General features: G+C 63.3%; 48 protein-coding genes (1 of these 48 running past the window's edge). 23 read left to right on the forward strand and 25 right to left on the reverse strand.

Annotated features, from left to right (window positions below; all coding sequences use genetic code 11):
- The 4 genes from LNV09_RS04045 to LNV09_RS04060 form a co-directional block, all read right to left on the reverse strand.
- Nucleotides 1-448 (reverse strand): hypothetical protein (locus tag LNV09_RS04045; RefSeq protein ID WP_263555798.1); only part of this gene is annotated, 448 nt, incomplete at its 3' end.
- An 81-nt stretch (nt 449-529) separates the two neighbouring features.
- Nucleotides 530-1,993, reverse strand: a complete 1,464-nt coding sequence (locus LNV09_RS04050; protein ID WP_263555799.1) for a peptide MFS transporter — start codon at nt 1,991-1,993, stop codon at nt 530-532.
- A 178-nt stretch (nt 1,994-2,171) separates the two neighbouring features.
- Entirely contained in the window at nt 2,172-2,948 is a 777-nt protein-coding gene (locus LNV09_RS04055) for a substrate-binding periplasmic protein (RefSeq protein WP_263555800.1), read from the reverse strand.
- Nucleotides 2,945-6,499, reverse strand: a complete 3,555-nt coding sequence (locus LNV09_RS04060; protein WP_263555801.1) for a PAS domain-containing protein — start codon at nt 6,497-6,499, stop codon at nt 2,945-2,947. The genes LNV09_RS04055 and LNV09_RS04060 overlap by 4 nt, the downstream gene beginning before the upstream one ends.
- Nucleotides 6,500-6,700: 201 nt before the next feature.
- Here LNV09_RS04060 and LNV09_RS04065 point away from each other — a divergent pair, with 201 nt between their 5' ends.
- The 4 genes from LNV09_RS04065 (at nt 6,701) to LNV09_RS04080 (ending at nt 11,158) form a co-directional block, all read left to right on the forward strand.
- Complete coding sequence (locus LNV09_RS04065) at nt 6,701-8,737, forward strand: M13 family metallopeptidase (protein ID WP_263555802.1); 2,037 nt, start codon at nt 6,701-6,703, stop codon at nt 8,735-8,737.
- Nucleotides 8,738-8,808: 71 nt separating this feature from the next.
- Complete coding sequence (locus LNV09_RS04070; protein ID WP_263555803.1) at nt 8,809-9,894, forward strand: sensor histidine kinase; 1,086 nt, start codon at nt 8,809-8,811, stop codon at nt 9,892-9,894.
- Nucleotides 9,894-10,649: a LytR/AlgR family response regulator transcription factor gene (locus LNV09_RS04075; RefSeq protein ID WP_263555804.1), complete on the forward strand. Its 756-nt coding sequence runs from the start codon at nt 9,894-9,896 to the stop codon at nt 10,647-10,649. Before LNV09_RS04070 ends, LNV09_RS04075 begins: the two co-directional genes overlap by 1 nt.
- A gap of 20 nt (nt 10,650-10,669) precedes the next feature.
- A complete protein-coding gene (locus LNV09_RS04080) occupies nt 10,670-11,158 on the forward strand; it encodes a DinB family protein (RefSeq protein ID WP_263555805.1) in 489 nt (162 codons plus the stop codon).
- A 35-nt stretch (nt 11,159-11,193) separates the two neighbouring features.
- Here LNV09_RS04080 and LNV09_RS04085 read toward each other — a convergent pair whose 3' ends face one another.
- The 3 genes from LNV09_RS04085 to LNV09_RS04095 all read right to left on the reverse strand — a co-directional run bounded on the left by LNV09_RS04085 (nt 11,194) and on the right by LNV09_RS04095 (nt 14,157).
- Complete coding sequence (locus LNV09_RS04085) at nt 11,194-12,306, reverse strand: serine hydrolase domain-containing protein (RefSeq protein ID WP_263555806.1); 1,113 nt, start codon at nt 12,304-12,306, stop codon at nt 11,194-11,196.
- Between the two features lie 185 nt (nt 12,307-12,491).
- Nucleotides 12,492-13,538: a stealth family protein gene (locus tag LNV09_RS04090; RefSeq protein WP_263555807.1), complete on the reverse strand. Its 1,047-nt coding sequence runs from the start codon at nt 13,536-13,538 to the stop codon at nt 12,492-12,494.
- A 40-nt stretch (nt 13,539-13,578) separates the two neighbouring features.
- Nucleotides 13,579-14,157 carry a BPSL1445 family SYLF domain-containing lipoprotein gene (locus LNV09_RS04095; protein ID WP_263555808.1) on the reverse strand — a complete coding sequence of 193 codons (579 nt, stop codon included), beginning with the start codon at nt 14,155-14,157 and terminating at the stop codon, nt 13,579-13,581.
- A 311-nt stretch (nt 14,158-14,468) separates the two neighbouring features.
- On the opposite strand from LNV09_RS04095, the gene LNV09_RS04100 reads away from it, so the two are divergent.
- The 5 genes from LNV09_RS04100 to LNV09_RS04120 all read left to right on the forward strand — a co-directional run bounded on the left by LNV09_RS04100 (nt 14,469) and on the right by LNV09_RS04120 (nt 22,683).
- Nucleotides 14,469-18,290, forward strand: coding sequence for an AsmA family protein (locus tag LNV09_RS04100; protein WP_263555809.1), 3,822 nt, complete (start codon nt 14,469-14,471; stop codon nt 18,288-18,290).
- Nucleotides 18,291-18,360: 70 nt separating this feature from the next.
- A complete protein-coding gene (locus tag LNV09_RS04105) occupies nt 18,361-19,413 on the forward strand; it encodes a phospholipase A (protein WP_263555810.1) in 1,053 nt (350 codons plus the stop codon).
- 69 nt (nt 19,414-19,482) lie between these two features.
- Nucleotides 19,483-20,523 (forward strand): patatin-like phospholipase family protein, encoded by a 1,041-nt coding sequence (locus tag LNV09_RS04110; protein WP_263555811.1) that lies wholly within the window; start codon nt 19,483-19,485, stop codon nt 20,521-20,523.
- A 2-nt stretch (nt 20,524-20,525) separates the two neighbouring features.
- On the forward strand, nt 20,526-21,977 hold the full coding sequence (locus LNV09_RS04115) for a GntP family permease (RefSeq protein ID WP_263555812.1): 1,452 nt from the start codon (nt 20,526-20,528) through the stop codon (nt 21,975-21,977).
- Between the two features lie 232 nt (nt 21,978-22,209).
- Nucleotides 22,210-22,683 (forward strand): YqhA family protein, encoded by a 474-nt coding sequence (locus tag LNV09_RS04120; protein WP_263555813.1) that lies wholly within the window; start codon nt 22,210-22,212, stop codon nt 22,681-22,683.
- 32 nt (nt 22,684-22,715) lie between these two features.
- Here the strand turns inward: LNV09_RS04120 and LNV09_RS04125 are convergent, their stop codons facing one another.
- From LNV09_RS04125 to LNV09_RS04150, 6 genes are all read right to left on the reverse strand, one after another.
- On the reverse strand, nt 22,716-23,957 hold the full coding sequence (locus tag LNV09_RS04125; RefSeq protein WP_263555814.1) for a serine hydrolase domain-containing protein: 1,242 nt from the start codon (nt 23,955-23,957) through the stop codon (nt 22,716-22,718).
- Between the two features lie 247 nt (nt 23,958-24,204).
- Nucleotides 24,205-24,834, reverse strand: coding sequence for a DUF4136 domain-containing protein (locus LNV09_RS04130; protein WP_263555815.1), 630 nt, complete (start codon nt 24,832-24,834; stop codon nt 24,205-24,207).
- 53 nt (nt 24,835-24,887) lie between these two features.
- Complete coding sequence (locus tag LNV09_RS04135) at nt 24,888-26,027, reverse strand: META domain-containing protein (RefSeq protein ID WP_263555816.1); 1,140 nt, start codon at nt 26,025-26,027, stop codon at nt 24,888-24,890.
- 39 nt (nt 26,028-26,066) lie between these two features.
- The gene (locus tag LNV09_RS04140) at nt 26,067-27,287 is read right to left on the reverse strand and encodes an amidohydrolase family protein (protein ID WP_263555817.1); all 1,221 of its coding nucleotides are present in this window, start codon (nt 27,285-27,287) and stop codon (nt 26,067-26,069) included.
- Nucleotides 27,288-27,303: 16 nt separating this feature from the next.
- On the reverse strand, nt 27,304-27,738 hold the full coding sequence (locus LNV09_RS04145; protein ID WP_263555818.1) for an outer membrane lipoprotein: 435 nt from the start codon (nt 27,736-27,738) through the stop codon (nt 27,304-27,306).
- A 36-nt stretch (nt 27,739-27,774) separates the two neighbouring features.
- Nucleotides 27,775-28,662, reverse strand: coding sequence for an amino acid ABC transporter substrate-binding protein (locus LNV09_RS04150; protein WP_263555819.1), 888 nt, complete (start codon nt 28,660-28,662; stop codon nt 27,775-27,777).
- 146 nt (nt 28,663-28,808) lie between these two features.
- Between LNV09_RS04150 and LNV09_RS04155 the strand changes: the two genes are divergently transcribed.
- Nucleotides 28,809-30,035: a patatin-like phospholipase family protein gene (locus LNV09_RS04155; RefSeq protein ID WP_263555820.1), complete on the forward strand. Its 1,227-nt coding sequence runs from the start codon at nt 28,809-28,811 to the stop codon at nt 30,033-30,035.
- Nucleotides 30,036-30,078: 43 nt separating this feature from the next.
- Here LNV09_RS04155 and LNV09_RS04160 read toward each other — a convergent pair whose 3' ends face one another.
- The 3 genes from LNV09_RS04160 to LNV09_RS04170 form a co-directional block, all read right to left on the reverse strand.
- A complete protein-coding gene (locus tag LNV09_RS04160) occupies nt 30,079-31,302 on the reverse strand; it encodes a phospholipase A (RefSeq protein WP_263555821.1) in 1,224 nt (407 codons plus the stop codon).
- Between the two features lie 89 nt (nt 31,303-31,391).
- On the reverse strand, nt 31,392-31,769 hold the full coding sequence (locus LNV09_RS04165) for an SHOCT domain-containing protein (RefSeq protein ID WP_263555822.1): 378 nt from the start codon (nt 31,767-31,769) through the stop codon (nt 31,392-31,394).
- Between the two features lie 191 nt (nt 31,770-31,960).
- A complete protein-coding gene (locus tag LNV09_RS04170) occupies nt 31,961-32,869 on the reverse strand; it encodes a LysR family transcriptional regulator (RefSeq protein ID WP_263555823.1) in 909 nt (302 codons plus the stop codon).
- Between the two features lie 290 nt (nt 32,870-33,159).
- Between LNV09_RS04170 and LNV09_RS04175 the strand changes: the two genes are divergently transcribed.
- The 13 genes from LNV09_RS04175 (at nt 33,160) to LNV09_RS04235 (ending at nt 48,010) form a co-directional block, all read left to right on the forward strand.
- Entirely contained in the window at nt 33,160-34,578 is a 1,419-nt protein-coding gene (locus LNV09_RS04175; protein WP_263555824.1) for a basic amino acid/polyamine antiporter, read from the forward strand.
- A gap of 37 nt (nt 34,579-34,615) precedes the next feature.
- On the forward strand, nt 34,616-35,869 hold the full coding sequence (locus LNV09_RS04180) for an arginine deiminase (RefSeq protein ID WP_263555825.1): 1,254 nt from the start codon (nt 34,616-34,618) through the stop codon (nt 35,867-35,869).
- Between the two features lie 237 nt (nt 35,870-36,106).
- Complete coding sequence (locus LNV09_RS04185) at nt 36,107-37,228, forward strand: efflux RND transporter periplasmic adaptor subunit (RefSeq protein WP_263555826.1); 1,122 nt, start codon at nt 36,107-36,109, stop codon at nt 37,226-37,228.
- On the forward strand, nt 37,225-40,305 hold the full coding sequence (locus tag LNV09_RS04190) for an efflux RND transporter permease subunit (RefSeq protein WP_263555827.1): 3,081 nt from the start codon (nt 37,225-37,227) through the stop codon (nt 40,303-40,305). The genes LNV09_RS04185 and LNV09_RS04190 overlap by 4 nt, the downstream gene beginning before the upstream one ends.
- 6 nt (nt 40,306-40,311) lie before the next feature.
- Nucleotides 40,312-40,932, forward strand: a complete 621-nt coding sequence (locus LNV09_RS04195; RefSeq protein ID WP_263555828.1) for a hypothetical protein — start codon at nt 40,312-40,314, stop codon at nt 40,930-40,932.
- Nucleotides 40,929-41,462, forward strand: coding sequence for a Na+/H+ antiporter subunit E (locus LNV09_RS04200; protein WP_263555829.1), 534 nt, complete (start codon nt 40,929-40,931; stop codon nt 41,460-41,462). The genes LNV09_RS04195 and LNV09_RS04200 overlap by 4 nt, the downstream gene beginning before the upstream one ends.
- Nucleotides 41,455-41,760 carry an MrpF/PhaF family protein gene (locus LNV09_RS04205; RefSeq protein WP_263555830.1) on the forward strand — a complete coding sequence of 102 codons (306 nt, stop codon included), beginning with the start codon at nt 41,455-41,457 and terminating at the stop codon, nt 41,758-41,760. The genes LNV09_RS04200 and LNV09_RS04205 overlap by 8 nt, the downstream gene beginning before the upstream one ends.
- Nucleotides 41,757-42,062, forward strand: coding sequence for a cation:proton antiporter (locus tag LNV09_RS04210; RefSeq protein ID WP_263555831.1), 306 nt, complete (start codon nt 41,757-41,759; stop codon nt 42,060-42,062). Before LNV09_RS04205 ends, LNV09_RS04210 begins: the two co-directional genes overlap by 4 nt.
- Nucleotides 42,059-43,000 carry a hydrogenase subunit MbhD domain-containing protein gene (locus LNV09_RS04215; RefSeq protein WP_263555832.1) on the forward strand — a complete coding sequence of 314 codons (942 nt, stop codon included), beginning with the start codon at nt 42,059-42,061 and terminating at the stop codon, nt 42,998-43,000. Before LNV09_RS04210 ends, LNV09_RS04215 begins: the two co-directional genes overlap by 4 nt.
- Nucleotides 42,997-43,332 carry an NADH-quinone oxidoreductase subunit K gene (locus tag LNV09_RS04220; RefSeq protein WP_263555833.1) on the forward strand — a complete coding sequence of 112 codons (336 nt, stop codon included), beginning with the start codon at nt 42,997-42,999 and terminating at the stop codon, nt 43,330-43,332. The genes LNV09_RS04215 and LNV09_RS04220 overlap by 4 nt, the downstream gene beginning before the upstream one ends.
- Nucleotides 43,332-45,041: a complex I subunit 5 family protein gene (locus LNV09_RS04225; RefSeq protein ID WP_263555834.1), complete on the forward strand. Its 1,710-nt coding sequence runs from the start codon at nt 43,332-43,334 to the stop codon at nt 45,039-45,041. The genes LNV09_RS04220 and LNV09_RS04225 overlap by 1 nt, the downstream gene beginning before the upstream one ends.
- Nucleotides 45,038-46,486, forward strand: a complete 1,449-nt coding sequence (locus tag LNV09_RS04230) for a basic amino acid/polyamine antiporter (RefSeq protein WP_263555835.1) — start codon at nt 45,038-45,040, stop codon at nt 46,484-46,486. The genes LNV09_RS04225 and LNV09_RS04230 overlap by 4 nt, the downstream gene beginning before the upstream one ends.
- Before the next feature lie 54 nt (nt 46,487-46,540).
- Nucleotides 46,541-48,010: an efflux transporter outer membrane subunit gene (locus LNV09_RS04235; protein ID WP_263555836.1), complete on the forward strand. Its 1,470-nt coding sequence runs from the start codon at nt 46,541-46,543 to the stop codon at nt 48,008-48,010.
- A gap of 2 nt (nt 48,011-48,012) precedes the next feature.
- Here LNV09_RS04235 and LNV09_RS04240 read toward each other — a convergent pair whose 3' ends face one another.
- The 9 genes from LNV09_RS04240 to LNV09_RS04280 all read right to left on the reverse strand — a co-directional run.
- A complete protein-coding gene (locus tag LNV09_RS04240) occupies nt 48,013-49,476 on the reverse strand; it encodes an alpha/beta hydrolase (protein WP_263555837.1) in 1,464 nt (487 codons plus the stop codon).
- Nucleotides 49,477-49,744: 268 nt separating this feature from the next.
- Nucleotides 49,745-50,236 (reverse strand): VOC family protein, encoded by a 492-nt coding sequence (locus LNV09_RS04245; protein ID WP_263555838.1) that lies wholly within the window; start codon nt 50,234-50,236, stop codon nt 49,745-49,747.
- 78 nt (nt 50,237-50,314) lie between these two features.
- The gene (locus LNV09_RS04250) at nt 50,315-51,496 is read right to left on the reverse strand and encodes a BMP family ABC transporter substrate-binding protein (protein ID WP_263555839.1); all 1,182 of its coding nucleotides are present in this window, start codon (nt 51,494-51,496) and stop codon (nt 50,315-50,317) included.
- Between the two features lie 24 nt (nt 51,497-51,520).
- Nucleotides 51,521-52,441 (reverse strand): ABC transporter permease, encoded by a 921-nt coding sequence (locus tag LNV09_RS04255; RefSeq protein WP_263555840.1) that lies wholly within the window; start codon nt 52,439-52,441, stop codon nt 51,521-51,523.
- Nucleotides 52,442-52,453: 12 nt separating this feature from the next.
- Entirely contained in the window at nt 52,454-53,524 is a 1,071-nt protein-coding gene (locus LNV09_RS04260; RefSeq protein WP_263555841.1) for an ABC transporter permease, read from the reverse strand.
- Nucleotides 53,511-55,037 carry an ABC transporter ATP-binding protein gene (locus LNV09_RS04265; RefSeq protein WP_263555842.1) on the reverse strand — a complete coding sequence of 509 codons (1,527 nt, stop codon included), beginning with the start codon at nt 55,035-55,037 and terminating at the stop codon, nt 53,511-53,513. Before LNV09_RS04265 ends, LNV09_RS04260 begins: the two co-directional genes overlap by 14 nt.
- Nucleotides 55,038-55,066: 29 nt before the next feature.
- Nucleotides 55,067-55,474, reverse strand: coding sequence for a nuclear transport factor 2 family protein (locus tag LNV09_RS04270; RefSeq protein ID WP_263555843.1), 408 nt, complete (start codon nt 55,472-55,474; stop codon nt 55,067-55,069).
- Nucleotides 55,474-56,802, reverse strand: coding sequence for a guanine deaminase (gene guaD / locus LNV09_RS04275; RefSeq protein ID WP_263555844.1), 1,329 nt, complete (start codon nt 56,800-56,802; stop codon nt 55,474-55,476). Before guaD ends, LNV09_RS04270 begins: the two co-directional genes overlap by 1 nt.
- Nucleotides 56,799-57,671, reverse strand: partial view of a LysR family transcriptional regulator gene (locus LNV09_RS04280; RefSeq protein WP_263555845.1) — the 3' portion only. Its footprint extends 117 nt past the window's final position; the window shows 873 of its 990 coding nt (coding positions 118-990); its start codon lies beyond the right edge, outside the window; the stop codon is at nt 56,799-56,801. The genes guaD and LNV09_RS04280 overlap by 4 nt, the downstream gene beginning before the upstream one ends.

Raw genomic sequence — 57,671 nt, forward strand, 5'->3', positions numbered from 1 at the left:
CGTAATACATGGCCAGCGTCTCGAGCTTGGCGCGCACCAGCGTGCCGTTCGACTGGTACAGGGTCGGGAACTGCGGGCTGGCTTCGGCCTGCGGCGCGGCGCCGTCGGCCAGGGTCACAGCGACGCGCAGCTGAACCCCGCCGGTGCTGCCGTTGACGACTTCGTGACGGGTGGCACGAATCTCCGGCGTGCGCGACAAGCGCGCCAGCGCCGCGATCAAGCGGTCCTCGGAAAAGCGGCTGCTGGGGTAGGCCGCCAGCGTGCGCCTGACCAGGTCCTCGACCCGCGAATTCAGCGCCGCGTCTGGGCTTGGATTGTCGATCGTGACCTGAACGGACTCGATTCTTTGGTTTTCAAACGGCTCGGTTCGGACCTGCGCGAGCGCGGGCAGTGGCGCGGCCAAACTGCCAAAGAGAGCGGTACAAAGAAGAAACTGCTTGCTGCGCATGAAGTGCAATGACTATTGGTTTTTGCTTGCGGGCACTATCGCATAAAGTCATTTCAGCTCTGCCCAATCTTGTGGTTTGGCTCAGGGTTTAGCCGGCTCGCCGATCAGCCGGCGCAGCGCCGGGATCAAGCCCACCAACACCAGCCCCACCACCACCGAGCCCGCACCCAGCTGCGTGAACAGCGCGCTATAGGCCGGGTTGCTGATCAAGGCGGTGCTGTCGGCCGGCTGCGCCACCATGCCGGAGAAATCGGCTGCGAACAACGAGGCCAGACCCGTCACCAGCATCCAGCTGCCCATCATCACACCCTGGTATTGGCGCGGCGCCAGGCGGCCAATCATCGCGTAGCCGACCGGCGAGATCAGCAGCTCGCCGACGCTTTGTAAGACATAGCTGGTGAATAGCCAGGAGAACGCCACTTGACCCTGCGCGTCCGCCAGCGCGATGCCCAGCGGCAAGGCCAGGAAGCCCAGGCCCATTAGCACTAGCGAGGCGGCGAACTGCTGCGGAATATCGATCGGCCAGCCGCGCTCGCGCAGCCGCGCAAACCAGGCCGCCAGCAGCGGCCCGCCGATCACGATCACCAGCGTGTTGATGTTTTGCACCCATTGCGGCGCGATCACATAACCCCATAACTCCAGGCGCACATTGCCGACGGCAAACAACTGCAGGCCACTCGGCGCCATCTGGTACAGCGACCAGAACATCAGCGAACCCAGAGTCAGAATCAGATAGGCCCACATGCGCCGGCGCTCAGGCTCATCCGGATGCTTGATGGTGATGAACACCAGCGCCGCTGCAACCAGGGCACAAATCCCCTTCAACAAGGTGTCGGTGTCTTTGGGGTTTTGCAGCAGCATCCAGAGCACCGGCACCAGGCCCAGCAAGATCGCCACGCCGGCGGCAAAGCGCAGGCGGAACTGCGCCGCGCTGACATGCATCAGCGGCGTGTCCAGATCGGCCAAGGTCTTCCAGAACAACGCTGACAACACAATCGCCAGCACGCCGCCGACGGTGGCGAAGATGAACAGGCTGCTATAGCTCTCGCTCAGCTGGTAATGCCCGGCCATGGTGAAGCCGATGAAGAAGCCGATATTCATGCCGGCGTAGTTCCACAAAAACGCGCCCTCGCGGCGGCTGTCCTCGGGCGCAAAGCGCTGGGTCAGCATCATGTTCAAGCAGGTCACATTGAGGCCGCTGCCGACCAGGAACAGCGCCAGCCCCCAGTAGAGCAAGGCGCTGGTGCCGCCGGCAATCGCGGCGCAACCCAGCACTTGCAGCACCATGCCGCCGACGAAGAGGTTGCGGTTGCTCAAGAAACGCCCGCCCAGATAACCGCCGAACAAATGCAGACCGTAATTGAAGGCGCCGAACACGCCCATCATCAGCGCGGCCTGCTCGGGCGGAAAGCGCAGATGCTTGTTCATGTACAGCACCAGACTGGAATACAGCACCGCGTAGGCCAGCGTGGAGAACATCTGCACGAAAAAGAGCACGCCGGCACCGGCAGGAATGCGGGCCAAGAAATTAGATTGAGCAGACAAGATGGATTCCTGAAGTGGCGAGCGGGGCAGGTTTTCTAAACCATGGGCGAAACAGGGGTGGCGCATTCTCGCTGGACTTCGGCCCGGCGTTCAAACAGGTCTTGTTTGGCGGCTCAGTTTGTCAGTTCAGCCAGGCAGTTCAGCGCGCCGATTCAGCGAGATCCACTAGCGCGACCCATCAGCGCGGCATGTCAAGCCCGCCCGCGCTCAGAATTTTCCGGTAGCTGCCGTCCGCCCTCATGCTGTCCAAGCCCTTGTTGAAAGCCTTCAACAAGGCGTCGCCGCCCTCGTAATTCTTGGCAAAGCCCAGGTAGTGATCCTTGACCTCGAGTGCGGGCGTCTTCCACTCCACGGCGGCCGCCAGCTCCTTGTCGGTATTCAGCAAGTACTGGCCCAGCGCCCTGTTGCCATAGGCCAGGTCAACCCGCTCGCGGATCAGCTTGCGCATGCTGCTGAGCAGATCATTGCCGACATCAAAACGCAAATTCTTGTTGTCAAGCACGGGCGGCAAATAAGTGGCGCGCTGTATCCCGATCAGCAAACCCGCCAAGACCTTGGGGTCATTGAATTCCAGGGCCACACCACGCCGGCCGAAGTAGCCCAGCTCCATCTGAATAATGGGTTTGGAGTAGTCAAAAACCAAGTCACGTGCCGCATTGCGCCAGATTCCGAACAGGCCACAGCGGCCGCCTTCGGCCTCCTTGAGGGCGCGCGCCCAGGGCATGAATTGCACATCGATGTTGCGGCCGGCACGTTTGAATGCTTCGGCCGCCAGCTCGATCAAAGGGCCTTGCTTGGGCAATTGCTCACTGTTGAAGGGCGGGAACTCGGTCAAGCACAGCAGGACGGGACCCGGCTCAAGCGCCCAAGCTGCCTGCCCAGCCAGGCAGCAGACCAGACCGAGCAGCAGCCTAGCGGCACAAACTGTCTGCCAAAGCGAGCCCCCAGGCTTCATTGCGCAGCCTCTTGCACCTCGTTGAGCAAGGCCCGGCAAGGCGCGATCGCCGCATCAAACTCAAGCCGCCCGAGCACCTCATCCAAGACCTGCAGGCGACCGCCCAAGACGCCGGCATAACGTGCTTGCAACACGGACATCATTTGCAAGGCGTCCATGTCCGAATCTTGCAGCCGCAGCAACAAGTCGCTCAGTGCCTCGAGCAAGCCCTGCCGCTGCGCCGCCGGCATCTCCGTCAAGGCGCCCAAGCCTGCGATCAAAAGCCCGCCAGCCTCGCCGGCTTGTTCTTGCAGCAGCCGCAGCAGCTCAGTCAAGCCAGGAACAGCGCAAGCCATGGCAACGCAACTGCTCTCGACACAATCAAGCAGCAAGGCTGCAGGCACCGGCCCCGCAGCACCCTGATTGGCCAAGGCCTGCAGCAATGCCCCCTCCGCCTTGCCGGCCAGCGCCGCCAACTGGCCGGCGCCAAGGGTTGCTGACACACCTTTGAGCGTGTGTAGCAAGCGCGCGGCCGACTGGGCGTCGGCCTGCGCCAGATGCTCGCGCAGCTGCGCCTGCATGAGAGGCAGGTCGGCCGTGAAGTTGTGCAGCATGCGTGCATAAACTGGGGTCTTGCCGCCCATGCGCTGCAGCGCGGCTGGCAGATCCACCGCTGCCGCGTCTGCCGCCTGCATCAGCTCGGCAGCAAGCTCGGGTCGCCGCTTGGCAGCCGGGTCGACCCCGCCCAGGCTGGCACGCCCACCATGCCGGCGCAACACGCGCACCAATTCATCTAGATCAAAAGGTTTGCCAATATGGTCATTCATGCCGGCGGCCAAGCAGGCCTCACGGTCCGAACGCATCGCATTGGCAGTCATCGCCACGATGGGCAAGGCCCGCAAGCCCAGCACTTCGCGCAGATGGTGGGTCGCGGCAAAGCCGTCCATCACCGGCATCTGCAAGTCCATCAAGACCACATCAAAAGCACTGACATCGGCAGCGATGGCCGCCACCGCCTGCTGGCCGTCACCGGCAATCTGCACGGCTGCCCCTTCGCCGCGCAGCAACTCAGCGGCGACCTGCTGATTATTGAGGTTATCTTCAACCAGCAACAAGCGCATGCCGGCCAGCCTATTCGCCTCGATCGGCGCAACGCCCGTCATGGGCACGAGCTCTGCATCGGCATCCCCACGCGCCAAGCTCAAGCTGAACTCAAAGCAGCTGCCGCGCCCAAGCTCGCTTTGCAGCGTCAGCTCACCGCCCATCAGCGCGACCAGGTTTTGGCTGATGGCCAGGCCCAGGCCGGTGCCGCCAAAACGCCGTGTCGTGGAGGCCTCCGCCTGCGTGAATCCGGTGAAGATGCGCGCTTGGTTTGGCGGCGCAATGCCGATGCCGGTGTCGCGCACGGCGAAGTGCACGCGCACCGAGTCCGGGTCCTGCTGCAAGACCTGGATCTTCAACACCACCTCGCCTTGTTCGGTGAACTTGATCGCATTGCCGATCAGATTGATCAGCACCTGCTTTAAACGCATCGAGTCGGCGACCAGGTCGCGCGGCAAGGCCGGGTCGATATCGAACACCAGCGCCAGCTTCTTCGCGCCCACATTGGCCGCCAGTATCACCGACAGCTCGTGCAGCAAATGGTCGACCCGCATGGGCTGCGGGTCCAAGCTCATCTTGCCGGCCTCGACCTTGGAAAAATCCAAAATCTCATTCAACAGCCCCAGCAAGGATCGCGCAGCACCCTCGGTCTTGCTGGCGTAGTCGGCCTGGCGCTCGCTCAGCGAGGTCTTGCGCAGCAGCGTCAACATCCCCAAGATCGCATTCATCGGCGTGCGAATTTCATGGCTCATATTGGCTAGAAACTCGCTCTTGGCCTTGCTGGCGGCCTCAGCCACCAGCTTGGCCTCACGCAACTCGGCTTGAATGCGGTGATGCTCGGAGGTGTCCCAATTGACGCCCACCATGCGCATGGCCCGCCCCGAGGGATCCCGCATGATCAGGGCCGAGCCGCGAATGTGGTGGACCGAGCCATCTGCCCAAACAATGCGGAACTCCGTCGCAAAGGGGCGCGGCCCTTCGATGGCTTCTTGCAAGCTCAGTTCGGCGGCCGCGCGATCGTCCGGGTGCAGATAGCGCGCCCACAAATCGTAGGAGACATCTTGCGCACCGGGTTCTTGGCCATACAGACGGTACATCCAGGCGTCCCATTTCAGGCTGCCTTGCAACAAGTCACAGACCCAAATGCCGATGCCGCCGCTGTCGGTCGCCAATTGCATCTGGGCATGGGCATCTTCCAGCGCCAGCCGCTCGTTGACACGCTCGGTGACGTCCTGGAAGGCGCCGGTCAGACGAACGGGGCGCTCGCCGTCAAGTTCGACCGAGCCGACCGACCTGACCCAGATCTTGCGTCCATCGCGCAATTGCTGCGGCAGTTCAAGATCGAAGCCCTCACCGGTTGCCGCTGCCCGCTCCACCGCTTGCTTGATCTGCGGGCGAGCCTCGGGCGTGTAAAAATCCAGCGCCTCCTCGAGACTCGGCCTGTGGCCAATCTCCAGGCCATGGATGCGGCAGGTTTCATCGGACCAAAACAGGCGCTTGCTGGCGAGATCAATTTCCCAGCCGCCCACGCCCGCCACGCGTCCGGTGCGGTCCAGAAAAGCCTGGCTGGTGCGCAGTGCATCTTGCTGAAGGCGCGATTCGGTGATGTCATCCACCGTGCCTACATAACCGCTGGGCAGGCCGGCCGAACTCAGCTTCAATTTGGCGTTGGCCCGCACCTGCCTGACCTGACCATCGGCACGCAGAATACGAAACTCAGCGTCCAAGCCCTGCTGCAGGGACAGGGCTTCGCTCCATTGCGTCGCCACCGCTTTGCGATCTTCGACATGCACCATGTCGGTCCAGTCCAAGTTCTGACCCTGCTGCAGCCCAAAAATATCCAATAGGCGCTTATTCGCATAGCTGAAGCGACCTTCGGTATCGATCTCGAACACGCCGATCGGCACGCTTTCGCTGAGCAGGCGAAAGCGTGCTTCACTTTCAGCCATCTCGCGCGAGACCTGTTGAAGCGCTCGCATGGCCCGCCGACCTTCCAAGGCCTGCGCGGCGGCCATGGCCAACTCCATCAGCACTTGGCGCTGCGCCTCGGTCAAGCTGCGGGGCTGGCGGTCAATCACGCACAGCGTGCCAATGCGCGAGCCGTCGCGGAGCCGCACCGGTGCGCCGGCGTAAAAGCGAATATCGGGCCGGCTACTGACCAGCGGGTTGTCGGCAAAGCGTGGGTCTTGCGTCGCGTCGGGCACCTCAAACAAGTCATCGCTTAAGACCGCATGCGCGCAAAACGCGAGATCGCGCGCCGTCTCGTGCACGCCCGGCAGGCCGATATTGGCCTTGAACCATTGCCGTTCGACATCGATCAGGCTAATCAAAGAAATCGGCACCCCGCAAACGATAGAGGCCGCCCGCACCAAGGCATCGAATTCCGCCTCGGCGCCGCTGTCCAGCACCTCCAGCGCGCGCAGCGCAGCCAAGCTTCGGGCTTCGTCATCGCGGAGCGGGGCAGATTGCATGGAGCATGGATCTCACGCTGGACAGAACGACTAACTATGCCTGAAGACGGCGCGAGCTCATTGCCCTGATGCACAAAATTGCCGCTTATCCCCAGCTTTAGCCGCTCGGCACCTTTTTCACCCAGGCGAGCGGCTCGCCTAGACACTGGCGGCGCCGAGGGCCTGAAAGGCCCTCCTTCTTCGACATGAAAGCCGCCTCCCATGAAACCGTCTACCGCGCTCAAGCTCAGCTGCCTCGCTTTACTGACTCAATTTGCCGCTTTTGCCACGCCAAGCTGGGCCGGGCAAACCCAGTCCGGTTTGGACCTGCCCGGCTTCGACCAGGCGGTTCGCGCCCAGGACGATCTCTATCGCCACAGCAGCGGCAGTTGGCTGAAGTCCGGCAGCATTCCCGCCGACAAGGCAGAGGTCTATGGCGCCGATATGCCGGCCGTGGTGGACCAGCGCATCCGCCGCATTCTGCAAGAACTCGCAAGCAAACCCCAAGCAAAGGGTTCCAACGCCAAGAAGATCGGCGACTATCACGCCGCCTACCTCGACACCGTCGCCATCGACAAGGCGGGCTTGGCTCCGATCAAGCCCTTGCTGGCCGAGATCGCCGCGCTCAAGACGGCGCAGCAACTGGCCGCGTGGGCAGGTCGCGCCCAGGGGCAAATTGAAACGCCGATCTGGCTCTGGGGAGGCTTTGCCGACTTCATGAATCCAGGCCTGAACCGCGTAATGGCTTGGCAGGGGGGCTTGGGTCTGCCGGACCGCGACTTCTACCTGAAACTTGACGACGCCCAATTCACGACCGCCCGCACCGCCTACCTGGCATACCTGACCGAATTGGCCCGTCTCGCCGGGCTGTCAAAGCCAGCCGATCTGGCCCTGCGCGTGCTGAGCCTGGAGACTCGCCTGGCCCAAGCGCACACACCCTTGAGCGAGGCTCGCAACCCCGCCAAGATGTACAACCCTTTGTCGGCCGAAGAGCTCATAGCCCAAGCCCCCGGCTTCGACTGGCAGTCTTTCTTGGCCGCCGCCAAGATCTCGGGTGAGGACAAGGTCACCGTCACCCAGCTGGACACGGCCATCGCCACCGCCCGGCTCTTCGCCGAGTTGCCGCTGGCCGATTGGCAGGCCTATTTCACGCTGCGCAGCCTGGACGCGGCAGCCCAAGTCTTGCCTGCGGGCTTTCGCGCGGCGCATTTTGCCTTCCACGGCAAAGCCATCACCGGCGCCCAGCTCGACCGGCCGCGTGCCAAGCGCGCCCTGGAGCAAGTCAGCGAGGCGCTCAACGACGCCTTGGCCGAGCAATATGTGGCGCGCCACTTCTCACCTGCGCACAAGCAAAGGGTCGAGACGATTTTCCAGAGCGTTTTGGCCGCCTACCAGCAGCTGATGGCAGCCAACAGCTGGATGGAGCCCGCCACCAAGGCGGCCGCGCTGGACAAGCTGTCCAAATACAAGGCCAAGATCGGCCACCCGGACAGCTGGCGCGACTACGGCGCCTTGGAAGTCCGCGCCGGCGATGCCTTCGGCAACCAGCAGCGCGCCAAGTGTTTCGCCTGGGAACACAAGGCCGCGGCAGCTGGCAAGGCGATGGATCGCAAGGCCTGGGCAATGTCGCCACTGGAGGTCAACGCCTTCTACGACCCGATGGGCAACGAGATCAATATGACGGCCGGCATTTTGCAAGCGCCGCTGTTCGAGATGCAGGCCGATGACGCAGCCAATTACGGCGGCATCGGCGCGACCATAGGCCACGAGATCAGCCATGGTTTCGACAATATGGGTGCCCAATTCGACGGCGACGGCGTGATGCGACCCTGGTGGACCGAGGCCGACCGCAAGGCCTTCGAGGCGCTCGGCGCTAGGCTGGTGACGCAATTCAATGCGCTGGAAGCCTTGCCCGGCAAGACCGTCAACGGCGAGCTGACACTGCCTGAGAACATCGCCGATCTGGTCGGCGTGCAAATCGCCTTCAAGGCCTACCAAGCCAGCCTGGGCGGCCGGGCAGCGCCGGTGATTGACCGCTACAGCGGCGAGCAGCGCTTCTTCCTGAGCTTCGCGCAAAGCTGGCGCGTCAAACGCCGCGACAAGCGCACGCTGCAACTGCTGAGCTCCGATCCCCATGCGCCGAACGAGTTCCGCGCCAACGCTTCGGCGCAGAATGTCGATGGCTTCCATGAGGCCTTCGGCACCCAGGCCGGCGACAAGATGTTCAAGCCCGCCGCCGCGCGTGTGCGGCTGTGGTGAGCGCGCAATGAGCACGACAATCCTCCCGCCATGCTTCCCAATCACCTAGCCAGCAAAGCAGCCATAAGCCGATGAAGTTCTTCCCTCGCGAGCGGCAGTTCTGGCTCTACCATGGCGCGGCCATGGGCTTCATCGCCGCAGTGACGCTGCTCAGCATCGTCTTGTTCGGTCGGCTGGACGCCAACAACCTGGCGTCCACCCTGGCCTGGATGCCGCCCTACACGCTGGCGGTGCTGGGCTTTCGCTGGCCCTATCTGCGGCGCGGCTGGGCAGGCCTGGCGATGGGTCGGCTGATTCCCGTCATCATCGGCTACAGCAGCCTGAGCGGGGTGGCGGTAATGGCGGTGGTGGCGGCCATGGTGATGCCTTTTTTTTGGACCCAGATCAGCGGTGGGCGGGCTGACTTCAAGACGGCGGAATTTTTGCTGCGCAGCATCCTCAGCAATGGCTTGCAGGCCCAGCTCTTCATCAGCGCCTGGGCCTTTGTCTATATCAGCGCGGCGGCCGCGCAGCGCGCCCGCGAGGGCGAACTCCGGAACTTGCGACTGCAGATGAGCTTGAAGGCCGCGCAACTGAGCAGTTTGAGCCATCAACTCAACCCGCATTTTCTGTTCAACACGCTGAACAATATCCGCTTCATGATTCATGAAGATGGCGGGCGCGCCGACGCGATGATCGTGGCGCTGGCCGAGTTGCTGCGCTACTCGCTGGAAAGCAGCCAGCAAGACAAGACCCGTCTGAGCCAAGAGTTAGCCATCATCGAGGCCTTCATCTCCATCATGCGCACGCAACTGGAGGAGCGCCTGGACTTCCGGCTCAGCGTGGCGCCCGGGCTGTTGAACTGCCTGTTGCCACCGATGGTCTTGCAGCTCTTGGTCGAGAACGCGATCAAACATGGCCTCGACCAATTGCCCCAGGGCGGCACGCTCAACGTGGCGGCGGTGGATGGCGGCGACAGCCTGCGCCTCATAGTCGGCAACGACTCACGGCCGGATACCGCCAGCGCGCCACCGGGGTCAGGGCAGGGGCTGGGCCTGGGCCTGCCCAATATCGAGCGCCGCCTGCATTTGCTGTACGGCGATCGGGCGGCGCTCAAAATTCAACGCAAGGCTGAGCATTTTCAGGTCGAGCTGAGTCTGCCCAAGGAGTTTGCATAGTGGCGAAGAAACTCAGAGCGCTGGTGATTGAAGACTCGCGCTTGGCCCGCGAAGGCCTGGTGCGCATGCTGGGCGAGTTTGCCGACCAAGTCGAGGTGCTGGGCCAGGCCGATAACGCCGAAACTGCGCGCCTCTTGATTGAGCAGCTACGGCCGGACCTGCTCTTCCTCGATATTCATATGCCCGGCGAGAGTGGTTTTGATCTGCTGGAAAAGCTTGACTACACGCCTCGCATCGTCTTCACCACCGCCTACTCCGAGCACGCGATCCGATCATTTGACTTCAACACGGTCGACTACCTGCTCAAACCCATCAGCTCGCTGCGGCTGGCGCAGGCGGTGGACAAGCTGAGCATTGACTCCAATGCCGAACCCGAAGGTGTGCGGGCGCAGTCCCGCCCGGCGCTGGACCTCAACAGCAAAATATTCATCAAGGACGGCGAGCATTGCCACCTGGTCGCGCTGGCCTCGATTCGCTATATCGAGAGCTGCAAGAACTATGTGCGGGTGTTTTTTGCCGACCCGGCCGGCACCGGCAAGAGCGCCTATGTTAAAAAGTCGCTGAACCAAATTGAAGAACGCCTGCCCACCCAACAGTTCTTTCGCGCCAGCCGCCAGCATCTCGTCAATCTGCAAGCCATCAGTGGGATCGAGGAGTCGATACGCGACGGCTTCGAGATCACCATGAACGACGGCAAGCGTTTGGAGATTTCGCGCCGCAATGCGGCCGAACTCAAAGATTTGCTTAGTTTTTAATCAAGACCACAACGCTCATCATGTCCATCAAACCCTTGCTACTCAAACTGCTCGCCTTCAAGGCCTGGGCCAATCAGGACCTGTTTCCGCTCGTCATGAGATTGAATGAAAGCAGCCAAGCGCAAGAGCGGCATAACGCCACCCGTGTGCTGAACCATATCTATGTAGTGGACAAGATCTTCCACGGCAATCTGCAAGGTCTGGCGCATGGCTATACCGGCCTGAACACGCCGGACACCCCGGCGCTGGCCGATCTGTTCCAAGCCCAGCAAAACGCCGACCAGTGGCTGGAACGTTATGTCAGCGGACTCAGTGAGGCGGAGTTGGCCGAACCAGTGGACTTCATCTTCATTGATGGCAAGGCCGGCCGCATGGCGCGGGCTGAAATGCTGATGCACCTGATCACGCATGGCGGCTACCACCGCGGTGCGGTCGGCCGCATCTTGTTCCAGGCCGGCGTACAGCCGCCGCCCGAGACCTTGACGACCTTTATGCACCGCGCCGCCTGAAAGAAGGCCCGGGGCTTCAAGCCGCTCTGGACAACTCACTCGGGCAGCAAGCTCATCACCACTTCTTGCACGGCCTTGTCCGCGCCCATATCGGGTCCGGCGTTGGCCGCCACCAGCACACCACGGCCGGACTCGGGAAACAAGACCACCAACGCGAACCAGTTGCCGTCCGAGCCCCCATGCATCAGCACCGGGCCTTTGCGGCCTGCCAGGCTGTCTTGCACACCCCACCCGACCGTGCCGGCGCCAGACGGCAGTACCGTCTGCATCAAGCGGTAGGACGCAGCGCTCAGCAACTTTCCACCGCCTTGGCTGGCCGCGAGCTGGTCCAGGCAAAAGCTGGCCCAGTCGCGCATGCGCATATTCATATTGCCGGCCGGCGCAAACATCAACGGGTTGCTGTCGCTCGCCTTGCTGATGGGTTTGCCCTGCGTGTGGCCCCAGTTCTGACCGGCCTTGGTCGTGCCGAAGGCGACCTGTGTCATGCCGAGAGGCTCGAACACCTCGCGCTGCATCAAAGCCTCGTAGCTGCTGTGGGTGGCGCGCTCGGCGATCACGGCCGCGATGATGAAGCCGGTATTGCTATAACTGACCTTGCTGCCGGGCGGCGCCACCGGGGCTTCCGACAGCGCCCGGCTGATATAGGCCAGGCGCTGCTCGGTCAGCGGCCGGCTATCGCTGTGAAAGGTTTCAAAATAGCTTTCGTCACTGAAGTTCTCCGGCAAGCCCGAACGATGCGACAGCAACTCGATCAATGTCACCTTGCGGTACTGCTCATTCATCCGCTCTGTCAGCTCCGGCAACAGGCTATCCAGCGGTGCATTCCAGCTCAAGACACCTCGGTCCACCAGCCTCGCCAGCAAGGCGGCGGTGATCGGCTTGCCATTGGAGCCGATCAACCAGGCATCATCGAGCTGCGCGAGTTCCTTGCCGTCGTTGCGGCGCAGGCCGGCCACCGCCTGCTGGGTGATCTTGCCGTCACGCAAGGCCATGGCGGCGATCGCCGGCGTCTGGCTGCCGGCCAGCGCCTTGCTCAAGCTGAGATTCAGGCCAATATCGGCCTGGCTTTGCGCCTGAGCCAGCGGCGCGGTGGCCAAGTTCAACAATACCGTGGCCGCCAGGGCGGCGAGTGGGCGAGACAAAAACATAGGACTTCCTTGGATGGCGGGGCGGCGAGGATTTGCCGCCCCTGCCCTCCTCTACGCAGGACTTGTGCCAGCCGCGCACGGCCTGCTCGTCTCAACAGAATCAGTCACTTAGCGATGACTGCGGGCCTGAAGCAATGTCCGCGGACAGCCGCTGGACACCCTGCGGACAGAAGCCGGACAGGCGCTCAGCCGGCCCACTCAAAGCTCGACGGCGCCGCGAACATCTGCTGCAAAGCGGCCCGCGCGCGGAGCAAGCGAGGGTCGTCGGCAGGCGCGTCATCGGTGGTGTCATTGAGGCAAAAGAAGTCCAGCTTGCCCTCCGATGCGACCAAGGTTTGCAGCGCAGCCTGCGCTTCGGCGTCATCATGCGCAGCACCGGTGGCCAAGAACAAATGCGTGTAGCTGCGCAGTTTGGCGCGCCCGCGGCTGAGCGACCAGCGCATCACGAAGTCCGACACGATCGTGGGCTTGTTCCAAACCCTGAACACGGTGGAGCGCACCGAGCCGAACAAGTCGGGTGCCAAGCACTCCAACTCGAACATCACCGACCGCAGCATCGGCCGCGGCGCATGGGCGAAGGTGCGAAAGGTCGGCAAATACTCTGCCACAGGCCGCGCCTCGCTGGCACTCAGCCAATGGTGCGAGAGTCGGCAGGCATTCATCAGCGCGGTGCCATCGGCGCGCATCGGCTCATCGCTGACCGACGCCTCGTCCGACCAAGCGGTGTAAATGCCGCCGGGCCAGAACCAGTCATCCAGACTGACCGGTGAGCCCAAGAAAACATCGTCGTTCAAATAGAGAAAGCGCTCCGACAGCCCCGGGATTCGGTGGATGTATGACTCGATATGCCCGGAGTCAAAGGTCGGCAAAGCGCCTGCCGGTATCAATGCGCTGTGGTCAATGACGGTGAGCCGGTCCGACGCCTTCAACCATGACGGGCGCTGCCCGTCGGTGACCAGATAAACATGACCATGTGCGGGGAAGTACCGCTCCAATGCACGCAAGTTGTAGCGCAACTCATCATTGTCACGAAAGCGCCCTTCGACATTGCCATAAACAGCCATGGCATCGCGGTGCCCCGCACACAGGCGCGCAGCAGCGCGCCGCCGCTTGCGACGCCAAGCGGGGTCGCTACCGTCTACCCACAGGTAAACGATATCGACCGGCTCAGCGCTCGCCTCGGCAGCGGTGTCAGCAGTCTGCCGCAATCCCGGCACCAATGCCTCAGTCAAGCCAGGCCGCCAAGGGGCGGGCCAAGGTTTGAGCTGGCAATCAGTTGAAAGTCAAAGGCGAAATATTGCTGCCGTTCAGGCTCAGATTGCCCATCAGGCCGCCATTGGTCAAGATGAAGCCAATGATGGGCTGCTGCGCAGTTTGAGTCGAGACACTGGCGCTGGCGCCGACATTGATCATGGTGATCGAGCCGTCAACACCGGCCGTCCAGCCGCGGCTGGCTTCAAAACGGCTCAAGGCTTCTTGCGTCATGAACAAGATGAACACACCCTGCGATTGCGCGCCGGCGAGGAAGCCGACCGAAGCTTCGGTCATGCGGAAATGGCCGGTGCTCTTGCCGCCCTTGCGCATGGCGCCCGTGCCGCTGGCGCCGCCAACGATGAAGCCTGCAGACACAAAGTTAGGAAACACCAACACGCCCTTGGCAGAAGCCACCAACTCCTTGGCGCTGGAGTTTTCTTGAAACAAACGAGCCAAGGCACTCTCAACCGCTGCGTCGATTGCCGCGCGTTGAGCCGCCGGGTCACCCGAGGCGCCGCCGGTGGTGCTGCAAGCGGTGTTCAACAACGCCACGGCAGCCAAAGATGCGCCGGTAACGAGGAAGTTTCTCTTGTTCATGGAAGTAATCTTTCTACTGTTCGGGACTTCGGTGGAAACACAACAGGGTGTGCGCTTGGGCAAGCGCCTCAGCAGGCACCACATCGCTGGCCATGTGCAGAGTGCACCAAGCAAGCAGAACTAGTGTACGCAACTTGCACTGCGATTCAAGCGTTAGCAAGGCGGGTCGCGGCCGGCCTCGGCCTTTTTGCCACAGTGGCTGTCATTTATGATTCATCAATGACAGCCAACGCCGGGCACGCGAAGCGTTTGCCAAAGCCCTTTTTGCCACCGATTTGCCGCGCCCGCAGCGCTGAGCTGGAGCGCGGGGTTTGAGCTTGAACTGGCGCCGTTTGGCTGCGCTGGGCGCGGGTTTGCTTGCCCTGCCAGTGTTGATGCTCTTCGCAGCCTTCATGCTGGAGCTGGCTTTCGACGCCTCGGCCTGGCGCGAGCTCGCGCAACGCCATGCGTCCGCCGCCCTGGGCCGCCCGGTGCTCTTGCAAGGCGCGATGGAGTTGCAACTGCGCCGGGACTTGGGGCTTGGTCTGCGCATGGGGCAGCTGCGGATTCAAAGCGCACCCGGCTTTGGCCAAACAGACTTGCTCACGCTGGCCGATGCTCGGGCTGAATTGGATTTGGGCCAAGCGCTGCATGGCCGCTTGCAGTTGGGCCGCATTGAGGCCAGCGACGCCCGCTTGCGCCTTGAGCGCAGCGCCGACGGCCGCGACAACTGGGCAAGCGACAGCGCACGCGATCCGGCCCGCCCGCCCGCCGAGCTGGACATCGGGCAGTTCACGCTGCATGGGCTCAGCCTTCACTACCAAGATTTCGCCAGCGCCCAGCAATTTGCTTTGGCACTGGATGAGCTGACGGGCAGCGCCCCTGCGGGCCAGCCACTGCAGCTCGCCTTGCGTGGTCATGCGTCAGCGCCTTTTTCGCGCGAGCACGGGCCCGCGCAAGCCCCCTTTTCGATCTCGCTCGAAGGCGGTCCGCTGCCCTTGCTGCTGGCCGGCGCACCGCAATGGCCATTCAAGCTAGACGGCAAGTTCGACGGTGCAACCCTGCGCACCCAGGGCCATTTTGACCAGCAAGCTCCCCGCACCATCAATTTGACCGAGCTGTCCGTCAGGCTCGGCGAAACCGAGCTGGCCGGTCAAATGACACTCGCGCTCGACTCAGCACGCCCCCAGCTCAGCGCCACCTTGAATTTTGCAACGCTGGATCTGCGGCCTTGGCTGCCATCGGGGGAGGCAGGCTCGGTGACAGGCACAGAACGCGCGGCGCAGCCCTTTGCCTTGCGCCGCCTGGTGCCGGCCGGTGTGGATCTCAAGCTGGATTTAGGTGTGGAGCGCTGGCTTGGGCTGCCGGTGGAAATCCGCGCTGCCGGCATTGCGCTGCGCAGTGACGGGCAAACCGCTGGCCTGACATTCCAGGCGGATGCCGCCGGCATTCCCTTGGCCGGCCGCCTAGACCTAGACACCCGGCCGGCTTCCCCAAGTATTGCGCTGCAAGTCGGCGCGGCGGACCTGGCACTCGGCCCCTTGCTGCAGCAACTGGACCAGGGTGAGACTTCGCCAGACCTGCAAGGCCAGCTCGGGCGCTTGGACCTGCGCCTGGCCGGCAGCGGCGAGACGCTGGAGGCCATGCTGACCGAGCTTGAATTGTCGTTGGATGCGGCGGCGGCACAAGTCAGCATGGCGCGGCGCGACGGCAGTTCCGCTGCAAGGCCAATCACTTTCGCGCTTGATCGCCTGACCCTGGGGGCCCGCCGGGGTGAGCGCTTGCACGGCCAAGCCAGCGGCAGCTGGCTGGGGCAACAAGCCATGCTGTCCTTGCGCGCCGGCTCGCTGGCGCAGCTGTGGCGCGAACTCGCTTCGCCGCTGGAGCTGGAACTGAAGCTGAAGCCGTCGAAGATGAGCCTACGCCTGGACGGCCTCCTTAACCTGCGAGCCTGGCGTGAAACTGCACTGAACTTCGCCCTGCAGGCGCCTAGTTCAGGCGCGCTGGCGCCCTACCTGGGCGTCGCGCCGTCGTCCAAGCTGCCGGTCAATTTCAGCGGGCAGTTGCAACTCAGCGACACGGCGCTGCGGCTCAGTCAATCCACCCTGATGGTCGGCCGCAGTGAGCTGCATCTGGACGGCTGGCTCAGCCGCACTGCAGCCGGCCCAGCCAGCAAAGCCACACTGCAAAGCCCCTTGATCGATGTGGCCGAGCTCTCGAGCTTGCGGCCCAGCCCCTCGCCCCGCGCAAGCAACCGGCGTGACCCACCCTTGTTTGCCTCCGCCCTCGACTTGCCCGACGCCGACCTCGACCTGAGCCTGCAGCGGGTCGTGCTGGACCGGGCCGATCTGGCCGATCTGCGTGACCTGCACCTGCAAGCCCGGCTGCGCGATGGGCGCGTGCTGGCCTCGGCCCTCGGCGTCAAGGTCGCCGGCCAAGCTCTGCAAGGCTTGGTCGAGCTGGACCCGCGCGCCGAGCAGGTCAGCGCCAAGCTGGAACTCTCCAGCGGCCCAATTGACATCGGCGCGCTGCTGCGCGGGCTCGGCGCAGCCGAGGCCATCAATGGCACGGCAGAGGCCGTGAAGATCAATTTAAGTGGTCAGGGACAAAGCGTTCGCGAGTTTCTCAGCCAGGCCGAGCTCGATGCCCGCATCAGCGGCGGCAGCGTCAGCCTGCTCGGCGCGGGGCGGCGGCCGGTCACCGACATTGAGGTCGACAAGGCTTTCATCCATGCAGCGGCCGGTCAGCCTTTGTGGCTGGAGCTGGAGGGCCGCGTCGACCAAACGCCGCTCAAGCTCGGCCTGCGCGTCGGTACGCTGGCGGGCTTTACACAAGTCGATGAGCGCTTGCCCTTCTGGCTGGAGGCTCAGGGGGCCGGCACGCTGCTACAGCTCGAAGGGCGGGTGGCGTTGCCGCTGGGACGCGAGGGCGACTTGACGTTTGAAATCAGCGGCGATCGGCTCGACAGCTTGACCCCGCTGACCCGGGTCAATCTGCCGCCATGGGGCCCCTGGCGGCTGCGCGGGCCGGTACGCATGACGGCCGATGGCTACGAGTTGGAACAGCTGAGGCTGCGCGTCGGCGAGAGCCAACTCGGCGGCAGTGGGCGCATCGACCTGAGCGGGCCGCGGCCGCGCTTGGATGCGCGATTGTCCGGGCGCAGCGTTCAACTGGCCGACTTCCCAACCCCCGAACTCACCCCCGAGCAAACGGACGCGCGCCGCGAGGATCGCGCCGCTGCCGAGCTTTCCGGCAACGCCATCGTCAGCCTGCGCAGCAAAGTCAGCCGCTTGGCCAGGCGCACCGAGGGCTTGCTGAGCGCAGGTTTCCTGCGCCGCTTCGATGCCAATATCGATGTTGTCGCGCGCGAGGTGTTCTCCGGCAGCGATCGGCTGGCCGACGGCGAGTTGCACCTGCAGCTCAAAGATGGCCGCCTGCGCCTGGACCCCGCCTTCGTCAATCTACCCGGCGGCGGTATGCGGCTAACGGCCACGTTTGACCCGACCGGCGAGCAAATTGAGTTCGAGGCGAAAGCTGCAATCGAGCGCTTTGATTACGGCATCATCGCCCGCCGCATGGGCCGCGAAGGCAATGTGCAGGGCCTCTTCAGCATGAATCTGGATCTGGCCGGCCAAGCGCCCACCCTTGACACGGTGCTGCGCAATGCCAATGGCCGGGTCGATGTGGCCGTGTGGCCCACCAATCTGCGCGCCGATGTCTTCAACCTCTGGTCGGTCAATCTGGTGCTGAACCTCATACCCTTGTTTGATCCGGGCGGCCAGCCGCAGGTGAATTGCGTGGTGGCGCGCTTCGACCTCAAGGACGGCAAGCTGACCGAGGACAACCTGACCATAGACACGACGCGGGTGCGCGTGCGCGGCAGCGGCTTTGCCAATTTGGCAACCGACGAGCTGTCTTTTGTGTTCCGCCCGCGCGCCAAGGGCTTCGCCTTGTTCCGCCTGCAGACGCCCCTGCGGGTCAGCGGTACGCTGAACAATCAACGCATTGGCATCCAACGCGGCGACCTGATCGGCTCGACCATGCGCTCCATCCTGTCGCCGATCTGGCTGCCGATCGAGCGCCTGATGCTGGGGCCAAACCCGCCCGACGGCGCTGATATTTGCACCGACCCTTTGAGCGGCAGAGGCCCTTGAGCTCGGCTATCATCGGCGTGAATTTGCGCCAGCGAAGGCACCTCGCTCATCCCCTCACCCAGCTGCGACCATGAACAAAATCCGTCTACTTTCCCTCGGTTTGAGCGCGCTGGCGCCGCTGGCTGCCGCGGCACAGACTTGCAGCGAGATCAATCTAGATGCCGAGCGTTTGGCCTGTTATGACCGGGCTGCCGGCCGGGTAGCGCCAGGCACAGCTACGGCTGCGGCTGCGGCTGCCACACCGGCAGCTTCGGCACCGATGCTTGCGGCCGCGTCGGAGTCGGCGCCGACCAAGTGGACCGGCCAGTCCTTCTCCGAGCGCTTCCAGCTCGACCCCGAAACCAAGGATGGCATCTTCAAGGTCAAGCCTCATCTGCCGGTCTATGTCTTGCCGGTCAGCTGGCGCCAGCATGTCAACCGCAACCCCAGCTCGCCCAACCCCCGCAACACCGCATTTGGCGCGGGCGAAAACAACAAGAACCTTGAGGCCAAGTTCCAAATCAGCCTGAAGACCAAGATGATGCAAAACATCTTGGGCAGCGAGATCGACTGGTGGGCGGCTTATACACAGCAGAGCTTCTGGCAGGTCTACAACGCTGAAGATTCGCGCCCCTTTCGCGAATCCAATTACCAACCCGAAACCTTTGTGACCCTGCCGCTCAGGCTGGGCTCAGATGCGTTTCAGCTGCGCATGCTCAATCTGGGTCTGGTGCACCAATCAAACGGCCAGACCGACCCCTTGTCCCGCTCCTGGAACCGGATCTACGCGACCTTGGGCGCCACCTCGGGCGGCTTGAGCCTCTTCGTCAAGCCCTGGTGGCGCGTCAAAGAGACAGCGGCCACCGACAACAACCCCGACATCAGCGACTACGCCGGCCGCATCGAAGTGCAGGCGATCTACAACTTCGGCGACCATATCGTTTCGGCCACACTACAGAACAATCTGAAGATCAACACCAGTACACCAAACCGCAGCAATGTGCAGATCGAATGGGCTTTCCCCTTGTTCAGCGAGCTACACGGTTATGTGCGCGGCTTTGGCGGCTATGCGGACTCGCTGCAAAACTACAACTTCCACAACTATGGGATCGGCCTAGGGGTTTCCCTGGTGCAGTGGCGTTGAGCGCAAAATTGCCGCTCAATGAAGCACCTAGGGGTGTATTTGTCACACAAGCGGCATTAATATGCTGCAATGCACAAAAACACCTCCCCCCAAAATCGCAAGCCCGTTCTGGTTGATCTCGCGCTGCAAGGGGGCGGTGCCCACGGCGCCTTCACCTGGGGCGTGTTGGACCGCCTGCTCGAGGAAGAATGGCTCAGCATCGACGGCATTTCAGGCACCTCGGCGGGAGCCATGAACGCCGCGGTGATGGCCAGCGGCCATGCCCATGGCGGCGCCCACGGCGCCAAGGCCGCGCTGGAAGATTTCTGGAAGCTGGTCTCCGACGGCGCCAAATTCAGCCCGATGAAGCGCAGCATCATGGACATCATGAGCGGCCAGTGGACGCTGGACAACTCGCCAATGTACCGCGCCGCCGAGATGATGACGCAGGTGTTCTCGCCCTATGACTTGAACCCCAGCGGCAAGAATCCGCTCAGCGACATCCTCGCCAAGACGGTTGATTTTGAGTGCCTGGCCACGGCGCCAATCCGCCTCTTCATCACCGCGACCAATGTGCGCACCGGCAGCGGCCGGGTGTTCCGCAATGCCGAGATCACGCCCGAGGTGCTGCTGGCCTCGGGCTGCTTGCCGACCATGTTCCAGTCGGTCGAAATCGATGGCGAGTTCTACTGGGATGGCGGCTATTCGGGCAACCCGACCATCACGCCGCTGGTGCGGGAATGCAAATCGCGCGACACGATTCTGGTGCAGATCAATCCTATCGTGCGCGAAGCTATCCCCAAGACCGCGCGCGATATTGCCAACCGGCTGAACGAGATTTCCTTCAACGCGCCGCTGCTCAAAGAGTTGCGCATGATTGCACTGCTGCATCAATGCGCCGATGCGGACAGCGGCGAAGGCGGGCAATGGGCGCGCATGCGCATGCACCGCATCGCCACCGACCGGGTCACCGAACTCGACTCCAGCTCCAAGATGATTACCGAGTGGAAGTTCCTCTGCGGTCTGCGCGACGAAGGCCGGCGCACCGCCGAGCTGTTCCTTGAAACCCATGGCGATGCGCTGGGCGTGAAGTCCTCGCTCGATCTGAACGCGATGCTGGAGGTGCAATAACCATGGGCTTGCTCGGCATACTTTTAGGCCTGGGCCTGCTGGTCTGGCTGGCGTTTCGCGGCTGGAGTGTGCTGGGTCTGGCACCGGTCGCTGCGCTTATTGCGGCAGGCTTTGCGGGTGAGCCGCTGCTGGCGCATTGGACGCAGACCTTTATGGGCTCGGCGGCCGGTTTCATCGCCTCCTTCTTCCCCCTCTTCCTGCTCGGCGCGCTGTTCGGCAAGCTGATGGCCGACAGCGGTTCGGTCAGCGCGATCGCACAGTTCATCACCGAAAAGCTGGGCAGCAAGCGGGCCATTCTTTCAGTAGTCCTGGCGGGCGCCTTGGTCACCTACGGCGGCGTCAGCCTGTTCGTGGCGATGTTTGTCTTGGCGCCGATGGGCCAGGCGCTGTTCAAGGCTGCCGATATTCCGAACCGCCTCTTGCCCGGTGCCGTGATGCTGGGCACGGCGACCTTCACGATGTCGGCCCTGCCCGGTTCCCCGGCGATTCAAAACGCGATCCCGATGCCGTTTTTCGAGACCACGCCCTTTGCCGCACCCGGCCTAGGCTTTATCGCTGCGGCCATCATGTTCGGCTTTGGCATGTGGTGGTTGAGCCGCTCGGAGGCGGCCGCGCGCCGTGCCGGCGAGGGTTTTGGCGGACCGGCCGCTTCGGCGACGGATGCGGCAAACGACACCATGCTGCGCGAGCGCGCCACCGCCTCGCGCGAGTTTGACCCCGCCGAGCTTGAGCATGGCGCGCGCAGCGCGCAACTGCCCAGCATTGGCATTGCGCTGTTGCCGCTGATCGTGGTGATGGCGGTCAACCTGACCATGTCGCTGCTGGTGCTGCCGCGCCTGGACACCAGCTTCCTGGCCGAGCCGCGCTGGGGCGGCACGACCATCGCCAGCGTCGGCGGCGTCTGGTCAGTGCTGCTGGCGCTGGGCGCTGCGATCCTGGTCTTGTATGCATTCAATCGCAGCCGCTTGCAGAGCTTGCGTGACACTGTCGACGCCGGCCTGAATGCCGCGGCCCTGCCTGTCATCAGCGTGGCCAGCCTGGTCGGCTTCGGCGCCGTGGTCGCCGCCTTGCCGGCCTTTGCGGTCGTGCGTGAATGGGTGCTGACCATCGAAGGCGGGCCGCTGGTCGGCCTGGCGATTGCGACCAATGTGTTGTCGGCGCTGACCGGCTCTGCCTCGGGCGGCTTGACGATAGCGCTGGGCGCTTTGGGCGAGACCTATATGGCCATGGCCTACCAGTACGGCATTGACCCGGCTCTGATGCACCGCGTGGCGGTGATTGGCGCCGGCTCGCTCGACAGCTTGCCGCACAACGGCGCGGTCGTAACCATGCTGGCCGTCTGCGGTGTCACGCACAAAGAGAGTTACTTCGACATCGTGATGGTCGGCATCGTCAGCGCGATCCTGGGGCTGATTGCCGTCGTTGTCCTGGGTTCGATGTTCGGTTCGTTCTAAGGCTGGCTGGAGCCCGCCGGTAACTAGGGCGACACGCAGCAGCGCTGGGAAGCTCTGCATAAATCGGGGCGAGGCCGGGCAGTGCGGATCGGGATGGACTGCAAGGCGCAGTTTGAAGCCAATAGCCGTAGCTATTGGCGAAAAATGTAACGCAGCAGACCGCCCGAGACCGCGCTTGCACGGACCGGCCTGATTTGTGCAGAGCTTCCCTAGACAAGGAGCTTTTAGCATCATGATGAAGATCTTGAACGCCAGCCGGTTTCTGGTGTTGGCGGCCGTGATCGGCTCGCTGCTGTCGGCGGTGGCGCTGTATGCCTATGGCCTCATCGACACCATGGCGGTGATCGCGCGCACGCTGGGCTCGGCGGAAGTGTCGACCAAGGGCGCCAAGGGCCTGATGCTTTACTTCATCGAGATCTTCGATCTGTTCCTGCTCGGCACCGTGATGCTGATCCTGGCACTCGGCCTCTACGAGTTATTCATCAACCCGGAGCTGAAGATGGCGTCGCGGCTGCAGATCAACACCTTCGAGGACCTCAAGACCACGTTGGTAACGGTCGTCATTGCGGTGATGGCGGTCACCTTTTTGGGCCAAATCATGTCCTGGACCGGTGACGCCTCGCTGTTCGATATCGGCGTGCCGGTGGCGCTGGTGATCCTGGCCCTCAATCTCTATTTGTGGGTTGCCAAGGGCGCCAAGAAGTAGCATCCCTGGCCGCCCACTTCGGCAAGACTTGCCTACGGCCCCGAGCGGGCCAGCGCGTCAAGCCGCTTGGCCCCGCTCTGCATCACTTGGCTGACCCAATCGCCAAAGGTGTTGCTCAAGCCAAAGCTGGCGTTTTTGCCCTGCTGGTCGACCCAGGCAATGCTCCAGAAACCCGCGAATGCGCCTTCATGGGCCAAGACCGTGGCGCCATTGACCTTCAGGCCGCCCCAGCCCAACTCATAGCCGCCCTCATTCAAGGACTTGAGCCGCGCCACATAGGCCGCCGGCAAGGGCGTGCTTTGGCCCTGCAATGCCAAGAGATGCCAGCGCAACCAGCGTGTATAGCCTTGCGGCGTGACGCTGAAGCCGCCCGAGGGTGTGGCCATCAATTGTTCGACCTGGTCAACATCGTTCAACAATGGCGCAGCCGGCGTCAGCTGGGCTGGACCGTTACTCCAATGGCCGAACAGGTTGGGCGGCGTGATCGGGCGCGACCAGAACCAGCGCCCACTGACGCCCAAGCTGCCCTGCACGAGCTGCTCGAACACAGTCTCAAAAGGCTTGCCCGCAGCGGCTTCTACCATCTGAGCCGCCAATACATAGCCGGCGTTGGAGTAAAGGAAATTGCCCCCCGGCTTTGTCGCCGGCGGCTGCGCCAGCAGCCAAGGCAGGTAGGCAGCTCGAGCCGCCTGCGGGTCTGTCGGCAGCGGCCCGCGGGCACGCAAATAGGCCCAGTAAGGCGTGTACTCTTCGGACCTGTTCATCTGCCGCAAGCCGGCCTTGTGGCTGAGCAGCTGCAACAGCGTCAGGTCTTGATAATCGGGCAAGATGCCGGCCTTCAGTTGCGGCAGCAGGTCGACGACGCGGCTGTCCCAGCGCAGCTTACCGCTGTCCACCAGGCTCGCCGCCACCATCGCGGTCATGGCTTTGGTGTTGGACGCCAACAAGAAGTACTCGTCGCCCGTCAGCAGCGGGGCAGCGCCCTGCTTGAGCACGCCGCTATGGCCGATGGACTCAGCCTGCACGCGCACGCTGCCAAATACGGCCCCGGCCAAACCGCGCTGTACCGCCTCATCGCTGACCTGCTGTGCATTTTCCGCAAGCGATGGCGGCACCGTATCGCCGCCACCGCAGGCGCTCAATGCCGCCGCACCCAGCAGGGCCAGAGCCGCTGCTGCCAGCAGTTGCCTGCGAACCCCACCTGCAACGCTAGGCACACCGGAGCTGGCGTACAAGATAGGCGCCCGCCCCAAAGCTCTTGATGAAAATTTCATGTTGTCCCCCTGTGATTCTTTTGAGAAAGCCGATTGATCGGCCTCGGCAGCAAGTTCGCGTCAACACACAGTGTCAGCTCAAATGACCGCTCAATTTTCTTGTTATGCCGAGTAGCGCCAAACGCACCCTCGGGTAGCGGATGCTGCAATTCGGGATTGAGTTTTGGCAAAAGACATTGGGGAAACAAGTTTCACGAACGAAAAAAAACGGGCCCAGGGGCCCGTTCCGCGCCAACAAAGCCGCGCCTTATTTGACCGCAATGATCTCGCGGCTCTTGAGCTGACCAATGATCAGGTTGGCAAACGGCGGTGCTTCCTGCGCGACCGAGCGCGGGTTGAAGGTGGTGGTCGTGACCGCCCACACCAGGCGCCGGGTGCTCACGTCAAACAGCTTGGTCTCGACTGTGGCCAGATCGTACTGACGCACCTCCTGAACCGGGAAACTGCCGCGCGAGTACATGCCGCCCCAGCTGTTGCTTGGGCCCCAGGAGTTGTGACCCCAGCCCATGCCGCCATGCACCATGGTGGTGGAGACTTGCGTGCGCTGATCCACTCCCAGCACCCGGACCAGCAGCAGGCCTTGGGCGCCGGTGCCCTTCACGGCGGCTTCAAAGTCCGCCTGCGACAAATTGGGGTCATCCAGACGCAACGTGTGGCCGGCCAACGCGTCCACCCCCGCTGCGCGCATGCGCTCGACGAAGACCTCTTCCACCAAACGATCTTCGGCAACCGAATTGATACTGCCGGCGACGACGATCTTGCTCATCGGTGGGCCTTTGAAGTCGGTGTCGAACCAGGCCGAGCGGACCGACGTGGATTGGCAACCGGCGGCCAGTACTGCGGTGGCCAACACGGCCAGAGTAGATGCAAATTTCATGCTGAGCACTCCTGTGTAAAAAGATTCACGAACAACAAATCGGCCAGGCCGCATCAAGGCTTTTCTATCGCCGATTCAACCACCAAGTCAAGTACGTACAGATAGGGTGCGCCGCCGCCTACGGCCGCGCGATCAAAACGCTTCAGCCGCAGCACATTGCGCACACCAGGCTTGTGCGTATAACCTTCGATCGTTTCAGCAAAAGGCAGCCAGGCACCGGGCGTGCCCACGTTCAAGCCTTGCTCATCAAAGCGGCGCTCGCGCACCTGCAGGCATTGCGCATCGGCTCCTTGGGCGTTCTTACAGGCCACCTGGCTGGCGCTCACTTCCATGAACACCCGCGTCGCCTGACCGTAACGCGCCTCGGGCGTCATCTGACCGGTGAAGAACAGCGTCGCATTGCTGGGCCCGGTCAAGCGCAGCGTCGTCGCCGTGCCGGCCAGTACCTCGCTCTTCAACGGTGCAGCAAGCAACTCCGCCAAAGCCGCATCCACCTTCATGGCAGCAGGCTCGCAAGCCATCATCGTCGAAGCCATGCGGCTGAAACTCAGTTTGCCCTCGGCATCAATCTGGTAGCCGCTCATCATGCGGTTGCAGCCGCCTTCGATATTGAAACGGCCGGCGCTGAAACTGAAATGAATCTCGCGCGGCGTCACGGCCGGCAGGCCCGCAATCGGCTGGCCCTGCGCGTCTGTGGCCCAAACCAGCGTCCAACGATGCGCCTCGAGCGTGCGTGGCAACTCGGCTGCGGCCAAGGGGCTCAAACGCATCAACTGGCGCTGAGCATCCTGCGGCCAAGTGGCTGCGGCGCCTGCGGGCAACAGGGCAACACGACCCTCACCGACCAATAACTGACGCCCGCTGCCTTGCTCATCGAGGGTGATCGCATTGCCATTGGGGCTCCATGTGAAACGGCCGCGTGACACCTTGGGCGCCGGGTCCCGGTCCAGGTATTGGACCGACAACTCGAAACTCTCATCCCGGTTCAGCCGCAGCCGGGTCTGCACGCCGGGGCAGTTGGCGCAGGGCAAGGTGCCCGCGTAAGTGCCGGCCCAGTCGAGCGCATTGCGGCTGCTGTGGGCGGGGTCGGCCACGGGAGCTTTTGATCCGCCGTCAGCCAGCGGCGCACAAGCCGCAATTGCCACCAGCGCCAGCGTACTCAGCGCCAGCTTAAGCCATCGAGTTTGCTTCATCTTCTAGGTCTCCTAAGTGTTTGAGTCGGGCCCCCTGCATCAAGCAGGCCGCCTAAAGAAACTTGCGGTTTCGAAGGTCGCCGGTGCAAAGCCGCGTCCATTCAGATTGAGGCTGCGCTTGAGCACAAAATCAAACAACAAGACATTGACTTCGCGCAACCGTCGCAAGGTGTCGAGCGCGGCCGGGTCCAGCATCTTTTGCTCGACCACCGCCTTCAGGTAGATCAGCGGCACGATGCCGGGCAGCGGGTAGTCGGAGCCATTGACCAAACGGCTGTGCCACTCGGGCCGCTCCAACAGCTTGGACAGCACGCCCATCCGGTTACCTTGCGTGACGGCGGCAATGTCGCCGAGCAAGTTGCTGCGGTAGCCCGGCTCATCCATCAAGCGCGCAAACAGCTCGAAATTGGGCAGCATGGCCCCACTCGCACTGTCAATGTCTTCGCCCACGCCGAGCGAGGCGCAATGCGCAATCACCACTTTCACACCGGCATCCAGCGGGCGCCGCAGACGTAATGGGTTACCCAAATGCTCACCGAAGCCATGCACGGCACGCTCATCGCCGGCATGGCTGATCAGCGGCATCTTCAAGGCCGCCAACTTGGCAAAGTAGCGGTCGCAGCGAGCATCGGCCGGGTCGATATTCTGCGCCGACGGCAGCCACTTGATGGCTCTGGCACCCTGCGCTGCGGCGGCGTCGAGCCGGTCTAGCGCGGCGGGGTCATAGGGGTGAATCGAGGCCACCCATTCGATCTGGGCCGAATGGCTTTTCGCCAAGCCGGCTACGTATTTGTCGGGCACATGAAAGGTGGAGCGCTCCGGCATTGCCGCGCCCGCCTCATCGCGCGCCCAGTCGAAGCCGAACAGCATTACTTTGAAGCCTGGCGCCATGGCCCGGCATTGCGCCAGCAGGCGTTCAACAAAACTCTGGTCGGCGCGGCCGGCCGACTCGTCCACGCAAGACGCATTGACGTACATCGCCTTTTGCGCGTAGCCGACAGGCTTCCAGATGTTGTTCAGACGCGGGTTGAACCAAAGCCCGCTGCCCGACGCGCCATCACCGAAAGCATGGCAATGGCTGTCCCAGACCTTGCCGGCATCGATGCCGCGCCATGCGGCTTGCACCAAGGGATGCTCACGCAGATCTGCCGGCAATTCCGGCACGCAGGGGTTGAGCACCCCATCGCGCAAAGAGAAATCACAGCCGCTCAAGAAAAAGCCGGCGCCGGCAGCGGCGCCCACAAAGCTACGTCGCTTCATACGGCGCCGGCCTCAATCACAGTTGCTGAATGCCGTTGGCCGACACGCGCACGCGGTCGCCAATGCGCAGCGCAGGCGCCGAGGTCTGCTCGATCGTCGCGCGGCTGCCGTCGTCATAGCGCACACCGATCTGCCAGACCAGGGTCTGCTGCGAAGCCAGGTGGTTGCCGGCCATTGCACCAGCGCCAGCGCCGACGACGGTGGCCGCCGTCTGACCGCGACCGCCGCCGACCTGGTTGCCCAGCAGGCCACCGATCACCGCGCCGGCGATGGCGCCGCCGGTGGCGTTGCCGTTTTGCACCTGGCCTTGGACGATGGACTCGACCACGCCATCACGCGTGGCAGGCTGGGTCACTTGGAACGCGGGCGGCGTGCTGCAGGCGGCCAGCATCAGCGCCAGGCCGGCGGTGAAAACAGTGGCGACGCGGCGAATACTTGAAAAATTGATCACTTGACTACTCCAGAAAGTTAAAACAGACGCGCCAGCTTACTCGGGAATCGAGTTCAACAAAAACATCGCCGACAACAGACCCGTGGGGCGACCCAGCTTACCCAACCATTGCGCAAAGATGCTCTCGATGTCGCCTCCCGCATAGACTTGCGTCAAGGCCTTGTTGACTTCCAGCCGCAGTGCCGAGTCATTGCGCGGCAGTGCCAAAGCATAAGGTTCGATCGAGAAGTCTTCGGCCACCAACGCCAGCTTGGCCGGCTCCTTGGCTTGAATCGCCAGGCCCACCAGTTTGACCTTGTCGCTGGCCAGGGCATCAACGGTGCCCGCCTCCAGCATCGCCAGGCCAGCCGCCGCATCGTTGACGGGCACCAAGCCGGCATTGACCAGGCGCAGGCGCAAAACCTCGGCCAACCGAGCTTCGGTCGTCGTGCCCTTGAGCACTGCAATCTTCTTGCCGGCCAGATCGCTGACCTGGTTGATGGTCGAGCCGGACTTGACCAGCAAGCCACCGCCGTCGATGAAGATCAAATTGGAGAAATCGACATGAGCCAAACGGCTCTGCGTCTGGGTGGTGTTGGCGCAGTCCAGATCGGCACGGCCCGTTGCCACCATCTGCAGGCGTTCGCTGACCGAGCCGGCCATCCAGTTAACTGTCAAGTTAGGCTCACCGACCGTGCGGCCAATCTGTGCAATCACGCGCTTGCACAGGTCAATCGAGAAACCCAGCGGCGCCTTGTCCGGGCCGGTGAACGAGAACGGCAAAGAATCGGCGGAGTAGGCGACATTGATCGTCTTGGCCGCCTTGATCTTGCCCAAGGTATTGGGGCCGCCATTCGGGCTGCCTTGACCACCGACTTGGGCGCTTGCTGTAGCCCCGATGGCGGATGCCGTTATCAACAGTGCCGCCAGAATCGTCTTGACCATACAAACCTCCATTGACTTGAAGAGATAAGACACCGCGCCGAGGCCTGGGTATCATGCGCTGGCGCTAGTGGAAATAGCAGCTCAGTGTACAGCGGAGAATCGCGTTAGGAGTCTCTACGCGCCGCCCCAAAAGGAGGGGAAGCTTGATGTCATCGACGATCTTGGGGGCCGCCTTGCGGGCCATAGCGCGCGCCGGCATGCTCGGCGGGCTGATTCTGTTGAGTGCCTGCGGCGCCTTGCCGCGCAATCCAGTACCGGCCCATGAATCGGCCAATGCCGCGATACCCGGCATGCCCGATATCAGGGCCAGGGCCGGCGCGCCGAACGCGGCGATGGAGGCCGATCTGGCGGCCTCATTCAAAATGGAATCAAGCAATGAATTTCCCGCCGGCGCAGACGGCTCGGTCAGCTATCCGCATCTGGCCCTGTCGGGCGGCGGGGCCAATGGCGCTTTCGGTGCCGGTTTTTTGAACGGTTGGACCAGCATTGGCAGCCGGCCGGTTTTCAAGGTGGTCACTGGCGTGTCCACCGGGGCGCTGATGGCGCCATTTGCCTTCCTTGGCCCCAGCTATGACCAGGCCTTGCGCGAGTTCTACACCACCACCAGTACGCGCGATATTTTCACGCTCGGTTCGGTGCTACGCCAGGTGCTGGCGGGGGAAGCCCTGGCCAACACCAAGCCACTGGCGACCATCATCGAGCGCCATATCGACGCTGAATTCCTGCGCCAGATCGCCGCCGCACACCAGCAAGGGCGCCGGCTTTATATCGGCACAGCCGACCTCGACGCGCGCGCCTTCGTGGTCTGGAATATGGGACTGATCGCAAGCAGCGGTCGACCCGAGGCGCTTGAGCTATTTCGCCAGGTGATGCTGGCCTCGGCCTCGATTCCAGTGGCGTTCCCGCCGGTGTACTTCAAGGTTGAGGTTGGCGCAGAGGGGCGCGGCTACGACGAAATGCATGTGGACGGCGGCGTCGGTTCGCGCGTCTTTGTGACCGGCGGGGTCTACCGGTCTTCAATCATTCAGGAGCGCGGCGGCCTGGGCGTCGGCCGCGAAGACTTCTTCGTCATCCACAACGGCCAGCTGCTGCCGGTGCCCGACCCGGTGCCACGCTCGATGTCGGCGATTGCGATTCGCGTGCTGGACGCCACCGGTCGCGTCGCTGTACTGGGTGATTTGTTCCGCATCTACGGCCACGCCCAGCAGCAGGGCGCTGGCTTTCAGTGGGTGACGATTCCCAACGACGTCAGCATGGCCAGCGCCGAGACCTTCGATCCCGTGCAGATGAATATGCTTTACGACTTCGGCTATCACATGGCTAGGTCGCGCCAGCCCTGGGCGACCGCCCCGCCCGGCCGGCCTGCGGAATGAATCAATGAATGACGATTGAAAGCCGAGTGAGTCGCCGCTTGTATCAACGCCAGATCGCGTAGCCCAGGCGCAGCGCCCAGGGCTCGCGCTTGTTGTAGTTGAGCAGGGTCTCGCCGTAGCCATTGAAATACTGTGCCATCAAGTAACCCGACAGCCCAGGCACAAAGCGATTCAGCGGGTAACTGGCCTGCACATCGGCGCTGAAGGCCTTGGACAGCGTGCCCTTGCGCAGGTCCATGGCAATCTGCCAATCATTGTTCTTGCCGTAGGTGAAGCGGAAATCCCCGTAGCCGCGGTACTTGCCCATGTCCGGGTTCTCTGACTTGTCGAGATAGGCATAGAGCTTGGGCTCAAAGGTGGTGTGGAAGCCCGTGCTGTCACCAAAGGTGAACAAGGGCTTCACATACAAGATGTCGATGCTGCGCGACTTTGAATCAACATCATCCCGTCCATTCGATTCATGCTCATAGCCGGCCGCAAAACCGACCTCATTGCCCGCCACTCGCCAGCCGGTGCTAGGCGACTGGTAGAAGAAGCCGGGCTTGTACTTGGTGTCCACAAACGGCTTGGACTCGCCGGTCAGATCCCAGAAGGCGGTCTGCGTGTAGCCAAAGTACAAATTGTCGACAAAGCGCCGCGAGAGCTTGTCGGCTGACTCATACAAGCGCAGCTTGAAGCTGATCTGAAACTTCGCATTGGCCTCGATGCCGGGGCCGATCGCGGCAAACATCGGCTCATTGAAGCTCAAGCGCCCTTGGTCCTGCAAATTGGGGTCGCTTTCGGCGCGCACGGCCAAGGTCGTGACGGCTGGGGGGCTCGCGGCCTCTGCCGGCGCGGCGGCAATGGCTGGCGCTGCCGCGTTCGGCGTCGACAGTTGCACCAGCATGCCCGGCGCGTCAAGATCCAGCGCGTCGATACGCACCCGGCCGCGCAGATTGGCCGGCAACTCGCCGACGTAGTTGATGCGCAAGAACTCGCCCGCATGCAGATCGATCTGGGGCGGCAGCGGCGACTCCAGTCGCAGGCTCACACTTGCCTGCGCGCCCAAGTCCGGCGTTAGCGTGACCCGCAACACTTCTGGCAGCGCATAGGAACGAGCCTCTGCTTCGGCGCTCAGCATCAAGCTGAGCTTGAAGGGCTGGCTCGGGTCCAGCGTGCGGCTAGGTGCCAGCAAATTGATATCCGCCCGCGCTGTCAACGGGGCCAGCGCCGCGCCCAACAACAAAGTGAGACGCAGCAGACGGTGTGATGATGAGCGCTTGTGCATGAGGCTACTCCGCGAAGACAAGAAAAAGAAACGCCCTGCCGACCAACAGTCGGCAGGGCGCTATGCATCAGCTAAGCATCAGCCAAGCATCAGGCCAAAGCTTTGGCCTTGAGTTTGGCGAACTCGTCGGCAGTGATAGTGCCGGCATCGAGCAAAGCCTTGGCTTCGGCAATATCGGCCGCCGGCGACTTGCCCGCCACGCCCTTGATATAGGCCTCGGTCTCGGACTGCGCACGCTTGACGCTGGCGTTTTGACGGTTGGACATGCCCTTGCCGCGTGCAACGATGTAGATGATGGCCGTCAGCATAGGCACAAAGATCAGGCCAATAATCCACAAGACCTTGGAGCCGCCGCCCATCTCGTCGTCCCGGAACAGATCGACAACGATCTGGAACATGATGATCAGATAGGCCACAAACACAAAGGCCGAAATCATCAGCAGGATCGAGTCCCAAAAATTGCTCATATCAGTTTCTCAGTTGGTTTCCATCAAAAATCGGCCTGCGCCTGCGGGGCATCGCTCGCAGCTCGCAGCGCTTGGTACAGCAGCAGTAACACAGCAGTTCGGCGCGCAGTCTACACGCGCACTGCGACGGCAGGAACAAAATATCAAGCCCAACCCAATTCAAGGTTAGGGAGGCTTTACTCAACCTCGAATCAAGGATAAACCACTTGTTGCTCAGCACATTGAGCCTGCACATGTTCTAGCAGCTGTTGCGCCAGCGGGCTCGCCTCGCGTGCCCTTAACCATACTGCAGCCACGGGTTTTGCGGCGCAGGGCAGCTCTATGGACAAGCGCGCCAAACGATGCCTTTGATCACCGAACTCAAAGCGCGAACGCATGCCAAAAGACAACATGCCTCCATGCTGGGTCAGCCCGACCTGCACCGGCACAGAATAGGCCTCAACAGCCGCGCGCGGCATCGCCAGGCCCAGTTCCGCCAAGCTACGCAGCACGAATTCATAGAAAACACAGTCCGGGGGCGGCAACACCCAGCGCTGTTCCAGCAGCTCGGGCCATGTCAGCTGCTTGCGCTTTGTCAGCGGATGATCGTTCCCGGCCAGCACCATCAAGCACTCCTCGAACAAGGTCTGCGCCTGCAAGTCGACATCGAGTTCAAACAGCGAGAGCCGCAACAGCGCCAGCTCAATATCGCCTCTGCGCAAGCGCTCCAGCAACTCGGCCTCGCGCCCCTCGACCACGGTCACCGCGCTATGCGGCTGCGCTGCACACAGGCGCTTGATGGCGACCGGCAAAAAAGGGATGGCGGGCATAGGCACCGTGCCTATGCGCAAGGAGCCGGCAGCGCCGCTGCTCAAGCTGGCCAAGTCCTGCGCGGCATGACGCAACTCCTCGAAAACGGCAAAAGCACGCGGTGCAAAGCTCAGACCATAAGCGGTCGGCTCGACGCCACTGGCCAGGCGCTCGAACAGCTTGACGCCCAGCATCTGCTCCAAGCCGGCGATCGACTTGGTCACCGCCGGCTGCGTCAAGTGAACGGCTGCCGCCGCCTTGTGGAAGCTGCGCAACTGGAACACGGCCAGAAACACGCGCAGCTCGCTCATCTTCAGGTGTCGTGGCAGGCGATGGATCAGATGATTGCTTGGCACCATAAGTGAGTGAGCAGTTGTTAACTTCATTCTAGGGGGTACTCCGGGTTAACCCAAGATGCACGCAGCTGGAAAGTTATCTCACAATGAATTTCCGGAATCGCAAGTCTACTTTCATGCAAGAAAGCTGGCAGATACTGCGCCAAGCTGCGCTGCGATTGAGCGTTAGTTGATCTGCCGCAATACGCCCTGGTGAGTAGCAGGGTTGACCTGAATCCAAATCAATATCAAGAAGGACGTGAGACATGGCTGAGCAAAAGATGTCACGCATGGGCTTGACGGCCATGGTGGTGGGGGGGATGGTGGGAGCGGGCATCTTCTCGCTGCCGCGCACCTTCGCGAATGCCACCGGCCCACTGGGCGCCTTGATCGCCTGGGTGATCGCCGGCACCGGCATGTATATGCTGGCCCGCGTATTCCAGGCCCTGGCCGAGCGCAAACCCGAGATCGACGCCGGCGTCTATGCCTATGCCCGCGAAGGCTTTGGAGATTACCCGGGCTTCTTGTCCGCCTTCGGTTACTGGATCGGCAGCTGCATCGGCAACGTCTCCTACTGGGTCTTGATCAAATCGACGCTGGGTGCCTTCTTCCCCATCTTCGGCGACGGCAACACGGCGGTCGCGATCGCCGTGGCCTCCCTGGGTATCTGGTCCTTCCACTTCCTGATCCTGCGCGGTGTGCAGCAAGCTGCCTTCATCAACAGCATCGTCACGGTGGCCAAGGTGATCCCTATCGCCATCTTCATCGTGATCATGTTCTTCTCCTTCAAGATGGATCTGTTCAGCTTCAACTTGTATGGCGGCGACCTCACCACCGGCTTGTTCGAGCAGGTGCGGGCGACGATGCTGGTGACCGTGTTTGTGTTCATCGGCATCGAAGGCGCCAGCGTCTATTCGCGCTTCGCCAAGGACCGCGCCGACGTCGGCAAGGCCACCATCCTGGGCTTCATCAGCGTGACCTGCCTGATGGTCCTGGTATCGCTGCTGCCTTACGCGGTGATGCAGCGCGCCGAGATTGCCGGCATGCGCCAGCCTTCGATGGCGGGCGTGTTGGAGTCCGTGGTCGGACCCTGGGGTGCCATCTTTGTCAGCGTCGGTCTGTTGGTCTCGGTGCTGGGCGCCTACCTGGCTTGGGCGCTGATTTGCGCCGAAGTGATGTTCGCCGCCGGCAAGTCCAAAGACATGCCCAAGGCCTTCGCCAGGGTCAACAAGAACAATGTGCCGGTGACGGCGCTGTGGTGGACCAGCGGCGTGATTCAGCTGATCGTGATCTCCACCTACTGGTCGCGTGACGCCTTCTCGCTGATGCTCAACCTGACCAGCGCGACGACCTTGATTCCTTACCTGTTCGTCGCAGCCTACGGCTTGATGATCGCCAAGCGCGGCGAGACCTACGACGTGCTGCCGCAAGAGCGTCAGCGCGACCTGATCCTTTCCACCCTGGCGGTGCTGTACACCTTGTTCATGATTTACGCCGGCGGTCTGAAATTCATCGTCCTGTCGGCCGTGTTGTTTGCGCCGGGCACCGTGCTCTATTTCATCGCGCGGCGCGAGCAAGGCAAACCGGTGTTCGCGAAGACATCGGATTGGGTCACCTTCGGCGTCATCGTCGCAGCGGCCATCTATGGCGTCTACGGTCTGGCCACCGGCGCCGTAGCAATTTAGGCAGTGAAAAAGCTAGTAATTACCAACGGAGATCATCATGACAACTGCAAGTGAAGTGAAGTTCGGCGTCCATTCGGAAGTCGGCCAACTGCGCAAGGTAATGGTGTGTGCGCCAGGCCGCGCACATGCGCGCCTGACACCGTCCAACTGCGATTCCCTTTTATTCGACGACGTGCTGTGGGTGGAGAACGCCAAGCGCGACCACTTCGACTTCGTCAGCAAGATGCGCGACCGCGGCATCGAAGTGCTGGAAATGCACAATCTGCTGGCCGAGACCCTGGCCGTGGCCGAGGGCAAGAAGTGGATTCTCGACAATCAGGTCGTACCCAATCAAATCGGTCTGGGCTTCGTCAACGAGCTGCGCGGCTACCTGGAAGGCCTGGACAACCGTACGCTGGCCGAAGTCTTGATCGGCGGCCTGTCGACCAATGAATTCCCCGAGTCGGTCGGTGGTTCGTCTTTCTCGGTCGTGCGCGACGCGGCCGGCGTCACCGAGTACCTGTTGGCGCCCTTGCCTAACACGCTGTACACACGGGACACGACCTGCTGGATCTATGGCGGCGTGACGCTCAACCCGCTGTACTGGCCGGCGCGCCACGAGGAAACCATCCTCACCACGGCGATTTACAAGTTCCACCCCGACTTCGCTGGGCAAGTCAATGTCTGGTGGGGCGACCCGACCGAAGACCACGGCCTGGCCACGCTGGAAGGCGGCGACGTGATGCCTATCGGCAAGGGCAATGTCTTGATCGGCATGAGCGAGCGCACCTCGCGCCAGGCGATCAGCCAACTGGCCGCGACGCTGTTCAAGAAGGGCGCGGCCGAGCGCGTGATCGTGGCAGCGATGCCCAAGATCCGTGCCGCCATGCATCTGGACACCGTCTTCACCTTCGCCGACCGCGACTGTGTGCTGCTGGCGCCGGACTTCATGAACCAGACCCGCACCTTCTCCTATCGCCCGAGCGATCACCCGAGCGGGATCGAGCTGCACGCAGAGAACAAGCCGTTTGTCGACGTGGTGGCCGAATCGCTGGGCTTGAAGAAGCTGCGCGTCGTCGAAGCCGGCGGTACCGATTACCAGCGCGAGCGTACGCAGTGGGACAGCGGCGCCAACTTGGTCTGCGCGTCACCAGGCGTGGTCTATGCCTACGACCGCAATACCTACACCAACACGCTGCTGCGCAAGGAAGGCATTGAGGTCATCACCATCGTCGGCGCCGAACTTGGCCGCGGACGTGGCGGCGGCCACTGCATGACCTGCCCGATCGTGCGCGACGCGGTCGACTTCTAAACCGGCCAAACACACGACGCCCGCCACTCACCGCTCGCCAAAATGGGGGCGGCGGGCAGCGGGCGCTACTGTTTTCTTGAGGCCTCATAGGCACCACTTTGGGGCCAATAGGCCGTCACAAAGCCTACCTACAATCCGCCTGGCTTTTTGAGCCCTGGATCGTTAGTCCATTGAGTAATTCCTTATTTGTCGCCATGCGGCGTGCAAACTAACCGCAGCCTTGATCGGAACCGCCCCGTGTCTGATAACTTCATCACTCTGCGTGCCCCGCGCCGCCCTTCGCTCAGGGTTGGCACCGCCTTGATGTCCATGATTGCGCTGGCCGCCCTGAGCGCCTGCAATCGCACGGCCGAAGCGCCGCCGCCCGAGATCCGCCCGGCGCGCGTGATGACGATAGACAAGTTGGCCAGCAGCGGCACGGTGGCCCTCACTGGCACGGTACAGGCGCAGACCGAGATCAACCAATCCTTCCGCGTCGACGGCCGCATGATCGAGCGCACCGTCGACATCGGCGATAGCGTGCGCCCCGGTCAGCTGATCGCGCGGCTGGACCCGCAAAACGAAGAGAGCGGCCTGCAAGCGGCACGCGCCCAACAGGCCGCCGCACGCGCGCAACTGGTCGAGGCCCGCAACAACCATGTGCGCATGCGCGATCTGGTCGCCGAATCCGCCGTGTCGCGGGCGCAGTTTGACCAAGCCGAGGCGCTGCTGAAGACCGCCGAGGCGCAAATTGAAGCGGCGCAAGCGCAGGTCAATCTGGCGCAAAACCGCCTCAGCTATACGCGCCTGGTGTCCGACGTATCCGGCGTGGTGACCGCTCGTGGCCCACAGCCGGGCGAGATCGTTTCGGCCGGCCGCATGATCATCCAAGTCGCGCGCGACGGTGCGCGTGATGCCGTCTTCGACGTGCCCGGCCAGACCAAGGACGTGATGCCCAAGAACCCGCAGGTCACGGTCAGCATGAGCAATGACCCCAAGATCACCGCCAACGGCAAGGTGCGCGAGGTGTCACCACGCGCCGACGCCGTCACCGGCACCTTCGCCGTGCGCGTGCGTTTGATTGACCCGCCGGCCGCCATGCGCCTGGGCAGCACCGTCACAGGTCGCATTCAGCTCGACGCGGTCGCGGGCGTGCAGATTCCATCGGCCGCCTTGGTGCGCGCCGAAGGCAAGACCGCCGTCTGGGTGGTCGAGCCCAAAGCCAACACCGTGTCGCTGCGCACAATCACGGTGCGAAGCTCGGACGCCAGCACCGTCCAGGTGGCCAGCGGCTTGAGCGCCGGCGACATCATCGTCACCGCTGGCGTGCAAGCACTGCGTCCGGGCCAGAAGGTCCGTTTGCTCGAGACTAAATCGTGATCGGGCCGAATCTCTCCGAGTGGGCGCTGTCCAAGCGCTCGCTGGTCATCTTCATCATGCTGGTGTCCGTCATTGCCGGCAGCTTTGCTTTCTTGCGCCTGGGGCGCGGCGAAGACCCGGCCATCACCATTCGCACCATGGTGATAGGCGCGGGGTGGCCTGGCGCCACCGTCGATGAAACGCTCAAGCAGCTGACCGAACGCCTGGAGCGCAAGCTGCAAGAGACCGATCATCTAGACCGCATCCGCTCCTACACGACGGCCGGGCAAACGACCATCTTCATTGACCTGAAACAGTCCACGCCGCCGGCCGCGATTGCGGATGTCTGGTACCAGGTGCGCAAGAACATCGGCGATATTCGCCACACCCTGCCCGCCGGCACAGCCGGGCCTTTCTTCAACGACGACTTCGGCGACACCTTCGGCATCATCTACGCCTTCACCGCCGATGGCTTCAACTTCCGCGAGCTGCGCGACCATGTCGAGGACGCCCGCTCGCGCCTGCTGCATGTGCCCGATGTCTCCAAGATCGAAGTGCTGGGCGCGCAAGACGAGCAGATCTTCATCGAGTTCTCGGCCGAAAAGCTAGCCGGTCTGCGCCTGAACATCAGCAGCATTCTGGCCACCTTGCAGGCGCAAAACATGGTGCGCCCCTCGGGCACGATTCAGACCGAGAAAGAGCGCGTGTTCCTGCGCGTCAGCGGCGCCTTCGACTCCGAAGCCGATATCGAGGCGGTCAATATCGTCGCCGGTGAGCGCATCTTCCGCCTGGGCGATATTGCCAAAGTGCGGCGCGGTTTGGTCGACCCACCGCAGCCGATGTTCCGCGTCAATGGCAAGCCCGCCATTGGTCTGGCGATCGCTATGCGCGATGCCGGCGACATCCTGACCTTGGGCAAGAATATCCGCACCGAAATGGCTGCGATCAGCAGCAATTTGCCGCATGGCATCGAGTCGACGCTGGTGGCCGATCAAGCCGTGTCGGTCGATGTCGCCATCAGCGACTTCATGACCTCGCTCTGGCAGGCCATTGTGATCATCCTGGTCTGCAGTTTTGTCAGCCTCGGCATGCGCCCCGGTACAGTGGTGGCGCTGGCGATCCCGTTCACGCTGGCGATCGTATTCGCCGTGATGGGCATCCTGCATATCGACCTGCACCGCATTTCGCTCGGCGCTTTGATCATTGCGCTGGCGCTCTTGGTGGACGACGCGATGACGACGGTGGACGCGATGATTCGCCGCCTCGGCGCCGGCGACACGCCGGACCAGGCAGCCACTTTTGCCTACCGCACCCTGGCCGCGCCGATGTTGATCGGCACCCTGGTGACGATCGCCAGCTTTGTACCGATCGGCTTTGCGCAAAGCTCGGCCGGTGAATACACCTTCTCGATCTTCTCGGTGGTCGGCATCGCGCTGATCGCGTCCTGGTTGGTGGCGGTGCTGTTTGCGCCGCTGATCGGCAAGGCCTTGCTGAAGCCGCCCAAGGCAGGAGAAGCAGCCGAAGCCGAGGCCAAGCCGAGCAAGCTGATGGATGGCTACAGTGCCTTCCTGGCCGGCGCGATTCGCATGAAGTGGCTGACCATAGGCCTGACGCTGGGCGCCTTCGTGCTCTCGCTGTTCTTGCTGCGCCTGGTGCCGCAACAGTTCTTCCCGGCGTCTGATCGGCCCGAGCTGACCGTGGACATCACGCTGCGTCAGAACTCCTCGATCTACGCGACCGAGACGCAGGTCAAACGCCTGGAAGAAGTGCTGAAAGGCGACCCGGACGTTGACCATTACAGCAGCTATGTCGGGCGCGGCGCGATCCGTTTTATCCTGACCTTGAATGTGCAGTTGGCCGATCCCTTCTTTGGCCAGTTTGTGATCGTCACCAAGGACCTCGAAGCGCGCGAACGCCTGCGCACCAAGCTGGACAAGGTCTTGGCCGAGCAGTTCCCCGAGGTGATCGCGCGGGTCTCGCCGCTGGAGCTGGGCCCACCGGTGGGCTGGCCGCTGCAATACCGGCTGACCGGGCCTGACAAGGACGAGGTACGCCGCCTGTCCTTGGAGTTAGCGCAAATTCTGGGCTCCGATCAACGCACCCGCCATGTCAACTTCGACTGGATGGAGCCGGCGCGCCAATTGCACGTCACGGTCAACCAAGATCAGGCACGCCAACTCGGCATCAGCTCAGCAGCCATTGGCAATGTGCTGAACGCTGCCGTCACCGGCACCGCAGTGACACAGGTGCGCGACGACATCTACACGGTCAATGTGATGGCCCGCGCTGTCGACAGTGAGCGCGCATCATTCGACACCTTGCGCTCGCTGCAAGTGCCCACGCCGAGCGGGCGCATGGTGCCGCTGAGCCAGTTCGCCACGCTGAGCGAAGAGCAGGAGTTCCCCTTGGTCTGGCGCCGCGACCGCCTGCCAACGCTGACCGTGCGGGCCGACGTGATGCCCGGCGGCAGCCCGGATGACGTGGTGACGAGCCTGGCGCCGAAGATCGCCGAGTTTTCGGCCAAGCTGCCCGCGCAGTACCAGGTCGTAACCGGCGGCATGTATGAAGAAAGCAAGACCTCCAGCCAATCGGTGTTTGCGGTCGTGCCGTTGATGATCGGCCTGATGCTCTTCATCATGATGATCATGCTGGTGAGCTTCAGGCGCCTGGCGATGGTGGTGGCCATCATGCCGCTGGGCTTGATCGGTGTGGTGATGGCGCTGCTGGCCTTTAACCGGCCGCTGGGCTTCGTGGCCATCCTCGGCGTGCTGGCCTTGATCGGTATGATTGCCAAGAACGCGGTGATTTTGATCGTGCAGATCGAGACCGACCGAGCCGATGGCAAAGGCGTGCTGGAAGCGGTGATGGCCTCGGCCACCGGTCGTTTCCGGCCGATGTTGCTGGCGGCAGTTTCGACCGTGCTGGGCTTGATTCCGATCGCACCGACCGTGTTCTGGGGGCCGATGGCATTCGCCATCATGGGCGGCCTGCTGGTGGCCACGCTGCTGACGCTGGTGCTGCTGCCGACCGTCTATGTGGCGGTGTTCGGCAATGAAAAGCCAGCAGCACCAGCCCGGTCGGCAGTTGAACCCGTTTGAGAGTCCATGAGCGCCGCGGCCTTGAAGTCCATTGATGCGTCGAACCCGCAGCCCAGCACCGGTCACGGGTCCGACACGCTGGAGTTGTACCTTGGCGATACGCGTCAACTGTTCAACTCGATGGACCCGGCGCCCTTCCACAAGCGCGACATCGACCCCAAGGCGGCGGACTACATCGTCGACTGGGCCCGCGAAGTACCTGCCGGGCAAAGCCTGTCATTGATCGTGCATCTGGGGCAGTTGTCGAACGACGCCGACGATACGCAGATGCTGCGCGGCGCCATGCATGACTACTTTGCGCGTCGCGCCGTAGCCATGCGCAAGAAAGTGCGCCAGTTGCTGCGCACCGGGCGCATCAGCTTGCTCATAGGCTTGGCCTTCATGGCGCTGATGATGGTGCTGGGTGAGGCCGTCTTTACCGTCTTCAAGCATGCGGCCTATGCCACCTTGCTGAAAGAGAGCCTGATGATCAGTGGCTGGGTGGCGCTGTGGCGGCCCGCCGAGATCTTTTTGCACGAATGGTGGCCCATGCTCGGCGAAGCACGCTTGTATGACCGCGTGAGCCAAATCAATGTGCGACTCAAAAGCGAGTCAGGCAGCATCGGTATAGAGCCGGGTCTCGAATGAACACCACAACGCCGCCAGCCCCCGCGTCCAAAACCCGCACCGCTTGCTCGCGCGGCTTGGTCTATTTCGGCTTTTGGCTGCTGCTCTTGCCCAGCGCCAAGTCGGGGGATCTGGCCTTGGGCGCATTGGCCGCTGCGGCCGCGAGCTGGCTGAGTGTTTACCTGCTGCCGCCTGCCAGCGGCGGCATCCGCCTGGGTGCGTTGTTAGGGCTGCTGCCCCATTTTCTGTGGGAATCGGTACGCGGCGGACTCGATGTGGCCAAGCGAGCTTTTTCGCCGAGCATGCCGCTCAAGCCGGGCTTTGTGGAATGCCCGATGAGCTTCCCTCCTGGCTTGGCCCGCAACACCTTTGCCTCCATCACCAGCCTGATGCCGGGCACCGTGCCGGTGGCGGCAAGCGACGGTAGCCTGCTCTATCACTGCCTGGATGTAACCCAGCCGGTGGTCGAGTCCTTGTGCGCCGAACAGCGCCTGCTGGCGCGCGCTTTTGTGGAAGGCCAAAGTCAGGAAGGCCGGGCGAACCATGTCTGAGTTCTTGTTGGGAGCGGCGGCCTTCGTGGTGTTGACCGTGGCAGTTGGCATGCTGCGGGTCTTGCGCGGGCCGGGCGATGCTGAACGCTTGATGGCTGCGCAATTGCTGGGCACCGGCGGTGTCGCAGCCCTGCTCTTGCTGGGCGTGGCCAGCGGCGTAGGCTCGACACTTGATGTCGCTTTGACCTTGGCTCTGCTGGCCGCATTCGCCGGTTTTGCCTTCGTCAAAGCACAGGCTACGGCGGAGCAAGAAGACCAACCAGACCAGCAAGGCGGCCGCCAGGAAGAGCAGCCATGAGAGCCGCCCTCGATGTTTTCACCGTGCTGGCGGTCAGTGCTGGCTTGTTCTTCTTTCTCGCCGGCACGGTTGGGCTGTTGCGCTTCCCTGATTCATTGACCCGCTTGCACGCACTGACCAAGGCCGACAACCTGGGCCTGGGTTTGGTCGCCATCGGGCTCATGCCGCAAGTGGACGGCATTGCGGCCATGCTCAAGCTGGCTTGCATCTGGCTGCTGATGCTCTTGTCCAGCGCTACTGTTTCGCAATTGATTGCTTATGGTCTGCGCCGCAGCATGAAGGCCAAGGAGCAAGCGCGATGATGGACTTGCTGAATCTGATGCTCGCCGCCTTGCTGCTGGGGCTGGCCGTTTGGACGGTGATCTCGCGCGGCGCTTTCGCGGCCGTGGCCGGCTTCATCGCCTATGGTCTGCTCCTGACCTTGGTGTGGGTGCAGTTGCACGGCATCGATGTCGCGCTGACCGAGGCGGCCATTGGCGGCGGCCTGACCGGCGCGCTGCTGATCAACGCGGCCAAACGGCTGCGCCACACCGAGGCGGCGGCGCGCGCCGAACAAAGCGGTATCGCCACACGCGGCCTGGCCTTGATGGTGTCGCTCGGCGTGACGTTGGCGCTGGCTTGGGCCGTGCTGGCTCTGCCTGACCCGGCGCCCTCGCTGGCCCATGAGGTGATCGCCAAAATGGGCGCCACGGAAGTCGGCAACCCCATCACCGCCATGCTCTTGGGTTTTCGCGCGATGGACACGCTGCTGGAAGCGATCGTGCTGCTGTTTGCCTTAATCGGTGTGTGGTCCTTGACGCCGGACCCTTTCTGGGGCGGGCGTCCGGGCCTGCTGCAGACGGCCGATCCCAAGGGTCTGTTGGCCTATGCCGCAAGGTTGCTGCCGCCGCTGGGCGTCGTGATCGGCGCCTACATCTTCTGGATCGGCGCCGACCATCCTGGCGGCAAGTTTCAGGGTGCCACGCTGATGGCCGCGATGTGGCTCTTGGTGCTGATGGCCGGCCTGGCCGACGCGCCGGCTATCAGCCGCCGCTGGTTGCGCGCCTGCCTGGTGGCCGGGCCGCTGATTTTCATAGCCGTCGGCGTGCTCGGCTCGGTTTCGGCGGGCGCATTTCTGGCCTATCCGATCGGCTTGGCCAAGCCGCTGATCCTGGTGATCGAGTTTGCTTTGATGCCCACGCTGACGCTGATTTTGGGATTGATGCTGCTCGGTGCGGCGCAGCGGGGTGAACAGGCATGAACGCCGCGACCTTGTTCGGCCTGTGCGCGGCGGCCTTGATCGGCGTTGGCGTCTACGGCTTGATCGCCAACCCGCATCCGCTGCGCAAGATCCTTGCCTTCAACGTCATTGGCAGCGGGGTGTTCCTGCTGTTCGGCGCGATTGCACGGCGCGGCGCCGGCGCGGGCTTGGGCGGTGACCCGGTCCCGCAAGCCTTGTTGATCACCGGCATCGTGGTGGCCTTTGCCGCCACCGCCTTGGCCGTCGCCTTGCTGCTGCGCTTGTTCGACGCCAGCGGCTCGGTCACGCTCGCCAATGAGGCGGTGACGCCACAAAAGGACGGATTGAACTGATGGCGACGACGCTGGGAGGCTACTTGCTGGTGCTGGCCGTGTTGGCGCCTTTTACGGGCGTGCTGATCGGCCTGCTCTTGGGTGGGCGCTATGTGCGCGGCGTCGCGGCCTTGACGCTGCTGGCGGGCCTGAGCTGCGCGGTGGCGATTGTGCTGAGCTGGCAAGCGAGCGCTGCGCCATTGGTCTATTTGCTCGGCGCCTGGTCGCCGCCCTTGGGGATTGCGCTGCGCGCCGATGGGCTCTCGGTGGCAATGATTTTTGCCGTTAGCGTGGTGATTTCCGGCATCGCCCTGTATGCGCGGGCCGACTTTGGCGGCAGCAAAGATGGCGCGGAGAAGCGCGCGCCGCTGATCTTCTGGTTGCTCTTGATGGCGATCTGGGGCTCGCTCAATCTGGTTTTCGTCAGCGGCGATTTGTTCACACTTTATGTCGCGCTGGAGTTGCTGACCTTCGCCGGCGTGCCGCTGGTCTGCCTGGACGGCAAGGCCGAGACGCTGCGTGCCGCGCTGCGCTATCTGCTCTTCGCGCTGGCCGGCTCGGTGCTCTATCTCTTGGGTGCGGTGCTGATATACGGCGGCTACGGCACGCTCGACATCACGCTGCTGGGTCAGGCTGTCAGGCCGGAGCCGATTGCCTGGGCCGCCGCGGCCTTGATGACGGTCGGCCTCTTGGCCAAGACCGCGCTGTTCCCGCTGCACATCTGGCTGCCGCCCGCGCATGCCGGTGCGCCGGCCGCTGCCAGCGCCATGTTGTCGGCCTTGGTGATCAAAGGCTCCTGGTTCCTGGTCGTGCGGCTGTGGTTCGACGTCATGCCGGCCGTCATCACCCTGCCCTCGGCGCAAGTCCTGGCCGCCATGGGCGCGACCGCCATCGTCGTCGGCAGCGTGGTCGCGCTGCGTCAGCAGCGGTTGAAGCTGCTGGTCGCCTACTCCACCATCGCGCAGATCGGCTATTTATTCCTGATGTTCCCGCTCGCCTTCGATTCGGCAAGCGGCATGCTGGCGCATGGTCTGGTGCTCACCGGCGGGCTCTTGCAAGCGATCTCACATGCGACGGCCAAGGCCGGCATGTTCATGGCCGCCGGCCTGATCTACGCAGCGCTTGGCCATGACCGGATCCACGATCTGGCCGGCCTCGCGCGCGCCTTGCCGCTGACCGTGCTCACCTTCGCCTTGTCCGGTCTGGCCTTGATGGGCGTCGTGCCCAGCGGCGCCTACCTGGCCAAGAAACTGCTGCTGGACGCCGCCGACAGCTCGGGCCAATGGTGGTGGACGCTGGTCTTGCAAGGCGGTGCGATGTTCACCGCCGGCTATGTGGTGCTGGTCTTGAGCCGGGCCTTGCGCCGACCGGCTACACCATTAGTTGTTGTGAAAAAGGTGTCGCGCCTGTCCGAAATGGCGGCGCTCTCACTGGCTCTGTGCTCGCTCTTGCTGGCCAGCCTGGCGCTGGTCGGGCCCTTGGCCGCTGAATTGCCGGCCGGCGTGGTCAAGAACCCGCTGGCGGCCAAGGAATTGGGCAATAGCTTGCTGGTGTTTGCGGTTGGCGCCTTGTTGGCATGGAGCTTCGCACCCGGCTCCATGCTCAGCGCCTTGGGCAAAGGCTTCGAGGCACTGGACGCCGGCCTGCGCCGCTGGACGACGGCCAGCCTGGCCATGTTGAGCCTGGCCGCGCTGTTCGCCTGGCTGATGATTCGCGAGGTGGCGCGTTGAGCGAGTCACAAGATCGCCAGCTCTCGCGCGGCGCGCTGATCGCGCTGGTCGTCGGCTCCATGGTCGGCGCCGGCATCTTCACGCTGCCGGCGGCCTTCGCCCGCTCGACCGGGGCGCTGGGCGCCTTGATCGCCTGGGCCATTGCCGGCTCCGGCATGCTGATGCTGGCCTTTGTGTTCCAGAACCTGTCGCGCCGCAAGCCCGAACTCGACGCCGGCATCTATGCCTATGCCAAGGCCGGCTTCGGCAACTATCTGGGCTTCTCCTCCGCTTTCGGCTACTGGATTGCCTGCTGCCTGGCCGATGTGGCCTGTCTGATTCTGATCAAGGCGACGTTGGGCCAGTTCTGGCCGGTGTTCGGCGATGGCTCAACGCCGCTGGCCATCCTCAGCGCCAGCGTGATTGTCTGGGGCGTGCATATGCTGGTGCTGCGCGGCGTCAAGGAGGCAGCGGCGCTGAACACGATTGCGACGGTGGCCAAGCTGGTGCCAATCGCGATCTTTGTGGTCGTCGTGATCGCCGGCTTCAAGGCCGATGTGTTTGCCTTGAACTTCTGGGGCGGCGAGCCGGGCGAGAGCGAGGCCATCGGCAACTGGTCCAGCATCGCCGCACAAGTCCGCCAGACCATGTTGGTGACGGTGTTCGTGTTCGTCGGCATCGAAGGCGCCAGCGTCTATTCCCGCTATGCCAAGGACCGCAATGATGTCGGCATCGCCACCGTGCTAGGCTTCATCGGCGTGCTCTGCCTGCTGGTACTGGTCACGGTTTTTTCCTACGGCATTTTGCTGCGCTCCGATCTGGCCGCGCTCGCCACGCCTTCCATGGCGGGTGTGATGGAGGCCATCGTCGGTCCCTGGGGCCGGGTTTTCGTCAGCATAGGCCTGCTGATTTCCATCGCCGGCAACTATCTGTCTTGGTCCTTGCTGGCCGCCGAGGTCTTGAATTCGGCGGCCAAGAACGACTCCATGCCCAAACTGCTGGCGCGCGAGAACCAGAACGGTGTGCCGTTTATCGCGCTGTGGCTGACCAATTGGGTGATACAGCTGTTCTTGCTCGTCACCTGGTTTGCCGAGCAGGCCTTCACGGTCGCTTTGAAGATGACCAGTGCGATGACCCTGCTGCCCTATCTGCTGGTGGCCGCCTATGGCTTCAAGCTCGCGTATCGCGGCGACAGCTACGCCGCCGGCGAGCCGGGCCGCCGCCGCGACGGCTTGGTCGCCGCCCTTGCCTCGCTGTATGCCGCGGCCATGTTGATCGCCGGTGGCGCGAAATTTCTTCTGCTGGCGGCGCTGCTATACGCGCCCGGCACTTGGCTTTATTTTTATGCCCGCCGCGAGCAGGGTTTGGCGGTCTTCAGTGCGGCCGAGAAGCCCTTGTTCGGCCTGCTCTGCCTCGCGTCCCTCGTCGGCTTGTATGCGCTGCTATCCGGCGCAATGACGATTTAATTCAGCGGTTTGCCTGCCCCAATCGCAAGCCCGCACTCAGTGAAGGAAATGACCATGAAACTGCCTCTGTTAACCGCCTTGTTGGCTGCCGGCCTGACCGGCATAAGCAGCCTCACAGGCTGCACGGTCGGCCCCAACTATGTGCGCCCCACGGTGGAAGCTCCGCAAGCCTGGCGCATCGACTACCCGAAGGCGGCCGACGTCGCCAACCTGAAATGGTGGGAGCAGTTCGGCGACCCGGTGCTGAACGACTTGGTGGAAACCGCGCTGCGCGACAACCGCGATCTGCGCGTCGCCGCCGCTCGGGTCGACCAGTTCATGGGTGCGCTGACCGCCACCAGTTCGCAGCTCTATCCGCAACTCGGCTATGGCGGCGACGCCAGCCGCAACCACGCCAGCGCCGTGGCGATGCCGCCGCTCCCCGCCGGCGCAGACCGCTATTTCTCGCTCTACAAGGTGTCGCTCGGCGCGGCCTGGCAGACCGATTTGTTCGGGCGCGTAAGACGTTTGAATGAAGCCGCTCAAGCGCAGGTTTATGCCAGCGAGCAGGGCCAGCGCGGCGTCGTGCTGTCGCTGGTGTCGGGCGTGGCCGCAAGCTATATCTCTTTGCGCGCGCTGGACCGCCAGCTGGAGATTGCCCAGGCCAGCTTGCGCAACTTCGAGTCCACGCTGCGCGTGTTTGAGCTGCGCTACAAGGCCGGCATCGTGGCGATGACCGAAGTGACGCAGATCCGCTCACAAGTGCAGCAAGCGCGCGCCGCCATTCCGGGCTTTGAGCAGGCCATCCTCGCGCAAGAGAATCTGATCTCGCTTTTGCTGGGGCGCAACCCCGGGCCGATCGCGCGCGGCAAGTCGATCGACGCCTTGGTCGCCCCGCTGATCCCGGCCGACCTGCCGACCACGCTTTTGCAGCGCCGCCCCGACATCATGCAGGCCGAGCAGAACCTGGTCGCCGCCAACGCCAATATCGGCGCGGCACGGGCGCTCTACTACCCCAATCTGTCCCTCAGCGCGGCCGTGGCCAGCACCAGCACGGCCTTCGGCAACCTGCTCAGTGGCCCAGCCGGTGCCGGCCAATTGGCGGCCAGCCTGACCGGCCCGATCTTCACCTTTGGCGCGATTGAAGGCCAGGTCGCCTCGGCCGAGGCCGGGCAACGCGCGGCGCTGGCCGGCTATCAGCAAACCGTCTTGAACGCGTTCCGGGAAACCAATGACGCGCTCAGCGGCAGCCAAAAGCGCCAGCAGGAATTTGCGCTGCAACGCGAACGGGTCGTCGCCTTGCGCGAATTTGCGCGCCTTTCCAATCTGCGTTTTGACAAGGGCGTAACCGGTTATCTGGAGGTGCTGGTGGCAGAGAACGAGCTGTTCGCCGCCGAGCTCGCCTCGGTCGGCCTGCAAGCCGCCCGCTACGCGCAAATTGTCAATGTTTATGGCGCGATGGGTGGCGGCTGGGTCGACAGTGCAGTGGCCTTGGCGCCCAAACCTTTGAGCGTAGTCAGCGCCAAGGCCGCGGATACAAGGTAGGCCTAGTTCTGGGCGCCCTTGCCCTTGAAGCCCTCTTCTATCCTCTCCATCAAGTAGGGGAAGAAGGGGTTGGCCGACATCCGTGACAGCGAATCCAGGCTGACGATCAAAGTACCGCGCTCACCACGCGTCGCCATCGAACCCAGATTGACGCCGTATTCCTCGGGCTTGTCTGGCTGCAAACCGTAGAGCGAATCGTTCATCGGAAAGCTCAGCGCCAGATGCGAGAGCGAGAACACCTGGCGCGGATAAAGCAGGCCCAAGGGTCGCACCTGCTCGCTGCTGGCACCGGCCTCGGTGACGCGCTCCACCACCTCGGCATGGCGCGGGCTCTCATTGGTGATGATGGTGGCCCTGAACTTGCGCGGCGCATTCGGCAAAAGCCGCGCCACCACGGTATCGGTATTGGCGCGCATCAAGGCGCCAATCTTGGTATTGCGGTTCACATCAAACAAGACCAGCTCGCTGCCATTGGCCGGCAAGTTGACATAGAGCGCATCGACAATGGCACGCGTGCTGACGGTGAAGTCGACCACCGATTGAAACGTGAGTACCGGCGCGATGCCAGCCATCTTGCCGTCGGCCACCGCAGCATTTATTTCCTGCTGCAGCCGGTTGGCCACCAGTGAGGACTGGCGCGCCGCATTGACCGGGAAGGAGTTGAACTTGAAGGGGTTGAACTCGGGCACGATACCGAGCCAAGCCGCCTTGGCAAAGCGCGGCAACAGCGCCGGCCAACCCATCACACCGGCAAAGCGGGCCATCGCGGTGATGCCTATCATCGGCGCGATCAGCACGATGCGGTCGGGCCGCGCCAGCGTCTTGTCACCCAGCGCCTCCAGCGCATACTTCATCGCCAGCGCGCCGCCATTGGAGAAACCGATCACATGCAGCGGCACGCCGGGCCCAGCCAGGCGCTGCGCCTCGCGCACCGACAGTCGCGTCGCCGCCGTCCATTGCTCCCATTCCACCGTCGACAAGCCGCCCGGCACCGTGCCGTGCCCGGGCATGCGCGCCGCCACCGCCACAAAGCCGGCCTCGCGGTAGCGCTGCGCGATATGCCGCAAGCTGTAGGGCGAGTCGGTCAGCCCATGCAGCAAGATCACCGCGCCGACCGGCTTGCCCTCGGGCAGCATCACATAGGAGCGATTCCAGTCGGTAGCGAACTTGCCCGGGTAGATGGGGCTATTGGCGTCGTAGCGATTGCTCTCAATGCGGGCCTCGGGGCCGAGCTTGTCGCTCACCTCGCTGCGCACCTCGGCAAAAGCCCGCTCCTCCGCCGCCAGGAACTGCGTCCAGTCAGCCTTGTCGAGCTCGGCCGCCGACAACTCATGCGGCACAAAGGTGTGCCAAAGTTCCAACTCGGGCCCGCGCTGCGCATCAAAAGCGCGCACTGCCAGCAGCGTGATGCCGCCCACCAGTGCGATCACCACGCACCACTTCAAGAAGCCAAGAGCTTTCGACACCATCGGATTGATCTCCCCGCGCTACGCCAGCAGAGACGGCCGCTTGCCGCTCACCACTCGCAGCCGATTGTATGGGCTGTTAGCTGCCGACCCCGCCCAAGCAAACACCAATCGAGGCCCCGGCATCGGGTTCAATATTCAAGCGATTCCAAACGGCGAATCCAGCCGGCACTCAGCTCCCAAGAAGCCCGAAATTCTGCCCACTCCCGAAGCAATGAACTGGAACCCAGTTCGTCTTCCAGCCCGGGGATCGCCGCCATTGCCAGCACTACTTGGCAAGCCCTCTGCGCGCAGCCTCGATGGCCGCAATGTCGATTTTGCTCATATCCATCATTGCACTGAAGGCTCGTTTGGCCGCAGCGCGGTCGGGATCCGTGATCGCTTCGGTCAAGGCTACCGGCGTGATCTGCCAAGACAGGCCCCATTTGTCCTTGCACCAACCGCAGGCACTTGCCGTGCCGCCATTGCCAATGATTGCCTCCCAGTAGCGATCGGTTTCGGCTTGGTCTTGCGTAGCGACCTGAAACGAAAAAGCTTCGCTCTGCTTGAAGGCCGGTCCGCCATTGAGCCCGAGGCAGTGAACCCCCATCACCGTGAATTCAACCGTCAAAACATCATCCTGCTTGCCGGAGGGATAGTCACCCGGCGCACGGTGCACTGCCTCAACAGATGAATCAGGAAAGGTCTTCGCGTAGAACCGCGCCGCCTCTTCGGCGCCACCGTCATACCAAAGGCAAATCGTATTCTTTGCGTTTTTCATCGCACTACCCCTCTAACTGAGCGTGGGACTCGAGCTGCGCGGCACGGCCCGCTCCCACGCCTGAACTTGCTCAGCCAATCACTTCCCGCCCGGCAACTTGCTGTCTACGCCCTTGACGTAAAAATTGACGCCCGAGAGGAATTTGTCGTCGGCTTGCTCGCCCTTCTTCACCACCTCTTTGCCGTCCTGGCCAATGATGGGGCCTTTCCAGATGGCAAAGCTGCCATCCTTCAGCCCGGCCTTGATCTTGTCGATCTGGGCGCGGGTGTCGGCCGGCACGGCCTCGGCGATGGACACCAAGTCGATCGCACCTTCCTTGACGCCCCACCAAGCATGCTTGCCCGGCCCGGCCGCCCATGTGCCATCCAGCGCCTCGCGCACCGAGGCGATGTAGTACGGCGCCCAGTTGATCACCGCCGAGCCCAAGTGAGCCTTGGGCCCATAGGCGGTCATGTCGGAGTCCCAGCCGAAGGCGTACTTGCCGTTCTTCTCGGCGGTCTGCAAGACCGCGCTGGAGTCGGTGTTTTGCATCAGCACATCGGCGCCGCCGTCGATCAGGGTCTGCGCGGCCTCGGTTTCTTGCGGCGGGTCAAACCACTTGTTCACCCACACCACCTTGACGACCGTCTTCGGGTTGACGCTTTGCGCGCCGAGCGTGAAGCTATTGATATTGCGGATCACCTCGGGGATGGGGATGGAGCCGACCACGCCCAGCGTGCCGGTCTTGCTCATCTTGCCGGCGATGACGCCGGCCATGTAGGCGCCCTCATAGGTGCGCGAGTCATAACTGCGCAGATTGGCGGCTTGCTTGTAGCCGGTGGCATGCTCGAACTTGGTGTCGGGGCTGTCGGCCGCCACTTTGAGCATGGGTTCCATATAGCCGAAGGTGGTGCCGAAGATCAGCTTATTGCCCTGGCTCACCATGTCGCGGAAGACCCGCTCGGCATCGGCCGCCTCGGGTACTTTTTCCACGAAACTGGTTTGCACCTTGTCGCCGAATTCCTTCTCGACCGCCTTGCGCGCGTTGTCATGAGCAAAGGTCCAGCCGCCATCGCCGACCGGCCCGACATAGGCAAACGCGATCTTCAAGGGCTCGGCTTTGGCAGCCGCGGCGGACGCAGCAGGGGCCGCGGCCGAGGCTGCCGCAGCAGCCGGCTCCTCCGCCTTCTTACCGCAAGCCGCCAGCAGAGCTGCCGCGCCGGCCAGCGCCGTCAATGAACCCAATTTAATTACAAAGCTGCGCTTATTCATCGTCGTCATCTCCAAAAGGAAAGAAAGCTTCAATCAAGACCCAGGAAAGAAAGGCTTGCCCAGCGAGGCCGGCATATTGGCCCGTATAAAGGCGGCGTTACTGGAAATCAAGACCAGCACCACAATGGTGGATAGATAAGGCAGCATGCTCAGGAACTGACTCGCCACCTCCACACCCTGACCCTGCAAGTAGAACTGCAGCATGGTGACGAAGCCGAACAGATAAGCACCAAGCAGGATACGTGCCGGCCGCCAGGTGGCAAAGGTCGTCAAGGCCAAGGCGATCCAGCCCTTGCCGGCAATCATGCCTTCGACCCAGAGCGGCGTGTAGACCGTGGACACATAGGCGCCGGCCAGGCCGCACAGGCTGCCGCCGGCCATCACCGCGCCCAAGCGAATCCAGCGCACCGGATAACCCAGCGCATGCGCGGACTCCGGCGACTCGCCCACCGCCCGCAGCACCAGGCCGGCGCGCGAACGGTACAAAAACCAGGCCAGGGCGGCGGTCAGGACCATAGCGCCGTAAACCAGCGGATGCTGCTTGAACAGCGCCGGGCCGATGAAGGGGATATCGGCCAGATAGGGCCACTCGAAGCTGCTGCGAGGGCCCAGCTTTTCGGACGTGTAGCGGATGCCGACAAAGGCCGAAAAGCCGGTGCCAAACAGGCTCAAGGCCAGGCCGGCCGCATATTGATTGGTGTTGAGCCAGATCACCAGCACGCCAAACAAACCGGCCAGCAAGGCGCCGGCGCCCATGCCGGCAGCAAGAGCCAGCAAGCTGCTACCGGTATGCACGGCGGTGGCAAAGCCGGCGATTGCGGCGACCAGCATCAAGCCCTCGGCGCCGAGGTTGACGATGCCGGCGCGCTCATTGATCAGCAGCCCCAGGGCGGCCAGCGCCAGCAAGGTGCCGGCGTTCAGCGAGGCGGCGATCAGCAATGCGATGGCGTCCATGCTGTCCCGGGCTTAAGTGCTGCTCGCGCGCAGGCTGCGGCGCAAGCGGTAGTTGATCAAGGTATCGCAGGCCAAGAGCGAGAACAAGAGCAAGCCCTGGAACACGCCGGTAATGGACTTGGGCAGACCCAGGCGCGTTTGCGCCAGCTCGCCGCCGATATAGAACATGCTCATCAAAAGGGCCGAAAACACAATGCCGACCGGGTGCAGACGCCCGACAAAGGCGACGATGATGGCGGCAAAGCCGTAGCCGGCCGGCACATAAGGCGTGAGCTGACCCAGCGGCCCGGCCACCTCCAGCGCGCCGGCCAGGCCCGCCATCGCGCCCGACAGCAGCAGCGCCGTCCACAGCGCTCGCGTCGAGGAGAAACCGGCATAACGCGCCGCCGCAGGGGCCAGGCCGCCGACCTGCAGCGCAAAGCCGGCATAAGAGCGGAACAGCAGCACCCAAAAGGCGAGCACCGAGCCCAGCGCGATCAAGACGCCGATATTGAGCCGTGAGCCCTCGAACAAGCGCGGGATCTTGGTGGCGGCCAAGAAGCTGATGCTTTGCGGGAAGTTATAGCCCTGCGGGTCTTTCCAGGGGCCGTAAACCAAGTAGCTGAGCAAAAGATCGGCCACATAGACCAGCATCAGGCTGACCAGAATCTCGTTGGCATTGAAGCGCGCGCGCAGCAGCGCCGTGATGCCGGCCCAGGCCATGCCGCCCAGCATGCCGGCGAGCAAGATCCACAGCACGATGATGCGGCCGCTGTTGGCGTCGGCCTGCATGGCCACGAAACCGCCGGCCAAGGCGCCGATGATGAACTGGCCCTCGGCGCCGATATTCCAGACATTGGCACGAAAGCAAACTGCCAAGCCGAGCGCAATCAAGACCAGTGGCGTCGCCTTCAGGCCCAGCTCGCTCCAGGCATTGGCGGAGCGGATAGGCTCCCAGAAAAACATCTGCAGGCCGCGCAGCGGGTCTTTGCCCAAGATCAGGAATAGGCTCACACCCAAGGCCACCGTGATCGCCAGCGCCAGCAGCGGCGAAGCCAAACCCATCAGCTTGGAAGGCTGCGGACGCTGCTCAAGCCTGAACATGGCTAGTCCCTGCTTTTGAATTCCACAAGCCGCTCATCCACTCGCCGATCATGGCGCGGCTGGCCTCAAGCACCGGCACGGCCGGCGACAAACGGCCCTGCGCCATCACGACCATGCGGTCACTGATTTCAAACAATTCGTCCAACTCCTCGCTGAGCACCAAGACCGCGCAGCCGGCATCGCGCAGCTTCAATAACTCGCCACGGATCTGGGCGGCCGCACCGACATCGACGCCCCAGGTTGGCTGCGCAATGATCAAGACCTTGGGTGTCGCGTCGATCTCGCGGCCGACAATAAACTTCTGCAAATTGCCGCCCGACAAGCTGCGCGCCGCCGCTCCGGCGCCGCCGGCGCGCACAGAGAAGCGCGCAATCAGATGCTCGGCCAAACGCTGCACCTGCGCGGTGCGCAGCCAGCCCCAGCTCGTCACGCTATCGGTGCGTGTCAACAAGGTGTTTTGTGCCAGCGAGAGGCTGGGCACGGCGCCGCGCCCCAGCCGCTCCTCGGGCACAAAATGCAGGCCCAAGCGGCGCCGTTTGCGCGGGCTGCTGCGCGCAATGTCCTGCCCGAACAATTGCACCGAGCCGGGCTGGCCGCGCGGGTCTTCGCCCGACAGCGCGGCCATCAACTCCTGCTGGCCATTGCCGGAGACGCCCGCCACGCCGACGATCTCGCCGGCATGCAGATTCAATTCGATATCGACCAAGGTGGTGCCAAATGGTTCTGCCTTGGCCAGGCTGAGGCGGCGCAGGCTCAAGGCCAGGGCCCCGGCCTTGTTGGGAAGCCGCTGCAAAGGCGGCGGCTCGGCCCCAATCATCAGACGCGACAGCTCGCTATTGCTCTGTGTGCGCGGGTCGACCTCACCCGTCACCCGGCCCGCCCGCAGCACCGTGCAGTGATCGCACAGCGCCCGGATCTCGTCGAGCTTGTGGCTGATGTACAAAATACTGCAGCCCTGCGCGGCCAGTTGGCGCAGGGTGATAAAGAGTTTGTCGACGGCGCGCGGCGTCAGCACCGAGGTCGGCTCATCGAGGATCAAAAGCTTCGGCTCGGTCAGCAGCGCGCGGACGATCTCGACCCGCTGGCGCTCGCCGACCGACAAGCTATGCACCGGGCGCTGCGGGTCCACCTCAAGCCCATAACTCTGCGCCACGGCGGAGATGCGCTCGGTCAACTCGGCAAGACTGGCGCCTTTGTCCAAGCCCAGCCAAATGTTCTCGGCCGCGCTCAGCGTGTCGAACAGCGAGAAATGCTGATACACCATGCTGATGCCCAAAGCGCGCGCCTGCGCCGGGCTCTTCAGCGCAATCGGCTGACCATTCCAGAGCACTTGGCCGGCGTCGGGCTGGACCGCGCCGTAGATGATCTTCATCAGCGTCGATTTGCCGGCGCCGTTCTCCCCCAAGACCGCATGGATCTGCCCCGGCGCCACCGTCAACGACACCCCATCGTTCGCCTTGACCGCAGGGTATTGCTTGCTGATACCGGTGAGTTGCAGTCGGGCTGGGCTCATGAATGGCTGACGCTGAATAGACGCTGTGGCTAAGGCGTCATCATAGGGGCCGCATGCTGGCTGGGCGTATCTTGGCTGAACAGATTGACCCAGCGCTCCTCCGTACTTTCACCCTCTTGACGGCGCCACAGGGACGAGACATACATCGCCTTCGCTTGAGTGCCAGCGACTCGCTGAAACACGGCCCGGTAGGACAGCATCACCAGGCCGGGCGCCAGATCCATGATGCGCGCTTCGCTGAGTACATAGGTCGGGGCAAAGCCGGGCGTCTGTGCCAAGGGGGCGAGGTTTTCAGCCAAGCCCGCAAATCCACTCGGATAGACACCCAGGAACTCGGGCGCCAGCAGCGCCTTGTAGGCCTGAAGGTCACCGAGGGTCATGGCTTGCCAGACGCGGGTTTCAAGGGCGATAAAGAAGGCTATTCTTTCTGTGCTCATCAGCTGCTGCTCCTGGAAAATTTCGGCACGCCGGCCACATAGGCGCTGTGCAGATTGCGCTCATCCGACAAGCCCATCCAGGCGAACACCCGCTCATGCAGGCCGCGCACGACCTCGGCGCGGGCCTTGGCCACCGGGCCCAACGCCCAGTCCCAGACGCAAACATCGGCCAGCGTGCCGACGCCGAAGTGGCCCATCTCGCCCGCCAGCCCCAGCGCCGCGGCCGCGCCGCGCGTGGCCGCGTACAGCCCCGCCCAGGCGCTCATGCGCTGGCCGGCCAAGGCCTGCACCTTGTAGCCATCGAGCAAATTTCGCTGCATGGACAAGCTGGTGCCGCCGCCCACATCGCTGGCCACGCTGACTGCCACACCGGCCTGCGCAGCGGCCACCCAGTCAAACAGCCCGCTGCCGAGGAAGAGATTGGACGAGGGGCTGAAGGCAATCTGTGCGCCGCTGGCCGCGATCGCGGCGCGATCGGCGTCGTCCAGCCAAACGCCATGCGCAAGAACAGCGCGCGGATGCAAGAGGCCCTCGCGGGCATAGACGTCCAGATAGCTGCGTGCGTCGGGGAACAGCTCGCTCACCCAGGCCACCTCGGCGCGATTCTCGGCCACATGGGTTTGCATATACAGCGATGCGTCGGCGCGGCACAAGGCGCCGGCCATCGCCAACTGGGCGGGGCTGCTGGTCGGCGCAAAGCGAGGCGTCACGGCATAACTCAAACGGCCCCGGCCATGCCAGCGCGAGATCAGGTCGACGCAATCACGCTCGGCGCTGGCCACATCGGGGTCCAGCAGCGCGGCCGGCGCGTTGCGGTCCATCAAGACCTTGCCGGTGATCAAGCGCATGCCGCGCGCCTCGGCCGCCTCGAACAAGGCCTCGGCCGAGACCTTGTGGACGGTGGCGAAGACCACAGCCGCCGTCGTGCCATGGGCCAAGAGCGCGTCCAGAAAGCGCTCCGCGCCCAGCTGTGCGACGGCCGGATCGGCATAGCGGCATTCGGCAGGGAAGGTGTAGGTGTTGAGCCAGTCCAGCAGCTCGGCGCCATAAGAGGCGATCACATCGAGCTGGGGGCAATGCACATGGGTGTCGATGAAGCCGGGCAGGATCAGGTGGCCGCTGTGGTCGATCTGCTGCCAACTCGCGTCGGGCACCTCGGCCTGCGTGCCTGCGATGCGGCCCGTTTCGTCGATCAGTAGCCAATGGTCGGGCTGGAAGCGCACGGCGCCACCGGGCTCAAGTTCCCCCCAGGCCGGCGCAGCGGTGAAGTCGAGCAGGTCGCCGCGCAGAGCCAGGCGTTGAGAGCTGTTGTTGGTCAAGATCGTCATGGATTGTTGGGGAATTTATTGAACTCGGCCGGAGCCAGCGATTGCGCCGTCTCGCGTACCTGCTCACGCAACCAGCGCAGCGCGGCCGATCTGTGCGTGAGCTGGTGCCAAAGTTGGTAATAGTTCATCGCCGGAAAGGCGACCGGGCAAGGCAGCACCGTCACCGGCAAGCCCTTCAAATAACGTGAGCAGAACAGCCGCCCGGTCGTCAGCACCAAGAGGCTGCGCGCCACCATCTGCGGCAGCTGGCCGAAATGCGCGCTGCGCACGGCCACGCGGCGGCTCAGGCCCAGCTCCGTCAGGTGCTGGTCAATCACGCCGGGCTGACCGGCCGCCAGCGGCATCGGGGCCAGGTGCTGGCAGTCCAGATAGCGCGCCAGCGTCCAACTGGCCGGATCGCGCTGCCAGGCCTTGGCGGCCGGATGTTTGTTGGCCAGCAAGCAGACGACCTCGTCGCTGAGCAAGCCGCCGAGATGCAGCTCGTCGGGCGGCTGCAGCCAGTTGCCGATGACCAGATCCAGCTCGCCGCTGCTCAAACCGCGGCGGTAATCGAACTGCGCGGACAGCGGTTGCAGATCCAGCCGCAAGCCGGGAGCGGCCTGCTGCAGGCGGCCGACCAGCTCGGGCAGGAACAAGGGGTCGAGGTAGTCGCTGACGGCAATGCGAATGGACATTTCAGCGCTCGCAGGATCAAAGCTGGCGCCACTGCGGCTGTTGCGGCCGAACAGGCTCTGCGCTTCTTGCAGCAGTCGACCGGCCGGCTCCAGCAGTTCCAGCGCGACGGCGGTCGGCGTCATGCCCGCGCCGCTGCGCACCAGCAAGGCGTCGCCGGTCAGCGCACGCAGGCGCCGCAGCTGCGCACTGACGGC

It is taken from the genome of Paucibacter sp. B2R-40, from assembly GCF_025717555.1.
In the GTDB taxonomy this organism is placed as follows: Bacteria; Pseudomonadota; Gammaproteobacteria; order Burkholderiales; family Burkholderiaceae_C; genus Paucibacter_A.

What these genes read in the sequence shown, in the direction of transcription:
- LNV09_RS04115 (WP_263555812.1), top strand. Translation starts at nt 20,526, where the DNA reads ATGGGCTTGCTCGGCATACTTTTAGGCCTGGGCCTGCTGGTCTGGCTG.
- LNV09_RS04160 (WP_263555821.1), bottom strand. Translation starts at nt 31,302, where the DNA reads ATGCACAAGCGCTCATCATCACACCGTCTGCTGCGTCTCACTTTGTTG.
- LNV09_RS04150 (WP_263555819.1), bottom strand. Translation starts at nt 28,662, where the DNA reads ATGGTCAAGACGATTCTGGCGGCACTGTTGATAACGGCATCCGCCATC.
- LNV09_RS04070 (WP_263555803.1), top strand. Translation starts at nt 8,809, where the DNA reads ATGAAGTTCTTCCCTCGCGAGCGGCAGTTCTGGCTCTACCATGGCGCG.
- LNV09_RS04255 (WP_263555840.1), bottom strand. Translation starts at nt 52,441, where the DNA reads ATGGACGCCATCGCATTGCTGATCGCCGCCTCGCTGAACGCCGGCACC.
- LNV09_RS04245 (WP_263555838.1), bottom strand. Translation starts at nt 50,236, where the DNA reads ATGAAAAACGCAAAGAATACGATTTGCCTTTGGTATGACGGTGGCGCC.
- LNV09_RS04155 (WP_263555820.1), top strand. Translation starts at nt 28,809, where the DNA reads ATGTCATCGACGATCTTGGGGGCCGCCTTGCGGGCCATAGCGCGCGCC.
- LNV09_RS04235 (WP_263555836.1), top strand. Translation starts at nt 46,541, where the DNA reads ATGAAACTGCCTCTGTTAACCGCCTTGTTGGCTGCCGGCCTGACCGGC.
- LNV09_RS04175 (WP_263555824.1), top strand. Translation starts at nt 33,160, where the DNA reads ATGGCTGAGCAAAAGATGTCACGCATGGGCTTGACGGCCATGGTGGTG.
- LNV09_RS04265 (WP_263555842.1), bottom strand. Translation starts at nt 55,037, where the DNA reads ATGAGCCCAGCCCGACTGCAACTCACCGGTATCAGCAAGCAATACCCT.
- guaD (WP_263555844.1), bottom strand. Translation starts at nt 56,802, where the DNA reads ATGACGATCTTGACCAACAACAGCTCTCAACGCCTGGCTCTGCGCGGC.
- LNV09_RS04200 (WP_263555829.1), top strand. Translation starts at nt 40,929, where the DNA reads ATGAACACCACAACGCCGCCAGCCCCCGCGTCCAAAACCCGCACCGCT.
- LNV09_RS04270 (WP_263555843.1), bottom strand. Translation starts at nt 55,474, where the DNA reads ATGAGCACAGAAAGAATAGCCTTCTTTATCGCCCTTGAAACCCGCGTC.
- LNV09_RS04085 (WP_263555806.1), bottom strand. Translation starts at nt 12,306, where the DNA reads ATGTTTTTGTCTCGCCCACTCGCCGCCCTGGCGGCCACGGTATTGTTG.
- LNV09_RS04055 (WP_263555800.1), bottom strand. Translation starts at nt 2,948, where the DNA reads ATGAAGCCTGGGGGCTCGCTTTGGCAGACAGTTTGTGCCGCTAGGCTG.
- LNV09_RS04220 (WP_263555833.1), top strand. Translation starts at nt 42,997, where the DNA reads ATGAACGCCGCGACCTTGTTCGGCCTGTGCGCGGCGGCCTTGATCGGC.
- LNV09_RS04065 (WP_263555802.1), top strand. Translation starts at nt 6,701, where the DNA reads ATGAAACCGTCTACCGCGCTCAAGCTCAGCTGCCTCGCTTTACTGACT.
- LNV09_RS04130 (WP_263555815.1), bottom strand. Translation starts at nt 24,834, where the DNA reads ATGAAATTTGCATCTACTCTGGCCGTGTTGGCCACCGCAGTACTGGCC.
- LNV09_RS04110 (WP_263555811.1), top strand. Translation starts at nt 19,483, where the DNA reads ATGCACAAAAACACCTCCCCCCAAAATCGCAAGCCCGTTCTGGTTGAT.
- LNV09_RS04105 (WP_263555810.1), top strand. Translation starts at nt 18,361, where the DNA reads ATGAACAAAATCCGTCTACTTTCCCTCGGTTTGAGCGCGCTGGCGCCG.
- LNV09_RS04140 (WP_263555817.1), bottom strand. Translation starts at nt 27,287, where the DNA reads ATGAAGCGACGTAGCTTTGTGGGCGCCGCTGCCGGCGCCGGCTTTTTC.
- LNV09_RS04205 (WP_263555830.1), top strand. Translation starts at nt 41,455, where the DNA reads ATGTCTGAGTTCTTGTTGGGAGCGGCGGCCTTCGTGGTGTTGACCGTG.
- LNV09_RS04250 (WP_263555839.1), bottom strand. Translation starts at nt 51,496, where the DNA reads ATGACGACGATGAATAAGCGCAGCTTTGTAATTAAATTGGGTTCATTG.
- LNV09_RS04195 (WP_263555828.1), top strand. Translation starts at nt 40,312, where the DNA reads ATGAGCGCCGCGGCCTTGAAGTCCATTGATGCGTCGAACCCGCAGCCC.
- LNV09_RS04135 (WP_263555816.1), bottom strand. Translation starts at nt 26,027, where the DNA reads ATGAAGCAAACTCGATGGCTTAAGCTGGCGCTGAGTACGCTGGCGCTG.
- LNV09_RS04170 (WP_263555823.1), bottom strand. Translation starts at nt 32,869, where the DNA reads ATGAGCGAGCTGCGCGTGTTTCTGGCCGTGTTCCAGTTGCGCAGCTTC.
- LNV09_RS04210 (WP_263555831.1), top strand. Translation starts at nt 41,757, where the DNA reads ATGAGAGCCGCCCTCGATGTTTTCACCGTGCTGGCGGTCAGTGCTGGC.
- LNV09_RS04120 (WP_263555813.1), top strand. Translation starts at nt 22,210, where the DNA reads ATGATGAAGATCTTGAACGCCAGCCGGTTTCTGGTGTTGGCGGCCGTG.
- LNV09_RS04225 (WP_263555834.1), top strand. Translation starts at nt 43,332, where the DNA reads ATGGCGACGACGCTGGGAGGCTACTTGCTGGTGCTGGCCGTGTTGGCG.
- LNV09_RS04125 (WP_263555814.1), bottom strand. Translation starts at nt 23,957, where the DNA reads ATGAAATTTTCATCAAGAGCTTTGGGGCGGGCGCCTATCTTGTACGCC.
- LNV09_RS04260 (WP_263555841.1), bottom strand. Translation starts at nt 53,524, where the DNA reads ATGTTCAGGCTTGAGCAGCGTCCGCAGCCTTCCAAGCTGATGGGTTTG.
- LNV09_RS04215 (WP_263555832.1), top strand. Translation starts at nt 42,059, where the DNA reads ATGATGGACTTGCTGAATCTGATGCTCGCCGCCTTGCTGCTGGGGCTG.
- LNV09_RS04165 (WP_263555822.1), bottom strand. Translation starts at nt 31,769, where the DNA reads ATGAGCAATTTTTGGGACTCGATCCTGCTGATGATTTCGGCCTTTGTG.
- LNV09_RS04095 (WP_263555808.1), bottom strand. Translation starts at nt 14,157, where the DNA reads ATGAACAAGAGAAACTTCCTCGTTACCGGCGCATCTTTGGCTGCCGTG.
- LNV09_RS04080 (WP_263555805.1), top strand. Translation starts at nt 10,670, where the DNA reads ATGTCCATCAAACCCTTGCTACTCAAACTGCTCGCCTTCAAGGCCTGG.
- LNV09_RS04060 (WP_263555801.1), bottom strand. Translation starts at nt 6,499, where the DNA reads ATGCAATCTGCCCCGCTCCGCGATGACGAAGCCCGAAGCTTGGCTGCG.
- LNV09_RS04180 (WP_263555825.1), top strand. Translation starts at nt 34,616, where the DNA reads ATGACAACTGCAAGTGAAGTGAAGTTCGGCGTCCATTCGGAAGTCGGC.